This is a genomic window from Crocosphaera chwakensis CCY0110, from assembly GCF_000169335.1.
GTDB classification, from domain to species: Bacteria; Cyanobacteriota; Cyanobacteriia; order Cyanobacteriales; family Microcystaceae; genus Crocosphaera; species Crocosphaera chwakensis.
The window spans coordinates 1-57,671 of record NZ_AAXW01000022.1 but is presented as its reverse complement, the minus strand read 5'-3'; the positions used below and the strand labels follow the sequence as shown (position 1 = coordinate 57,671).

The following is a 57,671-nucleotide window of genomic DNA, read 5'->3' as shown; positions in this document are numbered from 1 at the left end:
GCTTCTCGTCGAAAACATGGAGTAAATGCACAGTGCTTAATAGGTAAGGTTTCTGCTTCTAAAATTTCACCACTGTACAGATTAGTAACAGGAACTTCAGCAGTCGGTGCTAACCATAAATCATCATCAGGAACTTTAAAACTTTCTTCTGCAAATTTCGGTAATTGTCCCGTTCCTTGTAAAGCTGAACTATTAATTAATACGGGTGGCATCACTTCTAAATATCCCGCAGCAATCTGTTGATCTAACATGAAATTAATCAAGGCTCTTTCTAAAGCTGCACCAGCACCGATTAAAGCAATAAAACGACTTTGAGCAATTTTTACTGCTCTTTCAACTTCAAGAATACCTAATCTTTCTGCAATTTCCCAATGAGGTAATACTTCTATTTTGGGTAAAAATTCATCTCCCCATTTCCGAATTTCTACGTTTTCTGTTTCATCTTTTCCTATAGGTGTAGACTCACTAGGAAGATTAGGTAATTGCAATAATAAGGCTTCAATTTCTGCTTTTAATTGTTTTTCTTGGGGTTCGAGTTCATTGAGTTTTGTTTTAACGGTATTTCCTTCTTCTTTTAAAGCTTGAATTTCTTCTCCTTTGGGATCAACTCCCCCTTTAATTTTCTGTCCAATTAACTTACCAATTTCATTACTCCGCGCCTGTAATTCAGTACGAACCGATTCTAATTCCCTAGTGGTGCGATCGCGGTCTAAAATAGGAGTAAGATCATATTCAGAAGAAGCACTACGACGGTTGAGTAATGCTTGTATGGTGTCTGGCGTTTCTCGTATCTGTTTAAGGTCTAACACGGACAATATCACCCTGTTCTATACATTCCCTTTGTTAGAATAGCTGATTATGTCTGCATTAATCTAGAAGTTTTCGGCTAACTTCTTATTTTATCCTATTTAAACTAGAATAAATTTTACTTATATTTACAAAAAATAATATTGGATTATCCTTCAACTAATCTACAGTGAAAAATTTAGTGAAACCCTTATGAATTAATCCCTGTTTAAGTTTTTTATCCCCTGTCCATAATAATCCATTTAATTCTAAAGTTAAAGCAACATGAGGTGTATCATTTTCATCAACATCTTTACAAAGGCAATATGCAGTTTGCCGATTTTCAGACGAAATAAGTTCTTCTTTATATAAGTTAATTCTCTTGATTAATATTTCATAAGCTTTTATTAAATCATGTTCTGATAGCTTACTACGGTTCAAGATTTTTTCTTTATATTTGAAAATTTCCACTAACAGTTGTTCATTAGCAAAAAAATTATAATCTCGAAAGACAATGATTCGTGAAAATTTATTATTTTTGCTGAGAAGAGCAGAAAAAAATATATTACTGTCAATAATAATGGATTGATACTTAGACACAGTTTATTCCTTAATATATTTAGATTTTAAGGTTTCCCAAACTGCTGAGTCAATTTCATCAGCAAGTTCATTAATTGTTGCTTCGGTTATTTCACTTTTATTTTGAATTGTTTCTAATGTCAGGTAATCATTAAGATCATTTATATTTTCTTCGTTAAGGCGTATTTCAAGAGAGTCATCAAATGTAACTTTGATATCTTTATCTTTTCCTAAAATCCAAAAAATGATAAATGTCGTCCGAAATACTAATAGGAAAAATCTAACTGTATTGAAAATATTTAATGTACGATTCATAGAAAATCCTCCTTATCTTGCGACAATAATCATGATAAATTTTGTATTACTAATCAAACTCAACTGGCTATAATTCTGATACCAATAATGTCCAACCTGGCAATAATTGAGGAAGGGTTAAACTATCACCATCTTGTAGAATTTGTACAGGATAATTATTGCGATAAACTTCAACAATGCGTTCATCAGGATTAACTAAAATACCAACTTGAGTTCCTACCTTTAAAAAGTTTTGAATCTTCTTTCTGGTTTTGATTAAACTATCAGTAGGAGACTTAACTTCTACCATTAAATCAGGAGCTAAATCAGCAAATGATCGTGGACTTTGTTTCAATCTTTCTGCTTTGACAAAAGAAACATCGGGCGATCGTGTATTAGAATCAGGTGAGTTAAATTCGGCACTTGAAGCAGTAACACGGCCTAATTTTTTCGGTTTAACCCAGTTAGCTAATTGTCTAGCAAACTCAGTTGCTACCTCATCAGACGCATATCCAGAAGGACTCATAACAATAATTTCCCCATCCTCTAATTCTAGACGATAATCAGGATAGGCTGACTGTATTTCTTGTAAATCTTGTGTTGTTAGAAGCATAATAATAACCAGTAAGCTCCCGTTATTATCTCAATTGTAACCCCATGAGTTTAACCATTCCCAATGAATTCTTAAAAAACGCTAACATTTCCGAAGGAGAATTAAGACTCGAAATTGCGATTATTCTCTTTCAACAAGAAAAAATAACATTAGGAGCAGCTAGTCAATTTGCCGAAATGAATCAACTGGAATTTCAACGCATCTTAGGCGATCGTAAAATTCCCATTCACTACGGAATAGAAGATTTACAAACCTTACAAAGTTCTGATTAGTGCTAAGATTTTAAGTATTGCTCAAGTGCTTCTTGAATTAACTTATCAAGAGCAATGCCTCGCTGTTGTGCAACAATAGCAGCACGTTTATGTAATTCTGAACCCGGTTTTATTGTTAAGTTTCCAGCAAAGGATTGTTCCGGTTCTATCCCTTTATTTTCACAGATTTCAAGATAATCATCCACTGCTTCAATAAAACTTGTTCTGAGAGACTTTACATCATACCCTTCATAACTAATGAGACTACGAATATACTCTACTTTGCCATAAAAAATTTGTTCTTGATCATCATAATTAACTGACCCGAAATATCCTTGATATTCCATCATGTTTTTCATAACAGTCCCTCCTGATTTAAAATATTAATTAACTGCTCAATTTGATACATCTTTAAAATATTCTGAGGATGAGGTTTATGAAGGCTAATAATGACCCCTGATGAATTAACAAAACGCCGTCTTGAGCCACTTGTTTTCCCAGTTTTGACTTCTTCAAAACCTAATGCAGCTAATAACTTCCTCATCTCTTCCCAAGTAAAATCTTTTGGCCGAGTCCAAAGGCGTTTGATAAGTTTTTCTTTTCGAGTCATTATTAATTAATATTTTAATCATCCCACAAGTAAATTTTAACCCCAAACCATGACTAATCTTGCTGAGTATAAAAACATTTTGACTGATTTAATCGCAAAAAACCGTGATCGCGTGGACTATTTAGCCATTCGTCTCGAAACCTCCCAAGGAACCAGTATCATGCTACGAGGAGATAAAGTGGACACCCTCAGCGAAGGTATATCAACTGGTGGACAAGTGAGAGCGTGTTACAAAGGAGGATGGGGGTTTGCCACATTTAACCAGTTATCCACCTTACCTCAACGCATTGAAGAGGCGATCGCCTCAGCTAAACTGGTGGGGGATGATGAAACTATATTAGCCGACATTGCACCTATCCAAACCAGTTGTCATTTACCCTTAACCAGTCGTGATCCCAGACAAGTCCCTCTTGCGGAAAAAAAGGGCTTGTGTGACCACTATAACGACATTCTACGGGATTTAAACAAGCAAATTACCACCACCGTAGTCCGCTACGGAGACAGCAATCAAAGTATCATTTTAGCCACCTCAGAAGGCACATTAATCGAACAATCTTGGGCAGATATTGAAATGCGTTTTTCCGCTACTGCCAGAAATGGAGACATGGTACAAACGGGACGAGAAACCACTGGATCACGGCGCGGTTATGATGATTTGTTGGGATTGGAGGAACAGGTAGAAGGGGCAGCCAAACGTGCCGTCAATGCCCTGATTTTGCCTCCTGTAAAGGGCGATCGCTATACCGTAGTGATCGACCCCATATTAACGGGTTTGTTTGTTCATGAGGCGTTTGGCCACCTTTCAGAAGCCGATATGTTATATGAAAATCCTGATCTGTTGGAGGTAATGAGTTTCGGGCGAAAATTTGGCCCAGACACCCTACAAATTTTTGACGGGGCAGCCCCAGAAGGTCATCGAGGCAGTTATTATTATGATGATGAAGGTGTACCAGCAACTACCACCCAATTAATCAAAGATGGTGTCATGGTGGGGCGTTTGCATTCCCGTGAAACGGCTGGAAAATTAGAGGAAAAACCCACAGGAAATGCCCGTTGTTTAAATTACCATTTTCCTCCTTTGGTTCGCATGACAAATACTTGGATTGAACGGGGAAATACAGCAGTCAAAGAGTTATTTTCAGGGATAAAAGAAGGGGTTTATGCTAAGAATTGGTTAGGGGGAATGACCAATGGAGAGATGTTTACCTTTAGTGCCGGCGAAGCATGGATGATAAGAAATGGTGAGATTTGCGAACCGGTTCGAGATGTTACTTTGTCGGGGAATGTGTTTAAAACTTTAGCAAATATTGAAGGAATAGGAGATGATTTTTATTGGGATGAATCTGGGGGTTGTGGTAAAGGTGGGCAAAGTGGTTTAGCAGTAGGTTGTGGGGGACCGAGTTTAAGAATTAAAGATGTCGTTATTGGGGGAGAAGCTTGAATGAAGTCAGACGTCAGAAGTTTAATTAATGTGTTAAATTCTCGAATAGTTTTGGGCATATTATTAATATATTCTATATTGGTTTTCTGCTCATGCTCATTTACTTTATTCATGGGGTAGCTACAAAAGACGCGGATTATGCTAAAAACTTAATTAAACTTATCAACGAAAAATGTAAATATCAAACTCAGGAACCCCCTCATTGTTATGCAGGTTTTTGGGGTAATGTTCTCAAAGGAACTGATAAATTATGGCGAGATATCGATCAAGAATTAGACAATCAAAAACAGCAAGATAGTCAGTTTAATCCTGAACAAGCTTTTCGTTATCAGAATTTTAGAAAAGAATATTTTTCCTATTTTATTGGAGATACTTTTAGTTATTTGAGTTTTGATACGGGAATAAAAATTCGTAAAATTATTGCTAATCAATTAAGAGATTTTGTTAACCATCATCCCGAAGAAAAAGAATTACATATTGTTGCTCATTCATTGGGATCAGTAATTCTTTGGGATATTTTATTTTGTGATCGCTTTCCTCCCTCTGATCCTGTACATACAATTCGTTCTTTAATTGGGAAAAAATATGGGAAAATCTCTCTTTCTGGAGTAACGACAATGGGATCTCCTATTCCATTTCTTAATTTGACTTTGGATGTAGACGAAAAACAAATACAAGACTTTTTAGAAGAGTATCAAGATAGAGCTTTTACTTGGAATAACATTATTAATTCTTACGACATTATTGCCTATCCTATTGGTTCCTTGTTTAAAAAATTAGGTAATTCTTCAAAAATTACTGTTAACGATCATTATATTAAAATGAATAATGATATTTTAGCTTCGGTAGAATTAGCATCTGTTGTCCTCAATTCAGTTAAGGCTCATAGTTATTATCTTGAATCTAATGAAGTTGCTAAAATCATTGTTGATAGTGTCACTAAAAATAAACCGAAAACTTTAACTCAAGAAGCTATCAATCGGTTACAAGATATTCCAGGAATGACAGATGATAATAATTTGGATAAACCAATGGGATGCAAAATTTCATTATCAGCAGAATTTAAAGACTTCAGTGGAAAAATATCTCTTGTTTCCGATTTATTTGGAGTTGATCATATTTATATATTTAATAATAATCATCAGACGATATATTCTGGATATGTAGGATGGATTCACGGTGAGAACTTTAAAAAAGAAGTGAAAATAATAGCCGATGAATTATGTAGAAGTTTATCTCAAGAAGATTGTTTTCAACAATCTGTTAAAGTAACTACTTAACAGAATAAATATAGTTTGTAAGATCGGTAAATTAGTAAAATAAATCAATTAAAAGGATTATGATATATTATTTTCTACAGTACAAAAATAATCAGCTTCTGCGATAATTGCTGATGCTAAATGTAAAGCATCCATCGGTTTAATTCCGTTTTTCACGAATTCCCTTGATTTGTTTTCAATAATAGAAGCTTGATTTAAAACCTCAAATACATAATTTTTTCGTTTAGTAAATTGAATATAGAAAGTATTATTAACTAGGTTAACTTCTTAATAGGAATACACATGGGTTTTTGAGTAACTGGATCGGGTAAAATATGACTTTCTAAGTTAAAGACAGCTTTGATTACTTCTTCACTCATTACTATTTCTGGGGTTCCTTGTGCATAAATTTTGCCTTGTTTTACGGCTACTAAATAATCGGCATAACGACTCGCTAAATTAAGATCGTGTAAAACAATAACTAAGGTTTTATGACGAGTTTTATTGAGTTGGCGAAGCAAATCTAAAATTTCGATTTGATGGGCTAAATCTAAAAAAGTTGTCGGTTCATCTAATAGTAAAATATCTGTATTTTGAGCTAAACTCATGGCAATCCAAGCTCGTTGCCTTTGTCCCCCTGATAAGGTATCTAAAGGACGATCAGCGAATGAAATTAAATCGGTACTCATTAATGCTTGGTTAACTAAGATTTCATCTTCTTTTGACCATTGTTGCCACCAGTTTTGATAAGGATAGCGTCCTTGGGCGACTAATTCTTTAACAGTTAAGCCTTCAGGAGAGGTAGGATTTTGGGGCAATATTCCTAATGTTTGCGCTATTTTTTTACTAGATAGTTTAGAGATAGCTTTACCGTCTAAGTAAACAGTGCCATGTTCGGGTTTAAGTATTCTGGATAAGCCTTTCAATAGAGTGGATTTTCCACAACCATTGGCTCCAATTAAAATAGTTATTTTTTCTGAAGGAATAGCTAAACTAAGATCAGTGATGATTTTTTTATTATCATAAGCTAACGTTATTTTATGAGCTTCTAATCGGGTATTATTTAAGTTCGGGTAATCCATAATTTAATGATTTTAAAATATAGTTCTATCGCTGACTAATGAGTAAAAAAATAAAGTAAGGTGCGCCGATAATAGCGGTAATAACACCACATGGAATTTCAATGGGTGCAAATAATAATCGACCTAATAAATCTGCTAACATTACCATTAATCCTCCCATTAATGCTGCGGTTGGTAATAACCCTTGATGAGACACTCCTACTAAACGACGAGATAGATGGGGTGTCATAAAACCTACGAAACCAACTGCTCCGGCAGTTGCCACAGAAGCACCAGCTAAAGCAACACAAATCAATAATAATGTGCCTCGCTGCCATTCTATGGTGCTTCCTAATCCTTTAGCGACATCATCTCCTAACTGTAAAGTATTTAAGTCAGAAGCCATTAAAAAAGCTAATACACTACTAAAAATAATCCAAGGAAATAGGATCATAAAATGTTCCCAAGTCCGCCCATAAACACTACCTATTAACCATAATAAGGCTTGAGAAACACTATTGATTTCTCCAAAGGTAATCATCAGATTAATCAAAGCAGTAATAATTAAATTGAAGCTAATTCCTACTAAAATTAATCTCACAGGAGAACTACCATTTTGCCAAGCAACAAAATAGATGAGAACGGAAACAATTAATCCCCCCAAAAAAGCAGCAATGGGTAATATTTCCATAGCAAAAGAAGGGACAAAAATTAATAATGTTACTGCAGCAAAAACCGCTCCTGCATTAACTCCTATAATACTAGGAGCAGCTAAAGGATTACGAGTAATTCCTTGGGTAATTGTTCCTGCGATCGCTAAACCTACTCCTACCAACCAAGCAACTAATATTCTTGGTAATCGCAATGTTTTAATTATAAAAGTATCTTCTACATTATTATTTTTAATTCCTAAAATAATTTTGCTAACTTCTATGGGATGGATGAACGTTTCACCTTGAGAGAGACTAATAATAATTACAAATAAGGTAATAATTAATAAACTACCCAAAACAATAGGAACTCGTTTATCTAAACGAAATGATAAAGGTATTTTTGAAGAACGAAAGGTTAACCAAGTGTTCATTTTTTGATTAAACTGATTTGACTTTTTTACGAATTAAATAAATTAAAAAGGGACTACCGATCAAAGGCATAATTAAACCAACAGGAATTTCTTGAGGTTGTAAAATAAGACGAGCAATTGTATCAGTAATTAACAATAAAATAGCTCCTAAAATAGCACTATAAGGCAGTATCCAACGGTAATCAATTCCCACCAAAAAACGGACAATATGAGGAATAATTAAACCAATAAATCCAATGGGACCAGCAAGGGCGACACTTCCCCCTGCTAATAAGATAATACTGATAGCAGCCATCACTTTTATCCAAGCTGTTTCTTGACCTAACCCTAAAGCCATATCGTCCCCGAAACTGAGGATAGTAATATGTTTTCCTAAAGCAAAAGCCAGTAATAATCCTATTAGCAAATAAGGAAAAATTTGTGACAATAATTCTATATTTTTCCCTCCTACAGAACCAGCTAACCAAAAACGAATTTCACTTAAAGCACTTTGATTAATAATTAAAATTCCACTGGTTAAAGAACCCATAAAAGCGGTTAAAGCAGCCCCTGCTAAAGTTAAATTTAAGGGAGTAATACCTCCTTTTCCTAATGCAGCAATGCCATAAACAATTGTCGCAGTTATTCCTGCACCTAAAAAAGCAAAAATAGCATAGACATTTAACGAATTATTACCGATTATTGATGTGGCTAAAACCACCAAAAAAGAAGCCCCTGCATTAATCCCTAAAATACTAGGAGACGCTAACGGATTTTGAGTGATTCCCTGCATTAATGTTCCCGAAATTGCTAAAGCAGCCCCAACTGATAATGCAACAAGCGATCGCGGAATTCTTACGGTTCTAATAATTAAATGTTCCGTTGAACCATTAAAAGAAAAAACTGCTTGATAAATTTGAGGCAAAGAAATATCAGCTACTCCCAAGGCAATATTAATAAAAAAACATATTATTAATAACCCCAGAGCTATCATTAAACCTGGGAATAAAAATGAAGGTGATCGCTGTAAGGTTTTCATGATTAAATAACCTCAAAAAATAATTTATTTCATTTGTCCATTTTCCCAATTTCCTTCCACTTGTGTACCATCAGAGAAGATATAAACCCCTGATCCATGTTGTTCACCATTTTTAAATTGACCTTTATATTTATCGCCATCGGCATAGTCACACATTCCTTGCCCATTTAATTCACCTGCTTGAAATTCTCCTTCACAGCGATCGCCATTAGTAAAGGAATAAACGCCTTCGCCGTTAAACTTTCCTTGTTTAAACTCCCCTTTATAAGTATTGCCATTGGCAAAAGAATAAGTTCCTTGACCATCAAATTGACCGTCTTGTAATTGACCTTCATAAGTATTACCATTAGCAAACGTATAAGTTCCTTCTCCTTCAGGTTTCCCCTGAACAAATTCACCTTTATAAACATTACCATTGTCATAAGTTCTTACCCCTTGACCATGAAATTGACCATTCTGAAATTCCCCTTCATAGTTACCGCTATCAGCAAAAATATATTTACCTTCTCCGTGAGGTTGAGCTTCTTTTAATTGTCCTTCATAACGGTTCCCATTTTCATATTCACAGGTTCCTTGACCATTAATAGTTCCGTTACTAACTTCTCCAGAACATTCGTTACCATTAGCAAAAACAAAAGTTCCTTCTCCACTGGGATTCCCATCAACAAATTCTCCTTCATATTGTCCACCATCACTAATAATATAAACCCCTTGACCATTGGGTTTTCCTTGCTCAAATTCTCCTTCGTATTTATCCCCATTTGCAAAAATTCTTACCCCTTCTCCGCTAATATTGCCGTCTTTAAATTCTCCTTCATAACTTCCCCCATCAGCAAAAGTATATTTTCCTTGACCGTCTTTTTTGCCATCGGTAAAATTGCCTTCATACTTATCTCCGTTGGCATAATCACAAACCACTTCACCATTCAGTTTTCCGTCCGTCATGGTGCCTTCGCACTTCCCTCCATCGGGTAAAGTTATCATTGCAGCTTGAGCCATTAATGAAGGATTAATATAACCTGTTATTTCAAAAATAGCAGCCATTAAAACAGCGAAAGTAACTTGTTTAAATGTAATTTTATTCATGATGAAAGCTCCGAATTAATGTTTTTAGAGAGAATAGGAAACAGGAAAACAATAGCTATTCTGATGACGGGAGAGGTTCTAAGGGAGGTAAAGAAGGTTCGGGTGCAACTTCTTGTGCTTCTTGTTGTTGAGCCTCCATTTCAGCTTGACGCTTAGCCTCTTCTGCTTCCCGTTGCCGTTGAGCCTCCATTTCAGCTTGACGCTTGGCTTCTTCTTCTTCCCGTTGCCGTTGAGCCTCCATTTCAGCTTGACGCTTGGCTTCTTCTTCTTCCCGTTGCCGTTGAGCTTCCATTTCAGCTTGACGCTCTCTTTCGGCTCGCTGACGCTCGATTTCTTCTTGTCTGCGTCTTGCTTCTTCCTCAAAGCTACTGCCTTCTTGAGCAAAAGTAATGGCTAACTGTAACCGTCGTCTATTACCAGACGGACAACGAATATTCCTGGCGGTATCAATGGCGATTTTGTCCAAAGCCGGATAACCACTAGATGACTTGATATTGGCACTTGTCACACTGCCATTACTGTTGGTAACAACTTCTACCACTGGTCTTGCTTCAATGCCTTGGTTGGCTAAAGATGAGGGAAAATCAGGCTCTCCAGGGGGGGTACAACCGGCTCCGGAGGTACTCTCACCAGGGAGACTTTGTGCCGGTTTCGAGGGAACTCCTCGATTAGCGGCCACCGCGCCACTGCCAGGGTTGCCAGGGTTATTGCCTGTACTACTTCCTTGACCAGGTGTATTACCACTGCCACCTTGTAACCCTTCTCTGAGTTGTCCTACGCCTCTGGATGCAGATGAGTTGAGAGCTTGGGTAGAACTCCCCCCACCAGAGGGTTTAGAACGATTGGGAGAAACACCGCCAGGGTTGCCAGGATTGCCTTGTGGGTTGCTACTTTCGGGCGACGAATTAGTAGAGGATGGGTTTCCCCTCATGCGGTTTCCCAAGTCGCTGGTGGTTTCACTGGTTAAGGGGTTAGAGGTAGCTGTAGGACGCTCAGGGACAGAACGGCTGATGTTGGGTTCTGTCACTGTTTCTGTGGGTGAGGGAGTTTCTTGTTCGGGCTGTGTTTCTTCTTGCAGAGGTTCAGGGACAGGGGTTGGAGGTAGATTAGCAATGGGTTCCGAAACCGTAGGTTCTGGTTGGGGTTTCGGTTCTGGTTCCGATACCGGCTCAGGAGGGATGACACTCGGTGAAGGCGGTGGTGGGGTCATCTGAGCCACTTCTGGCTGTATGGGTGCAGGAGGTTGAGGTTGGCTTGAGGCACTAGAGGAAGCTTGAGAACTTGGGGCAGATTGTTGCGTTTCTTGAGCTTGTTCGAGTTCTGGTAAGGAGTCAGGGGTTAATTTTGTTTCTATTTCTGGTTCGGGTTCGGGTTCAATTTTTTCGGGTTCTGGTTCTTCAACAAAAATCAATTCAATGGGTTCTGCTGTCACTGTCTCCGGTTTTGGCAGTAAGCTTAGACTGACAATGATACCGACGTGTAAAATAACAGAGCCTCCAAGTCCATAGAGAATCAGCTTTCTGAGAGTTTGTTTTTCTTGATGACGTTGTTCGTTACAAAGGTTAGTCAGAGTCATGGCCGCAAAATATGCTTACTTATACATCTCTTATCCCAATGGCATCGCAGAACCCACGCAATAAGCAGGAGATAAGCTTTACCGATTAATGATAACTATATGCAGTAAAATTTAGTTTAATGTAATATAAATATATGCTTTTTGCAAGAGTTATTAAGAATATTTCTTAATTAACTACAAGCTAATGCTAGTCAGTAAAAAGCGATCGCTCCTTAAAACTAAGTATAGGATAGCAATAGGGGTTTGTCCTCATACTCATTTACCGATCATGACTCACCAAACCGATAAAAATCTAATTAGAAAGATAATCAATAAAAATATTTTTATTGATAAGACTTATCCAAAAGGGGTTCTTTAAGAATAAATAGTATATTAATAGTATTTCTCAATTTGCGTTTTCGTGCCATTTGTGTGTCTGTATTTTAGGTAAATATTACTATGAATGTTAAAGATTTAGTGGATTGTCAATTGTGTTCTGTTGTTTCTAAAAGTAATGGAGAAGACCCCATCGGAACAGCAAAATATTGTCACAGATGGTTAATAATTGAATGGCCACAACCTTGGATTATAGAAGATTTAATGAGTAATCCATTGATAGAAAAAATTTTTCCTTTAATTCAACAATGTAAACAAGAACAAAGAATTAATATACAATCTCTATTAATTGCTCCTGATACCCACTACTCTGTTAATAATAAGACTCGTGTCTTATATTATCAAATTCCTCGTAATACAATCCATCATAAAATATCATTTTCTGCTTACGAAAAACAGGAGTTTTTATTACCTCAACAACAGATTGTTTCTTTAATAACAGCCTTATTAATAGACTCAAATAACTTAACTCAATTTGATGCTTATAAACAGTCAACTAATCATATTCGAGATATATTAGTTTGTACTCACGGAAACGTTGATTTAGCTTGTTCTCGTTTTGGTTTTCCTATTTACGATCGCATCAAAAAACAATATACAATAAACAATGATAACCTGCGTGTCTGGCGTTGTTCTCATTTTGGAGGTCATCGATTTGCCCCTACTTTAATTGACTTTCCTATTGGTCAAGTCTGGGGACATTTAGAAGCAGAGATTCTAGATAATTTGATTTATAGAAGAGGAAATATAGAAGAACTTCGTCCTTTTTATCGAGGGTGGACAGGATTAAGTCAATATGGTCAAATAGTTGAACGAGAACTATGGATGAAATGGAGTTGGCCGTGGCTAGATTACAAAAAATCTGAACAAATTTTAAAACAATATCCTCAAGATAACTTAGACGATATTGAATGGATTGAACTTTCTTTAGAAGCGATTCGACCAGACAATAAAGTTAAATATATTTATCATGCAAAGGTAGAGGTTTCTGGAGAAGTAGAAACGGTTACAAGTTCAGGTAAAGAACCTATTTTAACTAAACAGTATCACGTCTCTAAATGGGACGAGATTGTTGAAACAGTAGGATAATTTTTTATCGATGACGGATTCCTAATAGTAATATAAAACTAGCTGAGATCGCTAACAAACTTCCTAATAAAAAAGGAGTTTGAGAATTAGCCGTTTGCCACAAAAATCCTGCCAATAAATTGCTAGGCAACAAGACGATACCGATAACTAAATTAATAACACCAAATCCTGTCCCCCGTAACCCTGGAGGAGTAATATCTGCCACCAAAGCCAACAAAATTCCTTGACTCATGCCTAAATAAACGCCATATAAAGCGAACAGTAACCAGATTTGTTGAGGTTGTTCCACCCAAGCAAAACCCAAAGAAACGAAAGAAAATAACCAAAATGCTACGACTAGAAGTTGCTTGCGACCTATACGATCTGATAATAAGCCCAAAGGATAGGCACTTAACATATAAGAGAAATTCATTACAATCATTGATAAAGGAATCCAAGTATCAGCAATGCCTATTGCTTGCGCTTTCAACAATAAAAAGGCATCGCTAAAATTACCTACATTAAATAATGTAGCCGCCAAAACTAAGACCCAATAATTGCGCCCTAATTGTCGAAAAGTGTTCCATTGTATCAGCTTGCTTTGCGTTTTCTCAGAGGAAGGGGTTTCTTGAATCCCTTTAACCAGTAAACACACAGATATAATTCCTGACACAAGAGCAACCCAAAACACCAGACGAAAATTTTGCCCAGAGATTAAGAGGATGAGAGTGACTGCCAACGGACCAGAAAATGCACCAATGGTATCGAGGGTTTGGCGTAACCCGTAAGCTGTCCCCCGTTGCTCTGTTGGGGTCACATCTGCAACTAAAGCGTTACGGGGAGCTACCCGAATCCCTTTCCCCAGGCGATCGCCAAATCGCGCCACTAATACCCAAAATGGACTATTAGCTAGGGCAAATAAAGGAATAATGGCTGCTGAGAGTCCGTATCCAAAGATTGCTAGTTCTTTGCGTCGTCCCCAATAATCACTTAATGCTCCTGAAAACAGTTTAAAAATCGAGGCAGTGGACTCAGCGATTCCTTCAATCAGTCCAATTACACTTAAATTAGCCCCTAAAACAGACACTAAAAACAAAGGTAAAACCGATTGAATGGCTTTGGTTCCAAAATCTGTAAATAGACTAACTAAGCCCAAAATCCAGACATTTCTATGAATATTTTTGAGTCGCTTCTTTGATTCAATTGAAGGTTTATGAGAAGACATAACAAAAATTTAGGATATTTTTAGAAATTCTTAATGATGTAGGGGCTTAAGAATATTAAGCTTCTACGGTCGTTTTTTCAAGGAATTATAATCACAATCAGGCAAATTTTCCTCTAAGTTTTGTAGAAGAGGAAGACGATAACCGAGTAAACAAAGTAACACTCCAATCGCTGATAATAAAGCGCATTGTAAAGCCATCCCTGCACCATTTCCCGTACCAAAAAGACCCCCTAGTAGGTTAGCAAAAACCGTTCCTTTTTCCATAGCAGGTTCAAAAATATAATCCGCCATTGGCCCACCGATTATTAAAGCCAACGTTAACACAATTTGACTAATTAAAGAGCGAGTTGCAAACACTTTTCCTTGCACAGAAGCTTCTACTTTAGATAACCAAATGCTTTGATAAAAACTACCTGGAAAAAGAGCAAAAAATCCACCACTAAAAGCAAAAATTATCCAAACAATGGGATAAAGAAATAATCCTAACATCATTAAACTACCTAATTGTAACCCTCGACCTAATAATAGGTTATTAACACGGTTTTTTGTGCTTCCCCAAATGGTCATAAAAACAGCACTCAACATATTACCAATACCAAAAGTCATCATAACCGTTCCTAAGATTTCTTCTTGTGTTCCACTCCTTGCTAAAACCATCGGAGCTAAGATAGATGTATTGGTGTTTAAAATAAAAATATGAATCAAAAAAATACAAAGTAAAGCAACTAAACTAGGTCGTTGACTTAAATAATTAAAACCAAACATTAGCTCTTTAGAAAAAGCTTCCCAGCTAGGAATTTTTTGAGTTTTATTTTCAGAAGTATAACTTTGAGGAATCGTAACGTAAATAATTGTTCCAATGGCAATAATAAACGTAATTAAATCAGCAGTAAGAACCCCTGAAAATCCAATATAAGCATAGAGAAATCCGGCTGATATGGGAGCAACTGTATAGGCAATTCCTTGCTGTACCCCATTCATAACACTCGCCCTTGTATAGTGTTTTTTAGGAACCATTAAAGAGATTAATGGGAGAAAAGCTAGGGTTTGAATTTGGCTAAATAATCCATTAATTGCGCCAGTTAAGTAAAGATGCCAAATTTGTAAATTATTAGTCAGAAAAAGTAATAAAATAATGATAGTAGATAGTCCTGCTACGCCATCACCAATGATTAATAATTGTTTGCGATTAAAGCGATCAACAATGACACCAGCAAATAAAGCAGCCACAATTTTAGGGGTTTGAGAGAAGAAAAGAAGTAAGGATAAAGGGGTTGCTTGTTCTGTGGTTTCCCAAGCCCAAATGGTAACAGCAAAATTGGTCATTTCTGAGCCAATTAAAGAAGCTAGTTGACCCAACCAAATAATAAAAAAAGTGACCATAATTAGAGTAAAAAGTCTCGCAGTTGTTCTAGAATTAATTGAGTCCCATTCGGGCCATTTAGCCCATTCCAAAGATAATAGGTTGTAAAATAAACTCTGTCATTTTGACTGGCTTTAAGAGAGTTAGCAATTTTGTTACTTTGCCAAGCTTGTTGAGCGGGTTTTGATTGACTGATTTGAACAAAAGAATTAAGCGACTTTTCTGATGAAGTTTCGAGGGTTTCTTCTATGTCTGCACTGTAACCCAAAACGATAATAATATCCGCTTCATTTAATTGGGGTAATGCCTCAATAGAAATAGGAACACTCGGTCCTTTACCCTCGACAGAGGGTAAAGAAACCATCTCAAAACCAACCCCTTGTATCACTTCTCCTAGATAAGTATTCGGTTGAATAACAGCCACTTGGTTTTGTAAATTACTCATGCCCAAAAGTAATAAGTTAGGGTGTTTTTCTACTACTGAAGCTAAATCTTTTCGGGCGTTATCAATGGCTTTTTGATGAGTAGCGATCGCCTGTTCGGCCTTTTCTTCTTCTCCTAAAATTTTGGCCATATCTTTAATGGTTTCTTGCCATTGTCCCCCCATAGTACGAACATCCCAAATAAAAGTAGGGGCGATTTGTTTGAGGAGATCGTAACTGCCTTTATTTCTAATTTCTCCAAAAATTACATCGGGTTTCAAGGCGGCCAATTTTTCTAAAGAGGGTTCACTTCCTAACCCTAAGTTAATCGGTTGTGTGGTCACTTGTTCCCCTAAATAGGGAATTTGTTGAGACGGGTTATCAAATTTATTTTCTGGTTGAGGAGTCCCCGGCATGGCGTAGGAAAAACCATAAGCAGTCGGTTGATAACCCAAGGATAAAAGTAAGTCAAGATGATGGGGACTTAGAACAACTATTTTCTCTGGTTGGCCACAAATTTTTGTGGTATCTAAAGCGTGTTCAATGGTTCGACAATCGTTATTTGATTGATTGGTATTAGGGGTTTGTTGAACCGTTGTATCCGAGGAACTACAAGCAATAATTACTAAGGAGGTAATAAGATTCAAAAAGATTAATTTGATGATTCTAGAAATGGTTAACATAAGCTATTTAAGTAAAATAAGAAAACAAGTAGGGATTAACGGTTGTTAACCCCCAATTTAGTTAAAATCGAATAGTTAAAGAGCCAATAGCTGTAAAAGGTTCCCCTGGATAAATTTCATCAGTACGGCTATTTTCTGACCCTTGAATATAGTTTCTATCAAAAACATTTCTGATATTCAAAGCTAAACGCCAATTATCTCTTTCATAGAAAATAGCTGCATTCCCTAGGGTATAACTTTCGAGACGAAAACTATTGTCAAGATCCCCAAAGCGATCATCTACATAGTTAAAACCACCGCCAAATCCTAACCCCTCAAAAAATCCATCTTGTATTTGATAAGTTAGCCATAAATTTGCACTGTGTTCAGGTACATTAACTAAACGATTTCCGATGAGAGTTATGTCATTATCTTCGGTGATTTCTGCGGTAATGTTAGCATAGTTGAAGACGACATTTAAACCTGGAATAATTTCACCAATAATATCTAATTCAACCCCTCGACTATTTTGTTCTCCAACTGCCACTGAAAAAGTAGGAAAGAGAGGATCAGCCACAGCGACATTATTTTTAGTAATATCAAAATAAGCTAGGTTAATTGATAATTTTTTATTCAAAAGTTCGGCCCGAATGCCGATTTCATATTGTTCAGATTGTTCTGGATCAAGAAATTCAAGGTTAACAGTTTGATCAGGATTAGGATAGAAAGATTCACTATAACTTCCATACAAAGAAACTTCTTCTATGGGTTGATAAACAATACCAACCCTCGGAGAAACTGCGTCCTCATACTGTACATTTTCCTCCGCATTAGGATTATTTCTATTCAAATTTTCTTGTTCTGTACTGTCATAACGAAAGCCTGCTACTACTTTTAAATTTTCAAACAATTCGATTTGATCTTGTACCGAAACCCCTAAGCGATCCTGTTGTGTATCACTAAAAGTAAAAATGGGTTGTTGATTAAAATCAGGATACGGAACCGTTCCATAAACTGGATCAAAAACATTTAAAGGAATAGAGGCAGATGGCGTAAAACTTCCTCTTCCAATATTACCTAATTGTTCCCGCCGGTTGAGATCAAGACCCACTAAAAATTTATGTTTGATTGACCAAGTATTGAAGTTACTAATTAATTTTGTTTTCATTTCATAGTTGGTACTCGGTTGATCCAGTTCGATAAAGCTACGAAAAAGGGTATCTGTGTTTTCATCAAAAAATAGACTAAAGGCATTAACAAATCTCGTGTCATACCGTAAATAGGTAAAAGCATTCTCAAACTTAAAGTTGTCGCTAAATTCGTGTTCAAATTTATAGCCAACTCGCAAAGTTTCCCCTCTTAGAAAGTCTTGAGGTTCTCCAAAAACACGAGCATTCGGCGTATCAATTACCTGATCGCCAATGGCAATCACCCCAAAATCCGCAGGGCGATCGTCATCGGAATATTCCAAATTTAGGGTTAAATTGGTTTGATCGCTAGGTTTCCAAGTTAAACTAGGAGCAATGAATTTCCGCTCCATATAAGTATCAAAGTCTCGAAAACTTTCTTCGTTGCGATAGGAGAAATTGATCCGATAAAGTAGGGTTTTATCTGCATTGAGGGGACTATTCAAATCAATGGTAGGACTCAAAAAGCCTCGATTTCCAGCTTGAAACTGCACTTCATAAAAGGCTTCTTCTTGAGGTTGTTTAGTCACAATATTGATTACCCCCCCAGGTTCGGATGCACCGTACAAAATAGAAGCTGGCCCTTTTAACACGGTGACTCGTTCGACGTTGGTTAAGTCTTGAAACCCACTGTTTCCAAAACGTCCAAAGGTTTGGCGAAATCCATCTCGCAACACACTTGAACTGTCAAACCCCCGAATTTGGAACCGTTGACCCCTGGGATCTCTTGAGTTTTGCTGTACCCCACTAACATTCCTCAACGCATCATCAAGACGGATCACCTGCTGATCCCGTATCACTTCTTCGGGAACTGTCTGAACAGAAAAGGGAATATCTCTTAACGGGGTATCGGTTCCTACGGCGGTACTACCCCCTTCGTCGGGTTGATAGTAGTCGTCTTCGCGATCATCATCCGTTACTACCAGTTCGATCGCTTCGTCATCTTCCCCTTCTTGGGTTTCTTCTGTTTCGGTGTCTGGGGTTGGTTCGCTTGTATCTAAACTCAATACCAGTCCTCCGTCTTCTCTATTGAGATTTACTATCGGTAAGGTTTCCCTACCAATGACAGTTATCTCCACTACATTATTCGGTAGTTGTGTCACCCTAATACTTTCAATTCCTTCTGCGGGGTTCTCTTGCAGAAAGTTTCCCCCTGTTAATAGGTTCAATTGAGCATCAGATATTTCGGCAAAAAAAGTCGTCCCGAAACTTCCTGAAAAAATGGGAGGATCTGCTCCTGGTGGGGTTTCTAAGATGATCTCTATCCCTCTGTCTGTTGGGTTGATTTGGATATTGGTAATACTGATCTGCGCTTGTACTGAAGGCGCGATACATACAGCGATCGAACTGCATAACACTCCAGAAACGACATTATTTAATTTCATTTCACACCACAAAATTAACGATTAAATACTCAAGGCTTTATTAAGAATCTTTCTTAATAAATTACAGTAATTGATAATGATAATTTTTGTCAAATATTTTTTAGGCAAAAAAATTTCTAATTTTAATTAATAAACTCATAGGAAATATTGCCCTTAAACAGAGTTAAGGACAAGCTTTGTCTTAGATTAATTCTTAGGAATGTGTTGGTTAAATCTCCAATAATTTTATTTTTTTATTAAAAAAATATCTTAATAAGAGGACAAAAAATTTTAAGAAAAAAAAAGAACAAGAAGCAGGGGGAGGAAACTGTTTATATTCTTTCTACTCTCCCTACACTTGGGATCATTTTTTAGTCGCTGCGATCGCCAACTTAGCCCCTTGAACTTGGCGAACCATATCCATCACCGTGACAACACGGCCATGATCAACTTGTTTATCCGCGTTAATAATAACTAAACCTTGCTTATTTTCTCCAATTAAACCTGTAATCGAGCTTTTGAGACTATTAACCTGAACAGGCTGGCGATCAACAAAGATGTCTCCATCAGGCTCAATGGTAACGTTAATTTGTTTGGTTTCTTGGGGTTCAGCCGTTTTGGCCGAGGGCAAATTAATAGGTAATCCCTCAGAACGAGTCAAAAACATGGTAGAAATGATGACAAAGGCCAAAATTGAGAAAATAACGTCAATCATTGGCACAATATTAATTTCTGCCGTGGGTTCGGTTTCATCGGGAAGTCGCATAGGTTTTTCCTCCTTTCTCATAAAAAAGACGATACAAAAGTTCTAACTGACCACCGTATTCTTGAATTAAAGCCAGTTGTCGTAGATAAAATGAGCGAAACGAGTTAGCAAATAAAAGAGTAAAAATAGCCACCACTAACCCCATTACCGTAGAAGTTAGGGCTTCGGAGATACCTCCTGTTACTCCAGCAGCATTGGTTCCGGCTACATTACCAATGTCCAAAGATGCAAAAGACTGCATTAATCCTAAAATTGTCCCTAACAATCCCAATAAAGGGGACACAGCGATAATGGTTTGAAATAAAGTATTAAACCGTTTAAAAAGCGGTAATTCTGCTTGAGTGGCTGTTTCCAAAGCTAAGCGAAACTCTGTAGGGGTCGCATTTTCTAAGGCTAACGCTTCGAGGAAAATACGACAGATAGGAAGATCGAGGTTTTGCTTAAGTTTAGCGATCGCTGCAACCCGTTGATCCACTCGATACAGTTTTAAGACAGTGGTGACAATCTTATGTTGACGGGATTTGATGCGATACCAAAAGATTGCTCGTTCAATTATTAGGGCGACTCCCAATAGAGAAAAAATGAGTAGTGGCCAGGCAACAATACCACCAGAGACAAAAAAGTTTGTAAGAGACATCATTATAGATAGCTATAATTAGGTTATTGAGAATTGATTTCAATATACTTTATACTAAGTTTTGTGATTTTAGCAAGTAAGATCAATAATTTCTTGAAACTTATAAGTAAACTTAAGGTGATATCAGAAAATTGATGAGGGTCGACAATGGTTGAAAAACCCTTATGATGGAGCTTAAGACAAAAAAGACTATTTGTGTTAAATATATACTTGAGTCATTCTTATTTAGAAGATTTTTCAACTCAATCATAGATATTGACTATAAAATCCTATTAACTACTATCCTTTACTTGCTAAGTCTTACTAATAATAGACAAAGCATAAAATTCTCTTGCGTCTTCTCACTGGTTAATTTTATTGAAGGTGCAAGATACAAATTTACTCAAAAAACCCCCCGAATATAAGTCGGAGGGTGAAATTCTTTCATTAATGATAAATTACATTAAGTTGAGTGGTTTGGTGGAATTATTTCCACTTATTAGCAACAACTTCAGCTAAGTCAACAACTCGTTGAGAATAACCCCACTCGTTATCGTACCAAGCAACGACTTTAACCATATCGCCACCCATAACCATTGTTAAGCTAGCATCAACGATAGAAGATACATCTGTACCTCGATAGTCGCAAGATACTAGAGGTAAATCATTATAGCCAATAATACCCTTCATCGAGCCTTCTGAAGCACTCTTCATGACTTCATTAACTTGTTCTGCAATGGTGCTTTTTTCTACTTGTGCCACTAAGTCAACCACAGAAACATTAGGAGTAGGGACTCGCATAGCAATACCGTTTAGCTTACCTTTCATTTCAGGAATCACTAAAGCTACTGCTTTAGCTGCTCCAGTGGAGGTAGGAACGATGTTGACGGCTGCAGCCCGCGCCCGACGAAGATCACGGTGAGAAGCATCTAAAATCCGCTGATCTCCAGTGTAACTGTGGGTAGTGGTCATGGTGCCTTTGATGATATTAAAGTTATCATTAAGGACTTTTACCACTGGGGCTAAACAGTTGGTGGTACAACTAGCGTTACTAATTACATTATGTTTGTCATGGTCATAGTCTTGGTGGTTAACTCCAACAACGTAAGTTCCCACATTACCGCCTTTTCCTGGAGCAGTAATTAAAACCTTTTTGGCACCAGCAACGAGGTGTTTAGATGCACCCTCTTCCGTAACAAAAACCCCAGTAGACTCAACCACTAAATCGACATTCCATTCTGTCCAAGGTAGGTTTAAGGGGTTACGATCGGAAACACACTTAATGGTTTTGCCATTAACCGTTAGAGAGTTCTCATCTGCCTCAATGTCAGCATCTAATATACCGAGCATAGAATCGTATCTTAGCAGGTGAGCATTAGTTCTGGGATCAGAAGTATCATTAATACCGACTACTTCTAAATTGGTATTTTCCCGACCTAACCAACACCGTAAAAAGTTGCGTCCAATACGTCCGAACCCGTTGATTGCTACTCTAATCACTTGCGTCTTACCCTCTGTGTTTTACTTCAATAGATTAAAACATTATTAATGACCCCAATCATACCCCAAACCCTGATCTTTTTCGATACCCTGGCTCAACTTTTTTTCTTATGTGGGTAATTTTTCCCATTATCATCTTGAGATCATCAGACTCTAGCTTGAAATAAATCGTCACTCCTAACTCAGATGATCTTGGCTTTTAGTTAACTAATTATCAGTGTTTGTCTGGGAAGATTTGAAATCTATTCTTCCCTTCTTTTTTAGCTCTATAGAGAGCCTTATCACTTAAACAAATTAATTTATCTGACGTGGAGTGAATCGAAGGGACTAAACTAGCAAACCCTACACTAACCGAAACGTAATTACAAACAGAAGAAGCAGAATGAAGAATTTTTAAGTCTCTGATTTGTTTAACAATTCTTTGACAGATAGGTTCGGCTCCTGAAAAATCCGTATTAGGGAGAATAATGGCAAATTCTTCTCCCCCGTAACGACAAACGAGATCCGTCCCTCTCAAAACAGCCTTGTTTAACCCTTGGGCAACGTCATGAAGACAGCGATCGCCTTGCAAATGACCATAAGTATCATTGTATCGTTTAAAGTCATCAATATCACATAAAATCAGTCCTAATGGCTCTTTTTCTCTCATTGCCCTTTTCCATTCTCTCTCTAGACAATCATTAAAATGAAGTCGGTTGCTAATCTGGGTTAAAGCATCAAGACGAGAAATATCTTCTAGTTTTTTGTTGGCTTCTTCTAAGGCTTTCACTACACTTTCTAAATGTTTATTTCTTTCTTTTAATGCTTTTTGTAGTTGTTTGACTTTTAGATGATTTTCGACTCTCGCCAACACTTCAGCTACATTAAATGGTTTACTAATATAATCACATCCTCCCACAGAAAAAGCTTGCACTTTATCTAAAGCTCTATCATTAGCACTAATAAAGATCACGGGAATATCCCGACTTTTATGATTTTCTTTCAACTTTCGACAAACAGTATAACCATCGATTTCTGGCATTCTAATATCAAGTAAAATTAAGTCAGGAAGCGATAATTCTATAGATTTCAAAGCCGTTAAGCCATTAAGGAATTGGCTCACTTCATACCCTTGCTGATCTAGCATCAACGATAGTAGTTCTAAATTACTAACCTGATCATCAATGATCATAATGCTAAAATTTGTTTGCAGATCAGATGAGTGAAACATAAGAAAAATTCATTATTTATCATATTTTCAGCTTGTAGGATTAGGGTTCCTGTTTCAGAAAAATTAATCCCATTGCTTAATATGTTAATTAAAACTTGTCTCAGTTTGTTCTCATCACCATCAATATAGTTTAAATTTTCCGTATTAAGATTCTTAATTGACCGCAAAAACAATAAAATATTTAGTCTAAGAACATTTTTAAGTAAATCTTTACTTATTGCAGTTTGTCATCCTTTTGATAGTTTTTTAACAATTTTGTGTGTACTAATATAAAATATGATCCATTTACGGTGTCTGAATTTCCGAGTTAGGGAACTCTTTATAATAAAGTGGGTTCAGAATAATGTGATGTGGTACATACTGAACAGATAAGTCTTAATGACCAATGAGTCAGTTTTTGATATCATAGCCCGTAAAATCATAATTTATTGATTTAACTATTTGTTGTGTGGTATGTGAGGAGAGGTAATGGTGAAAACCGTAGATTTTAGTGGACGGCCTTTTCATTTTATTGGCATTGGTGGCATCGGAATGTCCGCCTTAGCCTATGTCTTGGCTAAACGGCAATTACCCGTATCGGGGTCGGATTTGCGCTCAACCCATATTACTGAGCGATTACAAGGAGTTGGGGCTCATATTTTTAGTCGTCAGGAGGCCACTAATTTAGAATTATTTAGTGGTTGTCGAGAACAAGTATTAGAAACGGTATCAGTGGCGGTTAATGGGAGTCAGCCATCCTACTCCAATGGTAATAGTAAAACTTTGGCTGACCCCAATGATTTATTATTTAACGAAACGTTACCTCAAGTCATCTGTTCAACTGCTATTGCTCATAGTAACTCTGAGTATGCTGCAGCCAAAGAAAAAGGATGTCCTATCTTTCATCGTTCCGATGTCTTGGCTGCTTTAATTCGTGATTATCAAAGTATTGCGGTTGCTGGAACCCACGGCAAAACAACCACCAGCAGTTTAATTGGCTATATGCTACTCAAAGCAGGGGTTGATCCGACGATTATTGTGGGGGGAGAAGTCGATGCTTGGGAAGGAAATGCTCGCATCGGGGCTAAAGGCGGTTATCTCGTAGCAGAAGCAGATGAGTCCGATGGTTCTTTGACTAAGCATTATCCTAATATTGGCATTGTTACCAATATTGAACTGGATCACCCTGACCATTATCAAACCCTCGATGATGTGGTCAAAACCTTCCAAATTTTTGAAACCCAGTGTGATCTATTGATTGGGTGTTTAGACTGTGAAACGGTAGCGACTCAATTAACTCCTTCGATCACTTATAGCTTAGACTCGACAAAAGGGGCAGATTACACCGTTAAAAATATCGTTAGCAACCACAAAGGAACTACGGCCGAGGTTTGGGAAAAGGGTCGCTATTTAGGAGAGATGCGTCTCACCATTCCAGGAAGCCACAATGTTAGTAATGCCTTAGCAGCGATCGCAGTAGGACGAAAATTAGGATTAGATTTTGGGGTTATTGCAGATGCCCTTTTCACTTTTGCAGGAGCAAAACGACGGTTTGAACACCGTGGCCATTGTAACGGTATTACCTTCATTGATGATTATGCCCATCATCCTAGTGAAATTGAAGCCACCCTATCGGCTGCTCGTTGTAAAGTTGATGGCGAAAATATTTCTCGTGTGGTCGCTATTTTTCAACCCCATCGCTACAGTCGAACAGCCACCTTTTTAAAAGAATTTGCTGCTTGTTTTAAGGATGCAGACTTAGTTATTTTGACTGACATCTACAGTGCAGGAGAAGTTAATCTCCACAATATTAGTGGTCAAGATTTAGCCGAAGCAATAAAACATAATCATTCTCATGTAATTTACGAACCCTCCCTCAAGCATTTACATCAAGTATTGCCTGATTTTTTACAATCTGGTGATTTAGTGATGTTTTTGGGTGCAGGAAATCTCAATCAGATTATTCCTCAAGTAATTACTCAGTATGAAACGACTGAATTAAGTCAACAACTAACAGCGAAATCTGAAACAAAAATCAGGAATTCAATTACTCAGTGATCACCGATATATTGATTGCTGAAACCAAGCATAATAGGTCAAAAAAGAGCTAATTATCCTCAATTTTTAACAAGATTTAGGAACAATTAGTTTAACCTATAGTCGTCTTTCTCAGATTACCCTCATTAAGTAGTAAGGAACCATGACCACCGCTTTTTCCCCTTCATCTAAGCCTATTGAACTATCGGGAACCACAGGAAAAATTTATCCTAACTTCTCCCTTGCCCCCCATACCTCCTATCGAGTTGGGGGACAAGCCCGATGGTATGCTGCCCCTCGTAACTGGGATGAGTTACAAGGAATCTTTGAATGGTTCCAAAAACAAGATATTCCCTTGATGTTATTGGGAGCCGGCTCAAATCTATTAATTAGCGATCGCGGAATTGATGGGTTAGTCTTAAGTACCCGTTATCTTCGTCACCGTCAGTTCGACGAAGAAACAGGACGTATTACCGTAGCAGCCGGACAACCCATTGTCAGTGTGGCTTGGCAAGCAGCAAAACGAGGCTGGAGAGGCTTAGAATGGGCTGTGGGTATTCCTGGAACCGTTGGCGGGGCGGTGGTCATGAATGCAGGGGCGCATAATCAATGTGCTGCAGACTGTTTAGTTAGTGCTGTGGTGGTGTCTCCAGATGGTAAGGTTGAAACGTTAACTCCCGAAGACTTAAACTACAGTTATCGTACCTCTGCTTTACAAGGGGGACAACGGTTAGTTATAGAAGCTACCTTTCAACTACAACCAGGGTTTAGCCGTGAAGTTGTTACCGCCACCACACAAGACAATCTTTGGCAGCGTAAAAGCTCTCAACCCTACGATAAACCTAGTTGTGGCAGTGTATTCCGTAATCCTACTCCCTATGCTGCTGGTTGGTTGATCGAACAGTTAGGCTTAAAAGGATATCGAGTAGGAGATGCAGAGGTTTCCCAGCGTCACGCTAATTTTATCTTAAATTGCGGTCAGGCTAAAGCAGAAGATATTTTTCGACTCATTCATCATGTTCAAGAAAAAGTCCAGGCTCATTGGTCTTTACTGCTTGAACCAGAGGTTAAAATTTTAGGAGAGTTTTCTACTCTTTAAAGCATAAACAGGGGAAGCAGAGGAAGAAAATATTAAGCGTCTTCCTATACTTCCGACCTTTTCATCAATTAATTAATTTCGGGTTAACCATTTTTGTCCATTTAGGCGTTGTAGAGTATATAACACCATCAAATCTAAGTTAATCTTACGTTCATCAATCATAAAGGATTCAATGGTACTCGGAGGCTTCCCATTAACGGCATAGGAAAAAGCTTTTTGACCTTTGATATCTTCTTCAAGAAAATAAAGTTTAAATTGGCGTTGTCCTTGGTTCCAGGTACCAATGACTTGCCAGCAGGGTTCATCAGACGTTGCTCCGGCGATGGATATATCCGCTTTAGTAAAAGATAACTCGATATCATCAAGTCCTTGGTTGATGAGACTTTCTTTAAGAGTCGGCGTAAAATGTTCCTCCATAAACTCCGTGAAAGGTTTCTCCTCAATAGCGGGAGGCTTTTCTTTTTTTGCTTTGGGTTTTGTCTCTTCTGCCATAATTTTGCTTTACTTAATAGGGCGATCGCATTTCACAACACAATTTTATCAAAGTCCTCAGCAAAATACTGTAATTAACGGATAACGCTTCGGTACGACATTACATTAAGAGAATAAAAAAATGCTATGCTTGAAGTAGAGACAAGAATCCTCACTTATGCCATTACTGATTTTAGTCGCCGATGACGACCTAGGAATTCGTGTCGCCGTTAAAGACTACTTAGAAATGCACGGTTATGCAGCGATAACCGCCCAAAATGGAGAAGATGCTTTTTCCCTAGTTCAAACTTATCGTCCCCATTTGTTGGTATCGGATATTAAAATGCCATACAAAGACGGTTATACCTTAGTCAAAGAACTGCGACAACTCCCTGAGTTTCGTTTGCTTCCTGTAGTCTTCTTGACCGAGTGCGATACAACAGAAGAGCGTATTCAAGGGTATCAAGTTGGTTGTGATGTCTATTTACCCAAACCCTTTGAAATGGAGGAATTAAAGGCAGTGATCCGTAATTTGTTGGAGCGATCGCAAATCATTCAGTCAGAATGGCGGTTTTCTCAAGAACAGTCCCAGACTCAAAAAAATCTCCAACAACAACAAGAAGCTGCTAAAATTTCCATCCAAGCAGAAATGGAATTTTTAGACTTAACTCGAAGAGAAAGCGAAGTGCTTGATTTATTAACCACTGGACTATCTAACGGGGAAATTGGTCAGAGACTCCATTTAAGTCCTCGTACCATTGAAAAGTATGTTAGTAGTCTGCTGCGGAAAACTGACACGAGCAACCGTGCAGAATTAGTCCGTTTCGCCTTAGATCATCATTTAGTTAGTTAAACTCTGGGAACAAAACCCAATATTACGGGTCACTTAAGTTACAATAAACAACAAGTTTAATATACTGTTATCTATTCAAACTTTAAAAGTGTCTCCGTAACAAGAGTTAGCCGTTTTTTTGATGTTTTACGCTTCATCGGCAGCTCTTAATGGCAGTCCAGGACTTTTCTGGACTGTTTTTCCTATTTACCTGTTAATAAAAATGAAAGGTGGATAATTAAACATTGAACCTAAATAACATCACATCCCCTTCCTTTACCACATAGTCTTTTCCTTCACTACGAACCAATCCCTTTTCTTTAGCCACTGTCATGGTTTTACACGCCACTAAATCTTCATAGGAAATCGTCTCAGCGCGGATAAATCCCCGTTCAAAGTCGGTATGAATAACCCCTGCTGCTTGGGGTGCTTTCATTCCAGCAAAAATAGTCCAAGCGCGAGTTTCCTGGGGGCCAGTGGTTAAATAAGTTCTCAGTCCTAATAATTCATAAGTGGCTTTAATTAATGATTGTAAACCTCCCTCTTTAACCCCTAAAGCGTCTAAATAGTCTGCTTTTTCCTCTTCAGAAATCTCAATTAATTCCGATTCGACTTGAGCAGAAACAATTACGACCTTTGCATTGTCAGCTTCAGCAATCTTTCTCACCTCTTCAACCCAATCATTTCCCGTGGCTAAGTCATCTTCTGACACATTAGCTGCATAAATAATGGGTTTACGGGTCAATAGTCCCAAGGGTTTGATTAACACTTCTTCTTCTTTGCTTAACTCGACATGACGCGCTCCTGTTCCTTCATTGAGCGCAGCAATAATCTTCTCTAAGGCGACAATTTCCTCTTGACCTTCTTTTTTACCCTTGACTTGCTTTTGTACCCGTTCTAGACGTTTTTCCATCTGACTGAGGTCGGCTAAAGCCAATTCTAGATTAATCACTTCAATATCCCTAGCCGGGTCAACGGAACCCGAAACATGAATAATATCATCGTCATCAAAACAGCGTACCACGTGAACAATGGCATCGACTTCGCGTATATTTGCTAAGAATTGGTTACCAAGTCCTTCTCCTTGGGAAGCTCCTTTGACTAAGCCTGCAATGTCCACAAATTCCATACGAGTGGGGACAACTTTATCAGACTGGGAAAGTTCAGCTAAAACCGTTAATCGTTCATCAGGAACCGACACAACGCCTACATTCGGTTCAATGGTACAAAAGGGGAAATTAGCTGCGTCTGCTTTGGCATTAGCAACAAGAGCATTAAATAAAGTCGATTTACCGACGTTAGGTAGTCCAACGATTCCAGCTTTGAGCATTCTATCCCTTATATCATGATCAATCGGTCTTTATTTATTATCAATGATCCATGAAAAATAATCAATTCAACCTAATTAAATAATTATTAATTAGTTTCTAATAATTTTTCTACTTCTGCGGGTGGTAAAGGTCGATTAAAAAAGTATCCTTGACCAAAATCACAGTTTAATTGTTGTAAATAAATGAGTTGTTCTTCAGTTTCAATACCTTCTGCCACTACTTTCATTCCTAAGTTATGAGCTAAAGTAATAATAGATTGAATAATTTCTAAATTTTCTTCGGGTTGCCCAATACTATTGATAAAAGAACGATCAATTTTTAAGATATCAACCGGAAAACGATGCAAATAACTTAAAGAAGAATAACCTGTACCAAAATCATCAAGACAAATTTCTAAATTACGTTTTTTTAATTCTTTAACTAATTTGATGGTTTTCAAAGAATGTTCAATCAAAGAGGTTTCTGTGATTTCTATTTTTAAATTATTAGAATTTAAGTTCATTTTTTCTAAAACTTCGTCAATGTTTTTGACAAGATTGACATCATTAAATTGTTTACTAGAAAAATTAACAGCAACTTTTAAACTCGTTGCGTGAGGATATTTTTTGTTCCAGATTTTTATCTGATGACATACCTTTTCTAAAACGATTGTGCCAAGGGGAATAATTAATCCTGTATTTTCAGCAACCGGAATAAATTCTCCAGGGGAAATAAAACCTTTGTAGGGATGTTGCCAACGAATTAAAGCTTCAAACCCCACTAATTCAATGGGGTTTAATTGCATAATAGGTTGATAATAAACTTTAAATTCCTCTTTATCGATTCCGTGACGTAAATCCGTTTCTAAAGTTAATAATTTTAATGCTTGGGCGTGCATTTTTTGATTAAAAATTTCATATCTTCCCCGTCCCTTTTCTTTAGCTTGTCCCATAGCAATATCGGCATCCTGTAAAATTTCGATAGCGGATTGATATTTACGGTGACTGATGCTTAAACCAATACTGGGACTGGTAAACACTTCTTTATCTTGGATAAAAAACGAAGTAGTTAAGGTTGTTTTGACCTGTTGGGCGACTTTGAGAGCTTCATTAACATCATCAATGGGATCGAGTAAAATGGCAAATTCATCTCCCCCTAAGCGGGCTACAGTATCAGCCGGACTGACTAACGTTTCTAGGCTACGACTGACCTCGACTAACAAGCGATCGCCTACGATATGACCCTCACTATCGTTAATTCTTTTAAAACGATCAAGATCAATGACTAAGACAGCAAAAGTATAATTATTCTCTTCGTGAACCCGTTTCAGAGCTAAATCAACCCGTTCTAAAAATAAGAGACGGTTAGCTAATTCCGTTAAACTATCGTGACGGGCATGAAATAGCAGTTCTTCTTGAGCCTTAAGTAAATCTGTGCTACGTTCTTCAACTCGTTTTTCCAGTTCTTGGTTTAATTGTTGCAGTTGATAACGGGTTTGTCTAAAGGTCAAATGAAGAGAGACTCTAGCGCGAACTTCTTCAAACTGAAAGGGTTTAATAATGTAATCGACTCCCCCTGCTTCAAAGGCTTTGACTTTATCTTCCACGTCTTGCAAAGCACTGAGAAAAATGACAGGAATCTCTGCGGTTTCTGGGAACTGTTTGAGTTCTTGACAAACCTGATAACCATCTATATCAGGCATTTTGATATCTAAGAGTATGATATCTGGAGGCATGGTTTTAGCTGCTGTTAATGCCATATTGCCACTGGTCACCGCCCGAACTTTATACCCTGCTTTAACTAACATGGTCGATAAAATACGAAGGTTTGGGGGTTTATCATCAACAATTAGAATATTCGCCGAGGGTTGCGAGGTATAAGGATTAATCATGAATACAATAATTTATGCTATTACATTTTTGCCGTAATGAGTAATTTAAGTGTGATTTGAGAACAATTATTCCTTGGTAATTTCCATTATCTGATCAAAACTGTAATTTTCCACTAAGTCTGCTATCCTTTGAAATAAATCTGTATACTCCGATGGTAATTCATCGAGGAATTGTAATGTACATTCTCCATGCGCTACTGCTGCTTTTTGCTGGAGTTAGTTTATACAAAAATTTAGATAGGGCTTTTAGCCTTGTTTTAAGTTGTTTTAATTGCTTTTTAAGTTGTTTTAATTGCTTTTTATGTTGTCTTCTCTTGAGTGATGGTAGCAGTTAGGGAACTATTATAAATATATCGAACTGCTAGATATTCGGCAAGTTTTGCAAAGATCCCTGGTCTTAGAAAACGGTTTGCTGACAAAATTATCACAATCAATGTTTAAAACTGCTTCTCAATTTTCACTAAAACTACTGATAGTTAAAGCAATAATGTTAGTCGTTTTGGTCAATGCTAATTCTTTCATTTTAGTACGAATAATTTGAGTAGATTGATCCCCATCTATAACTGGCATTACTAAATCGCTCCCGATCCAGTAAGGTTGCCGTGTTTCCCAAAGTTTGACCCTTCTTCTCAATTGTTAGCTTCTTTAACCACGAATCCCAAGGATTTTAAGATATTCATTAAGACTTTTGAGATCGCATTATACGTACTATTCTTTCATAACTAAAATAGTATATCTGTGATTTAATTCTTAAAAAATAGATATTCTTCCTAAGATAGCGAGAGAAAAGACTAAAATAAAGTAAGCTTATCTGGCACTGTTATGAATGCAAAAAAAGAAACCCTAATAACGGTTCTTTCTCTGATCATTACCCTTAGTATTTTAGGCGGAGGCTATTGGTTATTTACTCGGCAAACTAAAGATAACCCTAACAATCTAATTTCTTCCCCTAATAATCAACCCCTCAGTTCCAATACCACGTTACCTTCCCCTCCCTCCCCTACTTCAGTCACTGCGTTTAGTCCCCCGAAAACAGTCCCCCAAGGAACAACTGTTAAAATTGATGGGTCAACCAGCCTCGTATTAGTGAATCAAGCTCTAAAAAATCGTTTTGAACAGCAATTTCCTGGGGTTCAAGTCTCCACTAATGCTCAAGGCTCAACAAAGGGGATTCAGGCTTTATTAGAAGATAAAATTGATATTGCAGCTATCTCCCGTCCCTTAACCGTCGAAGAACAAGAACAAGGGTTAGTAGCCATCCCTGTTACCAATGATGCGATCGCTGTTGTGGTAAGCGTTGACAATAGTTTTCGTAAAAGTCTCACCTCACCGCAAGTTAAAGATATTTTCCAAGGCAAGATCCAAAACTGGTCTGAGGTAGGGGGAGCATCCGAACCCATAAACGTGATTAATCGTCCTTCTGTGAGTGGAACAAGGGAAATTTTTGCAGAATTAGCCCTAAATTCAAAAAATTTCGGTAATACCTCTAATATCACTACTATGGACAGGGACGCAACCACACCGATTTTACAACAGTTAGGAACTAACGGCATTAGTTATGCAACTTATACGCAAGTGGCTGATCAGCAAACGGTAAGAATAGTTCCTATTGATGGGTTAACCCCCGAAGCGACTAATTATCCCTACACCAGAACGTTATATTATGCCTATAAAAATCCCCCTTCTGAAGCAGTAAAAGCCTTTTTAGGTTATGCAACGTCTCCCACTGGGCAGCAAATTATACAAGATGCTCAGTAATTAATAATTAGTAATGAATAATGAATAATTATTCTTTCAATAAAGCTCTAAATCCTTCTCGTTGAAAATGCTTATCAAAGGTTAATATTTCAACTATTTCTAATTGTCTCATTCTTTCCATTGAAGCAGAATCCGTTAAACTATATCCTTTATCCAATCGCCTTTGATAAAAGTAAAATGCCTGTTCAAATTGTTCGCTAGTTTGAGGAATAATGAGGGTCTTACTATAATTGCGTAAATCACGGGTTAAGCGAATAGCTGATTGACTCAAAAATTGTCCTCGACTACATAAAGCATTGAGTAATTCTGTCAAAACCATTTCGCTAGTAACACCCCTAAAATTACCTAGTTTTGCTGTTATAGTGATAGCAAACTAATGAGCATTATCTTGGGTATCTGCTAAAGCTTGTAAGTAAAATGTATCTAAAAAAATCTGTCTCATTCTTCCTCATCTTCCCTCAGTGCGCCATACATATAATGCTCAGCATTACGGGCAAAATCTCTCGGAAGCTGTTTATCCCATTCTGATGCAGGGACAAATTTACCAATTTCTACTATCCGCTGCCAAAAAGGCTTTTTCTCAAATTCGGGGTCATTTTCGAGAGCATCCCATTTAGCGTTGAGTTCTTCTAAGGATAACTCATTAGTATCAACATGAGAATGATCATTTAAGCTAGTCATAATTAGGTTGGGATTTTGTAATTAATATTATGAATTAATTCTAACAAAAATTAGAGAAGCAAATTAGCTATAATTAAAGAACATTCAAGCTAAATATGTAAAAATCATAACCTTATTGTCTATGCCAAGTGAAATAGAAAGAGAAATACAAGAAGCGGTTCAAAAAAGACGCAACTTTGCTATCATCTCTCACCCCGATGCAGGAAAAACCACCCTCACCGAAAAATTGTTACTTTATGGAGGAGCGATCCATCAAGCCGGTGCCGTCAAAGCCAGACGAGATCAGCGTAAAGCCACCTCTGACTGGATGGAAATGGAAAAACAAAGAGGAATTTCTATCACCTCTACCGTGCTTCAATTTGAATATCGCGACTTCCAAATTAACCTATTAGATACCCCCGGACACCAAGATTTTAGTGAAGATACCTATCGCACCCTTGCAGCAGCAGATAACGCAGTTATGCTCATCGATGCAGCGAAAGGTTTAGAACCCCAAACTCGTAAACTATTTGAGGTGTGTCGTCTCAGGGGACTTCCTATCTTTACCTTTGTCAATAAAATGGATCGTCCCGGACGGGAACCTTTAGAATTATTAGATGAGATTGAACAGGAATTAGGACTGAAAACCTACGCAGTTAACTGGCCCATTGGGATGGGCGATCGCTTTAAAGGGGTGTACAGTCGTCGTCAAAAGGCTATACACTTGTTTGAACGTCGTTCCCACGGCTCCCAACAGGCTCAAGAAGATATTATTAAGCTCGGCGACCCCAAAATTGAAGAATATCTCGAAGAAGAGCTTTATTATCAATTTAAAGAGGACTTAGAAATTCTCGAAGAGTTAGGAGATGATCTTGACTTAGAGGAAGTCCATGCCGGAAAAATGACCCCCATCTTTTTCGGTTCAGCCATGACCAACTTCGGGGTGCAACTGTTCTTAGAAGCGTTCTTAGAATACGCATTAAGACCAGAAGGCCGTAACTCATCTGTTGGGGTGCTTGATCCCACTCATCCTGAGTTTAGTGGGTTTGTCTTCAAATTACAAGCTAATATGGACCCTAAACACCGCGATCGCGTGGCGTTTGTTCGGGTATGTACGGGGAAGTTTGAGAAGGATATGACGGTCAGTCATGCAAGAACTGGTAAAACTGTCCGTTTATCCCGCCCTCAGAAGCTTTTTGCTCAAGATCGCGCTTCCATTGAAGAGGCGTATGGAGGGGACGTTATTGGGTTAAATAACCCCGGTGTGTTTGCTATTGGGGACACCATTTATAATGGTCAAAAGTTGGAATATGAAGGAATTCCTTGTTTTTCTCCTGAGATGTTTTCCTACATTAAAAACCCAAACCCCTCAAAATTTAAGCAGTTTCAAAAAGGAATAAAAGAGTTAAGAGAAGAGGGTGCAATACAAATTATGTATTCTACCGATGACTTCAAACGGGACCCTATTTTAGCTGCGGTAGGTCAATTACAATTTGAAGTGGTACAGTTTCGGATGTTAAGTGAGTATGGGGTAGAAACCAGTTTAGAACCCTTACCTTACAGTTTAGCCCGTTGGGTAAAAGGTGGCTGGAGTGCTTTAGAAAAAGCTGGCCGTATTTTTAACACCATTACCGTGAAAGATAACTGGGGTCGTCCCGTTTTACTGTTTAAGAATGAATGGGGTTTGCAACAGGTGAAAGTGGATCATCCTGAGTTGAATTTAGATGCGATCGCCCCTGTTGGGGTGGGAATGGAACCCGAATAATTGTAGGGTGGGCAATGCCCACCTTATCATATAAGTTAATGATAAAATCAGTTTTTCCATAAGATTTTTATTAAAATATTAAGTGTAATGCAAATTAAAGATAAAGCAATCAACCAGACAGCTATATTTAGTTTTCTCCCTTTATCAAAGCCTAGTTTCTCATATTCTTCTTCAGCTTGAACCCAACCACTAATTATATAGTCTGAAATATCATTTTTATCAGCAAAATACCATCAATCTTTCATCAATGCTTTCGGAGAAATAACACTACCTCTTAATTTTGTTGTTAATCCAAGACATAATACTAAAGCTGAACTCCCTAAAGCTATATATGTTATTATTTGTAATAGTAGACAAGAGTAACAAGTAAAATCTTCAATAATTACTTTTTCTGATAATTCGCTGGTAAATCTGACTAAAACTCCAGTAAATGCCAGAAAAACACTCATTTTTGTATCTAATCTGTTTAAACTTTCTCGTTGTAATTTAAGAAATTCCTCTGTATAACTATAGATTAAATCGGCATTTGTTGATCTTTCTGCCGAAGTTAAATTATCATCATTATAGTCATTAATTTTATCAGTCATGTCTAATAATAACCCTGAAAGTAACTCTAAGTCTGAGGATAAAGCTTCACTATCTTGGAAAAATTCTCAAATTGGTCAAATTAAGGAAAGTGGAAGCAGAATTAGAGTAGTCGATCCTAAAGATACCACATTTGAAAGGTATGATGGTGATCCACCAGCACAACGTTAGTTGTTATTTATTTTAAAAGTTGGGTTGTCTTTTACTCCAACTTTTAGTTAACTTTCCAATAATTAAGTTTATTATGATTACAATTGCTAAATGGTCAGTAGAAGATTATCATAAAATTATTAAAACAGGTATTTTAAATGATCGCCCTGTTGAACTATTAGAAGGAAATATTATAGAAATGTCTCCAGAAGAGCCATTATATCGCAAGAAATGTGATGCTGTTGCTGACTATTTACGGGAAAAATTAAAGGGTTATGCAAAGGTTTATGAAGCGCATCCTATTACCCTTTCAGCTTCGGAACCTGAATCGGATATTGCTATTATTAGATTACCTGTTTCTTTGTATGATAATCATCATCCCTATCCCGAAGATATTTATTGGTTAATCGAAATTTCGGATAAAACGTTAAGCAAAGATTTACATCAAAAACGGTTAATTTATGCTGAAGCAGAAATTAGAGAATATTGGGTTATTGATGTAGAAAAAAGAGAGTTAAAAGTGTTCAAAAATGTATTAAATGGAGATTATCAACAGGAGGAAACTTATACAACAGGGATGATATCAAGTCTTGCTTTTCCTGAGATTGAATTATCTGTAGAAAAAATGATTTAATATATCGTAAGGTGGGCATTGCCCACCCTACAAGGTTAGCTGACTAGGCGTAAATTGCTGTTAGATAATTCTTTTAACAGCCTCTGATTTAACTCTTCAAGTTGGGGAACTGTCTTGGACTTCAATGGTGGAAGTTCATTAGGACATCCAAGTTTATCAGCGTTTTGGAATATCTCTTGCATTAGATATCCTCTTCTGTCTTCATCTTGTTTCCGTTTCTCTTCTTGACTCATGATGGTCATAAACTCGGTTGATACCTGCACAAACTGGGTAAATTCAGTCACAGAATCAGAACGGTCAAGCAGGTTTTGAAGTAGCTCAAATGAGCTATTATAGGTGTAAGGCATAATATTCACCTTTTTTATTTAACGTTTTGTCGGCACTCTAGATTCATCTGGGGTGCTTTCTTCTTTATAGTATAGCCTTACGGATACACGTTAGGACATTTTTTGAAAGCTGTATCAACACATTCTCTAACAGTCTCAAATTCTTTAACTCTCTGTTTCATCCAAGTTTTGAGAACAGACCACCAACGTTCTATCTTGTTTAAATCGGGAGAATAAGGAGGTAGATACCAAATTTCACATCCTACCTTTTCGACTGTTTCTTTAATACTTTGTCCTTGGTGGAAAGTAGCGTTATCAATAATAATTATATCCCCTGGTTGAAGTTGAGGAATCAAACTTTTTTCCAGCCATGTTTCAAATAAATCTCGATTACACGACCCCTCAAAAGTTAATGGAGCAAATATTTCTTGGCGATCGCTTTGAAGTCTCCTGTTTCTTGTTCTCTTTTTAGCCATAAATCGAGAGTATTACGACTTATCCAAGCAGAACGTTATAGTTTGGAGTTTTTAGCCAATCAATTAAATCTCTCTAACTCACCTACTCATCGTGCGCTTGATGATACTAATACAACAGTAGAATTATTAGATTTATTGATCCCTAAAATTAAACAACATAGTCAAAAACGCCAAGAAGTAGTATCTAAATATGGTCAAAACTTTGAAGCTTTAGCGCAACAGATTGAAATGTGGAAAAATGATATATATCGTTTACGTCCTGCTGATTTATTAGGTAAAATATTAGTAGAATCAGAACTTTATCGTTACTATGAAAAAGATGGAGAAAATAGAACAGAAAATCTTCAAAAATTAGTAAAAATGTTTAAAAACAAAGACGATAAAACCCTTAATTCCTATGTTTCACTACGTAATATTTTAGAATATACAGCGTTATCTAAAAATATTGATCACATTTCTAAAGACAATAATCAAGTTTTATTGATCACAATTCATCAGTCGAAAGGATTAGAATTTGATACTGTTTTTGTTGCTGGATTATCTCAAGGAGAATTTCCTAATTACTATAGCATAAAAGACGGAAAAATAGAAGAAGAAAAACGCTTATTTTACGTTGCTATGACAAGAGCAAAAAAATCCTTATATCTCTCAAGTTATTTGAAAGATAAAAAGGGTTACACTAAAGAAATAAGTCAGTTTATTGATGATATTCCCGAAGAATACATAGAACTTGAGTAATAGCTGTTATTAATAATCAAGAAACTCCCTAACTTTTGTTAAATATGTTTCTTTATCTTCTAACATGGGAAAATGAGCCGTTTTCGCTATTTCTACATATTCAATATTATCATTTAATTTTGCTGCCTCTCGTCCCATTGCAGCAGGAATAATAATATCTTTTTCCCCAGAAACTAACAAAGTCGGGACAGAAATTTCTGCAAATTTTTTCGGCATAATTTCTACTGCTTTTTTACTTACCGATGTATAAATGGTTCCTAATGCTGCGTCATAATCTGCTAAAATAAAATCCTCTAAAAAAGCAACTTTTTCTAACTTATCAATAGGACGATGTAAAAACCGAGACATAAATAAACGAGGCGCAAACGGTACTTTTAAGAACCAGTTATAACGAAACTTAACCACATAACCACCAAACAGATGAAATGTATCAAACGCTAACTTATTATACTCAAAAATACCATTACACGTGAGAATAGAACGCTCTAACTTTTCTGGGTACATGGTACTAAATAAAGCCGCTACAGAAGCACCCATCGAATGACTATTCATATAAACTTTATCAAGTTCTAATCCATCTAATAATGCTTTTAAATCTTCTGCATATTCTTCTAATTCGTAAGTCAAAGTTAACTGATTTTCAGGTAATTTAGAACGACCAAAACCCCGTAAATCGTATAATAAACAATCATAATTATCACTTAAAGCTTCTGCGATACTGCGCCAATATCTTGCCGAGCCACCCCAACCATGAACAAACACCATAACCGGCTTTTTTATCATTCCTGGCTGTCGTATCCACTCATAATAATGATCCACCCCACGAACTTTAATAATGCCTGTCTCTTGCTGAATTTCTGGGGTTTTTGTTTCAGTAGTGGATAGATTATTCTCCATAATCTTTAATAATTAGATCAATAAAATGTGTGTTGTTGTATATTAGCTGATTATCTTAGGGGATGGAGTAAATAAAATATTAAATCTTCTTTGAATTAATTAAAATGGTAGGTTACGATGGATTTTGAGATACTCATTATTTCTTAAATTATCGCTGTCTAACGCACCTTACTGTTTGATTGCTGATATAATAACTTATAATTACTTAATATTAATATTTTTATGAACTCTACTTCTTATACGCCTCCTTGGGGACTGAAAAACGGTTTATCAATGAGCGTTTATTCTGGTATATTTGCAGGGAAAAACTGGGAAAAAAATATCCAATTTTCCGAACCTACTTATGAAGAAAAAATTTTTACTGGGGCGCAAGAAACCCCAATTTTTGGTTTAGTAGCCATCCCTAAAAATCCAAGGGGTACCATTGTAGGAACTTATGGTATTGTAGGGGATCTCGATAATCAATGGTATTTACGGGTATTAGCTAGAAAAGCTTATGCTGCTGGTTATGCGGTGGTAATTTTTGATTGGCGCGCTCACGGAAAAACAGCCGAACTATCTCCTACTTTAACGTCAGATGGTATCTATGAGGGTGAAGATTATGTGCGTATTGCAGCCGAAGCGAAGACTATGGGGTGTCCCGCGCCGTTTTGGTTAACAGGGTTTTCTTTGGGGGGACAGTTGGCATTATGGGGAATAAAATCAGCTCAAACCCTGGCAAGTTGGGGTCAAAATCTTCCGATAGAAGCGTCAGATATTGCTGGTGGTGCCGTTATTTGTCCTAACTTAGATTCTAATCGATCGCTTTCTTCTTTGGTTAGTAGTCCGTGGGGTCAATATATTGAAAAAAGAATCGCTAAACAGTTGAAAAAATTAGCTTGGAAAATTTATAAAGCCCATCCAGAAAATCTTGATCCAGAGGCGATTCGTCGGGCTAATAGTATTTGGGGATTTGATGATGAATTAGTGATTAAAAGACTGGGTTTTTCTTCGGTAGAAGAGTATTATCAGGCGAGTAGTCCGTTACCTTTATTACCCAATTTATCGAAACCAACTTTAATTTTTTATGCTGCTGATGATCCCTTATTTGATCCTTCTATTATCCCTGATTTAAAAGCTGCTTGTAAGGATAATTCTTACATCGATTTGAGGGTTACTCAATACGGTGGTCATGTGGGTTATATTAGTAATAAAAATTGTCAGCGTGAATATGGAGATAGCGATCGCTGGTGGGCTTGGAATCGTATTTTAGATTGGTTTGAATCAAAATAAGAAGATTTTATAAGTCATGATTCGGATACCAATTATCATCAAGAATTTGGGAGAGAGAAAAAGGGCAAGAAGATGGATATTCTGATTCATCTCTTAATTTTACTTTGCGTCCATCGGCAAATTTGCTTTCTTTAATCGCTAATTTTCGCGCATCAGGATAGGCACTTTCAACAGCTAAGGGTAGAAATTTACTAATCGATTTATACTTACTTTTTGCTTTTAAAATACGGTTTCTATGCTCATCAATTGAGCGATACCAGCTTAATGTCATCCAGTCGGGGGCATCGGTTTGGACATAAAGTTTGAGTAAATGAGCAATTAAGATAACCAAATTACTTTCAATGGTGTCTTTGGGATTCCCCATTTCTAATAGTTCAAGTAAATTATCCCAATCTAATAGATCAGGATTCTTTTCTTTTAAAGCAATAGTTTGGTTTTCTAACCATTGTTCATAATCAGTTTCGTAAAGATTATTTGTCATTTTCTCATTTCTTTGACTTGATTTCTTTACTTTATTCTCTAGTTTAGTAGAGACGCTTTGTAAAATATCTCTACTAAAAACTAGGGGGAAGATTATTCGGTTTCCTTGTTTAATTCGCTGTCATCTTTTTTGGGAGTTTCTTCAATTTCTTCTCCGTTTTCTTTGGCTTCGTGTTGTTCTAATAGTTGAACAACCTTTTTGCGAATTCCTTGATGTCTTTCTACTCCTTCATAGGCGAAACGGTTAAAATTATTTCTGACAATTTCTGTCTCAATATATTTAACGCGATCACTGGTATCGGGGTGAGTGGATAACCAAGCTGGGGGACTGTTTTTGTGTTCGTCGTCCATCACTACCATTAGGTTGCGAACCCCATCAGCAGCGTAACCAGTCGCAGCTAGTAATCTTGTACCAAATAAGTCCGCTTGTTCTTCCATACCGCGACTGTAGCTTAAGATAGCTAAATTACTAGCGATCCCCCCGACATAGGGAATATAATCGATCACACTGCTAGTTAAAGCCCCTTGGGTCATTTGTTGGAAGCCGTGAGAAAGGACGGAATGGGCTAATTCGTGGGCGAGTAATCCGGCGATTTCTGCTTCTGAGGAAGTTTTTGCGATCGCCCCGGCATTGATAAAGATTTTACCCCCAGGTAAGGCAAAGGCGTTAAGATTTTCGTCCATTACCACGAAAAATTCATATTCAAATTCATCTCTTCCAGCAACTTTGGCTAATTTATGGCCAATTTCATTGATATATCCTGTTACTTCGGGATCTTCAATTAAGGTGAGACGATTTTTAAATCCATCGGCATAACTTTCGCCAATAGCTGATTCTCCTTGTAGTAAAAGATAGCTTGTTTGTAAGGTGGAAAGGGGAGCAAAAACATTCCCCATTAAAGCAGCACCAACGCCCCCCATCACCGCATTTCCTACCACATTCCACGTCATTTGTTCTTGCAGATCCCCTTGATAGCGGTCTAAATTTTTATCCGCTAATTCTTTAAATTCATCCTGTAAGAAATGATCTTGATTAAATACAGAAAATTGACGGGCTGTTAAAGAAGCAGCTAACCAATTTCCGGCTCGTTCATCTGCTTCAATTTTAGCTTTAACTAGAGGGGCTTCATTTGGATACAAACTCACCGCATTTTCTAACACTTGTAATGCTTCTTCATCTTGCTCATCTTTTCTCAAGATTTCGGCATATTTGATATGTCCAGGAATAAATTCTGGATAGTCTTGAGATAATAGTTGTAATGGGGCAATTCGCTTACTTTTGAAGACTTCACTTTCGTTCAAACTTTCTTGATACAATCGCCAGTAAACTGCACCACCTGGTAATAAGTATTCTGGTTCGTAAACCGCTTGAGCTAGAATTTCTCGGTTTAACTCTCCTTCATTTCCAAAGGGTTCTTTTACCTCTCGATAGAATCTTTCCGCTAATAAAGTTTCACCACAATTATAAAAGTGATCTGCTTTAGCAAGGGTAGGATATTCTGTTATTTCAGCTTGAGAAATATTTAATATTGTGTCTTCCTCTTCTTCTTTTCTCTCTTGATTTTCTGTCGTTTTTTCTTCAACTTCTGGTGGCTTTTCTAAGGATAGAGCTTCTGCATTATCAGTCGAGTTTTCTGTTTCGTTTTCAGCAACTTGTACAGGAGTAATTAAGGGATGTTCCACTTGCGGAGGAGCAGCTTCACAACTATCAATAATTGCGGTTGTTGCGTCCTCAGTTGCTTCTAAAGTTGGGGTTTCTGTTGTATTAGAAGTGGTTGTTTCCACTGGTTGCGATTGAGGTTTTTCTTCTGTTGTATCAGTAAAACTTGACTCAGAAACAGTGTTGTTACTTTCTTCAGGGTTATTATTAGATAAATCAGCAATTTCAAAAGATTTATCAGCTTTAGGAGTAGTTTCTAGGGTAATATTTCCTTTTAGAAAGGATGTTTGTTTTTGTTCTATTTCTTGGGATAAAGCAAGATTGGGACAAAGAATCCCAACTACAATAATCGATAAATACCAATTAAGTTTCATGGCCACCTGATTTTTATATATTGATTGACGACAGATATTGCTTCTATGTTATAAACGATTTCCTCTATGGTAACGACTTTTATGATAATTTTAGGTTCTCAGAAGTCAATTTTATGGGAAATTCAAGAGATTTATGACTGAATATTACATAAATCTTAATATTGTGAAAAAATTTCTTTTTGTAAAGGTTAAGCAGTGCTTTTGTTTGGTATTAACCATAACAATTTAAGGTTTTACTTATTGACATCCTCCGAATATTTCTCTAGCAACTATAATAGATGCAGACAATGGTGATTAGTCATCAGTTAAAGCTGTGGTGGTGTGAATAAGTATTATGATCAGAAACCGTTCTCCCAAGCAACGGGAAAATAACTTACAATGTCTTCACAAAAGGGACTCCAAAAGAAGACATCATTCTTTTATTGGTTGGAGTATCAGCGTTGTTTTGTTAGGATTAGCGGGAGGAACCCTAGGTGGGGGTTTTTTAGTGCAACGCAACTTAACTCCTGTAGTAGAGGAGCAGTTACGCACCTTTCTTAATCGTCCTGTAGAATTAGGTGAATTAGAAGGATTTTCTTTCAATTATATTCGCTTTGGACAGACGGAGCTTTTAACGACACCGACTGATCCAGCTAATGTGTCTATGTCGGGGTTAAAGATTGCTTATAATCCTCTTAAATATATTATAGACAGAAAATTAGAAATTGAAGTCATAGCTATTGAACCTTCTGCTTATATAGAACAGGGAAAAGATGGGAATTGGTTACTGACTCAATTTAATACATTAAATCCTAATAGTCCCATTCGCTTAAAAAATTTAGGCATACAAAAAGGTGAGGCTATTATTGTATCTCGTTCTAAGGATGGTGAAAAAGAAACTCCTATAAATATAGAAAATTTATCAGGAATTATTCAACCGATTAATAACAATAGTGAAATCAAGTTTCAAGTTAAGTCTAATTTTGTTAATAGTGATAATAAGGGAAATTTCAATATTGCTGGAATATTTAACCAAGAAAATAGATCAACAAACTTGTTAATTAGAGGACATCAACTTAATGCTGAGATAATTAGTCAAGTTTTACCCCTTCCAATAGAATTAGAAGCGGGAAAAATTGATGCTAACTTAGAGGTTTCACTCGCTAATAAAAAATTAACTAATTTCCAGGGAATAGCTAAGTTAACCCATGTAGACACAAACGTTGAAGGTTTACCTCAACGCTTAAAAACTCATGGACAATTGCAGTTTAAAGGAAAAAAAATAAATTTTGATGAGGTGATAACTCAATTTGGAGAAATTAGAGGAGTCGTTAAGGGTTATCTTGATTTAGATAAAGGATTTAATTTATCTGCGAAAACTCAAGTAATTCCAATTAGAAATATTTTCAAAACGATTAAACAAGAACCGAAAACTATACCCATAATAGGAAAAGTTCAAGGGAATTTAAAAATTATAGGTTCTCTCAATAATCCTGATGTGTTGATTGCTTTAAATAATAAAGATACGATCAAAATTGACCGAGTAGATTTTCAGAATATTAAAACTCATCTAACTTTAAATAAAAAGCAAATAAAAATTAATCAATTTGAAGCTATTCCTACAGTGGGAGGAGAAGTTATAGGCAAAGGAAATATAAATATAAGTCCATCTTCTCCTTTATATTCTATTAATCTCGAAGGAAAAAGTTTACCTACGGCTAGTTTAGGAAATCTCTATAAAACTCATATTCCTAATTACATAAAACAAGTTTCAACTCAAGTTAATTTATCAGGAAATTTAAAAGAACCTGAAAGTTTTAAAGCGATAGGAAAGGCTAATTTTCAAGTAGCAGAAGGTACAGTAAAAGCTGAGCATATTACTTATGCTAATGGAAATTGGCAGAGTAATATTCTAGCTTTGGGAATTAATTTAGATAGCTTTGATTTACCCCTTAACAAAGGTATATTACAAGGAAGTTTTCAAGCTTCTGGTAATATTAGAAAACCTATTAAAGAGAGTTTAAAGGGAATAGGAGAACTTAAAATAAAAGTTGATAATGGATGGATTAATGCTCAGAATATTCAATTGTCTCAAGGAAACTGGCAAGCTAACTTGCAAGTAAATAATGCAAATATAAATCAACTATTACCAAAAACAGATTTAGAAGGAAAAATACAAGGAAGCCTTTATATTGCAGGAGATTTGAATCCTAATCTTAATAATATTCAAGCTAAGGGACAAGGAAGTTTAACTGTAGGTGGCGGTCAAATTGTTGCGAATAATCTATTTTTAAGTGAAGGTAAATGGTCAAGTGAGATAATAGGTAAAAATGTCAATGTTAATAGTTTAACCAATAAAGTTCCTGAACAATTAGCAGGGAAATTAAATAGTAACTTAACCCTGGTGGGAAATGTTAGTCCAGAAACTTTCTTAGAGAGTATAGAAGGAAAAGGTAACGCTAAATTAATGTTATCCCAAGGAACAATCGCAGCGAAGGATCTCACCATTACTCAAGGTAACTTTAACACCACCCTAATACCAGAGGCTATTCCCTTGAAAGTGATCGCTTCTCAATTGACGGGGAATTTATCAGGAAACTTAGAAATTGCAGGAAAATTAAACAAAATATCCCCAGAATATTTACAAGCTAAAGGAAACTTACAATTTAGTCAAGGATTACCCTATATCAATCGTTTTCTCACACAGCTATACAATGGGATGGACAACGCTTAACGTTAGATCAAGTCACTGCATCCGATTTAACCGCAAAAGGATGGTTAGATGTAGATTTAACAAACAAGAAAAATAAATTAGAAGTAATTAAAGCATTTTCTTTAGATATTGATGGAAAAAACTTCGATTTAGCTACTTTTCCTTTATCTTTACCTATCGAAGACTTAGAATATTCAGGAAAATTAGACTTTAAAGGGGGGATCTCCGGTACACCAAAGACTCCTAATATTGAAGGAGAAATGGCATTAATTAATTTAAACATAGGTGATGTTGAATTTGAGCCTGTTATTAGTGGAAATATACTTAAAAATGAAGAAAAAGGACTAAAATTAACTTTAGAAGGGACAAACGATCAATTACATCTGCAACTTGACCCCCAACTGAATCCCCTCACCCTAGCAGTTAAACAGGAAACCATAGATTTAACGGCTAATAAGAAAGAAAATCAATGGAAGATTGCTGTAAACTCCTTTTCCTTGCCTATTATTCAAAAGATTGCTCAAAAACAGTACAAAGATAATCCTTTACTTTTCCAACCCATGACAGGAAAATTATCCGGTCAATTTATCCTAGACTCAAAAAATAAGACGATCGCAGGTCAAAATGTTGCTATTCTTAACCCCATTGTAGGCACAATTCAAGCAAAACAAGTTAAAGGAAACTTTCACTACGCTAACCAAAGCCTATCCCTGCAAAACACTAAAATATTCACCCATAATAGTCAATATGACCTCAATGGACAATTTACTCAAACCTCCAACGGTCCAGAAATAACAGCCAATGTGAACGTTAATCAGGGTAAATTACAGGATATTTTAGAAACTTTACAAATTTTTGAATTAGAAGACTTAAAACGAGGATTAAAACCGCCGAAATACGCAAAAGCAGCCGATCTGTACGAAAATAATTCTAATTTCCAGACACCTCTGTTTAAAGTGGAAACCACTAAACAGTCTCTCGGCGATCGCATGGAAACCCTAAATCAAATTACCGCTTGGTTAGGAAAAAAGGAAGAGAAAAAAGAAGATGCTCAGAGTTTACCTGATTTAGACACATTAAAAGGAGATTTTAACGGTAAAATTGCCCTAAATATGACCCCAAAAACAGGATTAAAACTCAACTTTGATCTGATCGGACAAAAATGGGAATGGGGACAATACCAACTCACCCAGTTTCAGGCCCGAGGTAACTGGAATAAAGGAAATTTAACCCTAGAACCCTTTAACCTACAATTAAAAGATAGCGTCATCCAATTTGCTGGTCACATTGGACAAACTACCCAACAGGGAAACCTGAAAGTCGTCAATATTCCCTTAGACACCCTCTCGCAATGGGTTAACCTTCCCTCCGTCGTCACCCTGGGGGGACAGCTTAACGGACAAATAAACCTCCAAGGAACCCGTAACAACCCTCAAGCATCAGGAAAAGTGGCCATTAATCAACCTAAAATTAATCAAACCCTTTTAGATTCATCTCAGGGACAGTTTACCTACGAAGGGGGTCAATTTAATTTTATCGCTAGTAGTATTCTTGATCGCCAAAGTGAACCTTTGACCATTGAAGGAAGTTTTCCCTACGTTTTCCCTTTAACCCAAGTTCAACCAAAAAGCGATCGCCTATCCTTAAAATTCCAGGCTAAAAATGAAGGGTTAACCTTACTTAATATTCTGAGTCAAGGACAAGTTGCTTGGTTAGGAGGAACAGGATCAGTACAATTAAACTTATCAGGAAAAGTTGATCCTAAACGGGGTATTCCCTACGAACTACAGGCCGATGGTTTAGCTCAGGTTAAAAATGGCATCATTGCCACAAAAATGCTTCCTCAAAGTCCTTTTAAACAAATTCAGGGCAAAATTTTCTTTGATTTAGATACCATTGCCTTTGATAATTTTACGGGACAATTTAGTGGTGGTCAAGTTGCAGTTACAGGGTCTTTACCTCTATTAAAACTAACAGAAAATGACCCATCTTTGACCATTCAGTTAAATAATTTAGCCCTTAACCTTCCGCAAATTTATCAAGGAGGTGTTCAAGGCAACTTAAACATTGCAGGAAGTATATTAAAGCCCGAAATTGGAGGAGAAGTTAATCTGTTTAATGGTCAAATTTTCTTAGGAGAAAAAGGGAAGAAACCCAAGAGTAAAAATCCACTGCTTGCCAGTACCCGATTAAACAATTTACAATTAAATTTAAGAGATAAAATTACTATCAATCGTCTTCCTATTTTAACCTTTTCAACCACAGGAAATTTAGCCTTAAATGGAACCTTAGAGAAACCAGAACCAGAAGGATTAATTACCTTAGAAAATGGTTTAGTTAATCTCTTCGCTAGTCAATTAAGATTAGCTGGTGGAAAAAATAATACAGCCCAATTTTTACCCGAAAAAGGATTTGATCCTTATTTGAATATTCAACTATTCGCTTCTGCTACCGAAACCACACAAAACACAATCAATATTAATCCTAATTCCGCAGAAGTTCCAGAAACCTTTAAAGCCAATAAAAACAGTTTAGAAACAGTTAGAATTAAAGCCAGCGTTGAAGGATTTGCCAGTAACATTACTAAAAGTATTGACTTAAGCAGTCAACCTAAACGAAGTCAACAGCAAATTATTACCCTATTAGGAGGAACCTTTTTAAATACATTAGGAACAGGAGAAACGACATTAGGATTAGCGAATTTAGCAGGAACCGCCGTTTTAGGTCCCGTTCAAGGAGCAATCGGAGAAGCCTTAGGATTGAGTGAATTTCGCATTTTTCCTACTCCTTTAATTAACCAAGATGATGCCCTTGATACTTCCAATATTGGAGTTGCAGCCGAAGCCGGTCTCGATTTAACCGAAGATTTTTCCTTATCCATTCAAACTATTGTTAATAGCGATCGCCCTCCCAGATTAGGACTACAATACCGTATTAATGATAGTACAACCATTCGAGGATCGAGTAACTTTTCTGATGATAATCGTGGTAGTATTCAGTTTGAAAAACGATTTTAATGGGTCATTTTTCTTATGTTATTTTGGTTTAATTAAATGTCAGGTCGTTTCTATCTATTAGTCGGAGTGATGATCTTTGCTGTTGCTAATTCTGTAACTCGCAAATTAACAGAAATAGGAGCGCAAAATCTCATTGATGGCCGAAACCCTATTTCTTTTTGTAACGTTTTATTTGTTGGTAATTTGTGTGCTTTGGTAGCTTTATTGGGGGTTTATTATCCTCAACTGAAAAAAACAGCTTTTAAAAATCTATCATTACGAAATTGGGGCTATTTGCTCCTAGTTGCTTTACTATCTGGAGCTTTAGCACCGGCTTTATTTTTTAGTGCATTAGAAAGAACAGCAGTTAATAACGTTATTTTAGTCAGTCGCATCGAACCCCCTCTGATTTTAGGTTTATCGGTTGTATTTTTGGGAGCGCGAGTTAATCGTTGGGTTGTTAGTGGTGCAATTGTATCAACATTAGGGGTTATCCTTACCGTTGTTTTACAACCGCCACAAGGGGATATGATCGAGATGTCAGGATTTCAATTAGGAATTGGAGAGTTAATGGCCGCAGGAGGTGCAGTTTCTTCAGCGATCGCTAACATTATTAGTAAAGTCAGTTTACAAAATATATCCCTAGGTTTTTTTAACGTGATAAAAACGGCTCTTGGTACGGTTATCTTCTTTGTGATAGCACTACTTTTATATGGTAAAGAGCATTTTATGGACATATCTTCCCCTTTACTGTGGAAATGGATGATAGTCTATGGAACTATTATCGTGGTGGTGGGACAATTATGTTGGTTTGCCGGTTTAAAACGCACCAGTGCATCTGAAGTATCCTTAGCTAACGCTTTTAATCCTATTGCTGGTGTATTAGCTGCTTTTTTGATTTTAGGAGAAATACCAACGACAGCGCAATATTTAGGCGGTTTAGTGATTGTCTTAGGAATTATTTTTAATCAAATTGGTATCGTTCAACAAAACAAAATTTTATCGAAAGCTGTACCAGAACAAAAAATGTCTAATAAAACTAATCTCCCTCCGTCGAACTCACGTTAAGTTAATCTGGAAAATTGGGAGAAAAACACATAGTTTATGGTTTAGAAATGTCATTAACAATCAGCTATATACTATGTTGAATCATACCAAATCCGCTTATTTTAGTAGAGTAACGTTTTTTCTCCCCACTCCCTGCTCCCTGCTCTCTGCTCCGAAAGTTAATACTATACTATCTAAAGCGGATCTAGTATCATTTCCTCCCTTCATGTTTATACTCAATTAATTGTTAATTGTTTATCTTCCTGCGACAATTTCAACTAATCTTGCTGCTAACATTGCTAGCAGTCCATAAATAATCATTGCAGTAATGGTATTAATTTCAATGACACTGTTACCGACATTTATATCATTAAAAAGATTCATGAATGGTGCCACAAAAGGACTTGACCAGCCATAAATTACTTGAGAAAATAAACTATCAGGATTAGCCCCAGCAAACTTTAAAAGAAATCGTAAAACTAGCAAAGTTTCTAAAGCGCTGACTAAGAAAAACATTCCTTTTAATAAGCGATTAACAATAAGATTGCGCCTAGCTTGTTCTATACGATGTTCTTCTTGTTCTAATCTTAGTTCTTCTTGTTCTAATTGCATCTGCTGTTGGCGTTGCTGATACTCATCCTCGGAATGAGTGGTGTTGTGTTCAGAATGTTCATTCATGGTTTTTTCTCTAGAGAAACGACAAAATTTTAATGAAAATTAATAGAGTCAATTAAGGGAATATAAGTTATTTTTAATTGACAATAATTAGAGGGATTATGAATTAGACTTTGCCATTAAAACGATACAAGATCGACCATTGGTTGTGTAATTTTGGGTCGTTATTTCAACGGCTACTTCTAATTCACAAAAGGTTTTATTTAAAGGTAAAGAAGTATCAAGAACACGATACCAACTTTCGCCTCCTTCTAACCAGGGTAACTCAAATTCTAAGGGTTCCCAAAAAGCATTGAGCATGACGTGAAGATACTCGTTTTTCTGAGGATGACGTAAACTAAAGGCTAAAGTACGAGAATAATCTGACCAATCGGGTTCTCCTAATTTTACGCCGTGCCAACTAATATGAGGATGGTTAGGACTATTATAGGCAACCTCTAAACGTTCCTCTTGATTAAATAATTCTAATCCTTGGGTAAAGTGAACTAAACGTCGAACAAAACACCATAAATCATATTCTTTTTCTACGTTATCCCAATTGAACCAACTTAATTCATTATCTTGACAATAAACATTATTATTACCTCTTTGAGTACGTCGTATTTCATCCCCCATTAACATCATTGGAGTTCCTTGGGATAAAAAGAGAATGGTGAAGAAATTTTTAATTTGTTGTAATCGTATTGCATCGATCGCGGGATCATCGGTTTCCCCTTCTACTCCACAGTTCCAACTATTATTATGATTTTCTCCATCTCGATTATCTTCTCCATTCCCTTCGTTATGTTTTTCATCGTAAGACACTAAATCATTGAGGGTAAAACCATCATGACAAGTGACAAAATTAATACTACGATTGATATCGATATCTTGGCGGTGATAAATATCAGGACTTCCCAAAATACGATTAGCCACATGGGGAACCATCCCGCTATCTCCTTTGACAAAGCGACGGACATCATCCCGAAACGGTCCATTCCACTCAGCAAACCAATCTGCTAACTCCACAAACCTTCCGACATCATATAATCCGGCTGCGTCCCAAGCTTCTGCAATCAGTTTTGTCCCTGCTAAAATAGGGTCAGATTCGATAATCCATAAAATATCGGGGGTTGTGCCTCGCAACTCTTCTAAAGGGGTTCCAGAAGAATCTCGCGATAAAATAGAAGCGAGGTCAAAGCGAAATCCATCCACGTGCATTTCTGTGACCCAATAATGCAGACATTCCAAAATTAAACGACCAACAATGGGATGATTACCCCGTAACGTATTACCGCAACCGCTATAGTTTTTGTACTGAGAATGATCGTCTTCTAAAATATAATAAGTAGAGTTATCAATCCCTCTAAAATTCAAAGTAGGACCGTGTTCGTCTGATTCTGCGGTATGGTTAAAGACTACATCTAAAATCACTTCGATGCCTGCTTTGTGTAATGCTTTAACCATGTCCCGAAACTCATTAACCGGTCCAATGGGACTTTGATCCGAACTATAGGGACGATGGGGGGCAAAAAATCCAATGGTACTGTATCCCCAATAATTGGTAAGTCCCGGTCTAACATCTTTGACATCAAAGTAATGGACGGGTAACAGTTCAACCGTGGTGATGCCTAAACTTTTTAAATAAGGAATTTTTTCGATCAGTCCGGCAAAGGTTCCCCGTTTTTCAGCAGATACTCCCGAACTGGGATGACGGGTAAACCCACCTACGTGCATTTCATAGATCACACTCTTAGAATAAGGAATTCTTAAGCGGGGGGTTTCGTCCCAGTCTCCTTCCCAATCATAGGTTTCTGTATCTACCACAACGCTACGTAACGCTTGAGGGCAATTATCCCCTGGATGAGTGGCCGCATCTCGATTATAAATCGAAGATCCAACAATGGCTTTAGCGTAAGGGTCAAGTAAGACTTTTTCAGGGTTGCAGCGATGGCCTTGACTAAGATCGTAAGGACCGTGTACCCGATAAGCATAAACTTGTCCTGCTTCAAGTCCCTCAATAAAAATATGCCAATAATAATGGGTACGATTTAGCTTAGGATCTAAAGGAACAACGTGGGAGGGTTGAGGATCATTTTGTCCGTCAAATAATAATAATTCTATAAATGTTGCTTGTTTTGAGAAAATACAAAAATTAACCCCATTTTTTCCATCGTTTTCGACTGTTGCACCGAGGGGATAACTTTCGCCTGGAAGGGTTTTGAGGCTCATGAGGTGTGGTTAGGAGTGATTAGCTAAATATTACTAGAACCTTAACTTAACTTTTTTTTTTAATCTTTGTTTTTTACTATATTTTTAGATTAAATAGAACTGTCCTTTAACCAACTTAAAATCTATAGTTGACTCGTTTGTGAAAGAATTTTGAAATAATCTGCGATCGCCATAAGTTTAGGCATTGTCGGTTATGTACAAAATTCTTAAAAATGATAAGTCAATCTTTGCCTTGAGGATATTTTGTAGATTGCTTATACTATATTTTTGTTGTTTAGGAATTATTTTTTACAAATGCTTGTAGTAATTCGATATCTTTGATTTCCAGCATACCATTGCTTTTAAATTCAATCATTATCTGCGCTACAGCAGGGTTAGTATTTTTTTTGAAATGGGCGCGCACTTCAAAGGTACAAAAATCTTCGTTAGGAGAAATACTGGTTGACCAGTATCGAATGGTCGTTCCGAGTGGACTTTTCTCACTTCGGCCTAATTTGACCGTAATGTTATCTTTCGTTTTTAACGCTCTTGCTTGAAATCGACAAGCCAAAATGCACTCTGGAACCATTGGCTCAGCAACTTCAAACAAAACAGCTTTCCGCAAGGGTTCATTGATGGTTAAGAAATCAGATTTATTACCATAGGCTTCGATTCGCCAACCAGTCTCGTCGATAAGTGTAATTCCATCTTTTTCTACAGTTGGATCGTTAACTGTGAATCGGTGAATAGGAATAAACGGTTCTTCCGCTTCAGGAACACTGAATAGTTTTTCTATATCCTTGACGGTTTCTTGTACTTTAGAAGCTACCGCGTCTTGCAGACTTTTAAATAAATCATCAAACATAGTAATGTTGTTTAAGTGTATGACATCCTTATCATTCCCTTTTGGTCATACGAAATAACTATTTAAACCGTATCTAAAAGGATCAATTATTCTTTTTTGTTCAGGAGATAGAGGAATAAAATGAAAGCAGTCTCCTCGGTGGCCGCCGGGGGACATCAAAAAAATAGTATTACTTAGGAGTTTAACTCATGAATGAGCCATCTACCGTTACTTATCCCACCGCAGACATTCTTCAACGCATTGAGGACAAGTTAGACAGCAATCACAAGGATGTTAATCAGAAATTAGACAAGATGTCAGAACGCCTTACCAATTTAGAAGTAGGACAAGCAAAGTTAACTGAGAAAGTCGAGGGTATGGATAACCGATTAAAGGTTGTTGAAGGAACCCAAAAAAATCAGGTTTGGGCATTGATCGTCCTTTTGGGGGGTGCTATTGTCACCGCCGGCGCGAGATTCTTTTTTACCACCAATCCCTAATCATTTTAAGGGGGCCACCATACGACCCTTTTCTTGGCTATTTTAAACCCGTCAAGAAGATTAACCTATAAATTGCCAAAGCCTTTCTTTTTCTTTTTCTTGGCTTTTTTCTTCTTGCCTCCACCATGACCGCGAAATCCTGGAGGCGCGCTTTGACCAAACATACCGCCCATTCCTGGCATTCCACCACCCATTCCTGGCATTCCACCGCCCATTCCTGGCATTGCAGGCATTCCTCCTTGTCCCATTTGCTGCATCATTCCGCGCATACGGGTAAAATTCTTAATTAGTTTACTAACTTCCGTTTCAGGATGCCCAGAACCCTTGGCAATACGACGGCGACGATTAGGAGATTTTGCCAATAAATCAGGGTTTTTCCGTTCTTCTAGGGTCATAGAACTGATCATAGCTTCAGTGCGTTTCAGTTCCCCTTCACCTTTTTCGATGTCCTTGGTACTCAGTTTATTCATCCCCGGAATCATTTTTAAAATGCTGCCAAATGACCCCATGTTTTTCATCAGACGCATTTGTTTGAGGAAGTCGTTAAAGTCGAATTTTGCTTCTAAAATTTTAGACTGCATCTGTTCGACATCGGATAGATCAATCTCTTCTTGTGCTTTTTCAACTAACGTTAAAACATCCCCCATACTCAAAATACGGGAAGCCATGCGATCGGGATAAAAAGGTTGTAATGCTTCAACTTTTTCCCCAACCCCCACAAATTTAATGGGTTGCCCCGATATTTGCCGTACAGAAAGGGCAGCACCCCCTCTGGTATCCCCGTCCATTTTGGTTAAAATGGCTCCTGTTACCCCAATTTGGTCGTGAAAAGTACGGGTTAAATTTGCTGCTTCTTGCCCCGTCATAGCATCAACTACAAGCAAGGTATCATCAGGGTTAACTGCTTTTTTGACGCGAGATAATTCTAACATCATCTCTTCATCTATTTGCAGTCGTCCGGCGGTGTCAATAATGACGGTATCGATGCCCATTTCTTTGGCTTTTTCGACCCCTTGGGTGGCAATATCGACGGGGTTTGCCTGGTTTCCGAGTTCAAAAACGGGAACATCTATTTGTTCTCCCAGGGTGATTAATTGGTCAATAGCTGCCGGACGATAGATATCCGTTGCTACCATCAAAGCACTACGCTGTTGTTTACGCAGATATAGGGCTAATTTCGCTGTGGCGGTGGTTTTACCTGTGCCTTGCAACCCGGCCATTAAAATGACGGTGGGGGCGTTTTCTGCTTGGGCGAGAGGAACGTTACTTTCCCCCATCACTTTGACTAATTCATCATAAACAATTTTGATCAGTTGTTGGCCAGGGTTCACCCCGGCAATAACTTCTGCACCGATCGCAGCTTTTTCTACATCTGCAATGAAGGTTTTAACGACTTGCAAATTAACGTCTGCTTCTAAGAGGGCCCGACGCACCTCTTTTAAAGCGTCTTGCATATTGGCTTCGGTGATCTTATCTTGACCCCGTAATTTTTTCCAAGCGTCTTCTAAGCGATCGGCGAGAGCATCAAACATAAGGCTTTTGTGGTGTTAGGTTATGATAATTGATTAGTTGGCAACTGTTTCAATTGTACTGGATTGAAGTTGTAAGTTCTTGAAAATTATTATAATGGTACTAATCAGGAGTTTCGAGAAGGAAACTTAACATGAGTACCAAAATTACAGTTCGAGAAGCAGCGTCTATCTTAAAACTTACTGAACAGCGTGTTCGGACTCTTTGCCGAAATAGGCTACTTCAATCTCAAAAGATTGGAAGAATGTGGCTTATTGAAGAAGAAAGTATGTTGCAGTATGGGCTAAGGACAGCACACTACGTTGCAGAAGATCATCCAATTTATAACAATAAAAAAAGTAGACCCATTGCAATTAGCTTTTTTTCTGGGGCAATGGGTTTGGATCTAGGAATAGAACAAACAGGTTTTGATATAAAATTAGCTTGTGAAATTGATAAATATTGTCGTCAAACTATTACCTTAAATAAGCCTAATATAGCTTTAGTTGGAGATATAAATAGTTATTCAGCAGATGATATTCTTTCATATGCAGGGTTAACTCGTTCAGATGATATTGATTTAATTGTTGGAGGTCCTCCTTGTCAAGCATTTAGCACCGCAGGAAAAAGAAATGGATTAAACGATAATAGAGGAAATATATTTCTCACTTACCTAACTATTATTTTCGATATTCGACCCAAATATTTTGTCATTGAAAATGTCCGTGGACTATTATCTTGTCCCCTAAAACATAGACCTCATAATATGAGAGGGACAGAGTTTCCTAATTTAACTTTTGACGAGCTTCCAGGTGGTGCTTTAAATTTTGTTCTTAGCCTTGTAAGAAACAATGGCTATTCATTTTCATTTAATCTGTACAACAGTGCAAATTTTGGAACACCTCAAATAAGAGAACGAGTTATCATAATCTGTTCAAGAAATGGAGAAAAACCTCCATTTTTAGTACCGACTCACTCAGAAAAGGGACAATATGGACTTAAAAAATGGAAAACATTTAGACAAGCAACAAAAGGAATTAGTACGCATCATCACTTAACATTTCCTGAAAAGCGATTAAAGTATTACAAAATGCTTTCAGAAGGACAAAACTGGAAGTCTTTACCTAAAAATTTACAAAAAGAAGCACTAGGAAAATCTTATTATGCAGGTGGAGGAAAAACAGGTTTTTTACGACGACTTTCATGGAATAAACCATCTCCTACTCTAGTAACTCATCCCGCTATGCCTGCCACCGATTTAGCTCATCCACAAGAGAATAGACCTCTATCTATCGAAGAGTATAAAAGAATACAAGAATTTCCTGATGACTGGCAATTGGCTGGCCCTCTTATTCAACAATATAAACAAATAGGGAATGCTGTACCCATAAGTTTGGGGAAAGCAGTAGGCTTGTTAATAATGAAACTTTTAAATCAGGAGAATATTCCAGATTATTCTAATTTTAGTTTTTCAAGATATAAAAATACTAGCGATACAGAATGGCAAACCAAGTTTGAAAGTACATCTTCTAATTTATAACTGTTTAAATTATATTTTTCCTAGAGAAATATCATTACTTTTGAGAATTTCTGTATCTTTTTTCTTCATCTAAATATTGCCTCACAAAATTTATAAAACCTTGTTCATTCAAAGAATAACCCTGCATTGATGGTGGAAGATTATCCCAATTAGTTTTTCCAGTTTTAGAAAATGACCGAAACCATTTTTGAATTGGAGTTCCATTGCGAATAGCACTACTCGAAGAGTTTTCTGAGTTATCTCTGTTTTTTATCTGCAAGGGTAACCATGTTCCATCATCATTTCGGCGAATAAAATCAATTGCTTTGACAAAGTTTCCACAACACCAATGCCAACCATTTGAGCGAAGTACCGAGTCAAGATATCTTTCCAAAAGCGCACCAACACAGTTTTCTGCACACATTGAATGTTGATGCTGAAGTTTAATTTGATTACACTGTTCTTCGCTATATCCATAAGCCACTTGCATAACAACGCTAACTATTTCATCAGGGATTGTTTGTGGTATTGCTGGAAAATCGGACTTTCTATAACCATCAAAATATTTTTGAGCCAATATATTTAATCCTTCATCATTAAGGACAGAAGGCTTTTTTTTACCTCTCCAAGATAAAAATGTTGGGTTATCTGAGAGAAAACAACATACTTCCGTAAATGATACAATTAGGCTTCTCTCATCTTCTGTTGTTGCAGTATTTTCTGCAATTGTCTGAGCCATTGCTTGATTGAATTCCACTTTTAATGTGTCCTCTTGAGAAATTCGTAAGAATCAGATTGCTTTAAATCATACTGATTGCACAGGGAAAAGTTTCTAGATAACTTCTGCACCGATCGCAGCTTTTTCTACATCTGCAATGAAGGTTTTAAC

52 protein-coding genes and 2 pseudogenes (1 of these 54 running past the window's edge) are annotated in these 57,671 nt (G+C 37.0%); 18 read left to right on the top strand and 36 right to left on the bottom strand.

Annotated features, from left to right (window positions below):
- The 4 genes from serS to CY0110_RS14865 form a co-directional block, all read right to left on the bottom strand.
- Positions 1 to 809: the 5' portion of a serine--tRNA ligase gene (serS, locus tag CY0110_RS14880; RefSeq protein WP_008276294.1), read on the bottom strand. Its footprint begins 475 nt before the window's first position; 809 of the gene's 1,284 nt are visible here — the first part of the coding sequence; it begins with the start codon at positions 807 to 809; its stop codon lies off the left edge, out of view.
- A 157-nt stretch (positions 810 to 966) separates the two neighbouring features.
- Entirely contained in the window at positions 967 to 1,386 is a 420-nt protein-coding gene (locus CY0110_RS14875) for a PIN domain-containing protein (RefSeq protein ID WP_008276293.1), read from the bottom strand.
- Positions 1,387 to 1,389: 3 nt separating this feature from the next.
- Complete coding sequence (locus CY0110_RS14870; RefSeq protein ID WP_008276292.1) at positions 1,390 to 1,680, bottom strand: hypothetical protein; 291 nt, start codon at positions 1,678 to 1,680, stop codon at positions 1,390 to 1,392.
- Between the two features lie 67 nt (positions 1,681 to 1,747).
- Positions 1,748 to 2,272, bottom strand: coding sequence for a Uma2 family endonuclease (locus CY0110_RS14865; protein ID WP_008276291.1), 525 nt, complete (start codon positions 2,270 to 2,272; stop codon positions 1,748 to 1,750).
- A gap of 44 nt (positions 2,273 to 2,316) precedes the next feature.
- On the opposite strand from CY0110_RS14865, the gene CY0110_RS14860 reads away from it, so the two are divergent.
- On the top strand, positions 2,317 to 2,544 hold the full coding sequence (locus CY0110_RS14860) for a UPF0175 family protein (RefSeq protein ID WP_008276290.1): 228 nt from the start codon (positions 2,317 to 2,319) through the stop codon (positions 2,542 to 2,544).
- A gap of 2 nt (positions 2,545 to 2,546) precedes the next feature.
- On the opposite strand, the gene CY0110_RS14855 is transcribed toward CY0110_RS14860, so the two are convergent.
- Together CY0110_RS14855 and CY0110_RS14850 are read right to left on the bottom strand one after the other, a co-directional pair.
- Positions 2,547 to 2,882 carry a type II toxin-antitoxin system HicB family antitoxin gene (locus CY0110_RS14855; RefSeq protein ID WP_008276289.1) on the bottom strand — a complete coding sequence of 112 codons (336 nt, stop codon included), beginning with the start codon at positions 2,880 to 2,882 and terminating at the stop codon, positions 2,547 to 2,549.
- Positions 2,879 to 3,133, bottom strand: coding sequence for a type II toxin-antitoxin system HicA family toxin (locus tag CY0110_RS14850; protein WP_008276288.1), 255 nt, complete (start codon positions 3,131 to 3,133; stop codon positions 2,879 to 2,881). Before CY0110_RS14850 ends, CY0110_RS14855 begins: the two co-directional genes overlap by 4 nt.
- Positions 3,134 to 3,182: 49 nt before the next feature.
- Here CY0110_RS14850 and CY0110_RS14845 point away from each other — a divergent pair, with 49 nt between their 5' ends.
- Both CY0110_RS14845 and CY0110_RS14840 read left to right on the top strand, forming a co-directional pair.
- Positions 3,183 to 4,574, top strand: a complete 1,392-nt coding sequence (locus tag CY0110_RS14845; RefSeq protein WP_008276287.1) for a TldD/PmbA family protein — start codon at positions 3,183 to 3,185, stop codon at positions 4,572 to 4,574.
- Between the two features lie 92 nt (positions 4,575 to 4,666).
- Positions 4,667 to 5,854 carry a lipase family protein gene (locus CY0110_RS14840; RefSeq protein ID WP_008276286.1) on the top strand — a complete coding sequence of 396 codons (1,188 nt, stop codon included), beginning with the start codon at positions 4,667 to 4,669 and terminating at the stop codon, positions 5,852 to 5,854.
- Positions 5,855 to 6,108: 254 nt separating this feature from the next.
- Here the strand turns inward: CY0110_RS14840 and CY0110_RS14835 are convergent, their stop codons facing one another.
- Genes CY0110_RS14835 through CY0110_RS14815 form a run of 5 tightly spaced genes read right to left on the bottom strand, consistent with a single transcriptional unit; the run spans position 6,109 to position 11,658 of the window.
- A complete protein-coding gene (locus CY0110_RS14835) occupies positions 6,109 to 6,915 on the bottom strand; it encodes an ABC transporter ATP-binding protein (RefSeq protein ID WP_008276284.1) in 807 nt (268 codons plus the stop codon).
- Between the two features lie 25 nt (positions 6,916 to 6,940).
- Positions 6,941 to 7,978, bottom strand: a complete 1,038-nt coding sequence (locus CY0110_RS14830; protein WP_008276283.1) for a FecCD family ABC transporter permease — start codon at positions 7,976 to 7,978, stop codon at positions 6,941 to 6,943.
- A gap of 7 nt (positions 7,979 to 7,985) precedes the next feature.
- The gene (locus CY0110_RS14825) at positions 7,986 to 8,996 is read right to left on the bottom strand and encodes a FecCD family ABC transporter permease (protein ID WP_008276282.1); all 1,011 of its coding nucleotides are present in this window, start codon (positions 8,994 to 8,996) and stop codon (positions 7,986 to 7,988) included.
- 24 nt (positions 8,997 to 9,020) lie between these two features.
- Positions 9,021 to 10,082, bottom strand: coding sequence for an MORN repeat-containing protein (locus CY0110_RS14820; protein WP_008276281.1), 1,062 nt, complete (start codon positions 10,080 to 10,082; stop codon positions 9,021 to 9,023).
- A gap of 55 nt (positions 10,083 to 10,137) precedes the next feature.
- The gene (locus CY0110_RS14815; RefSeq protein ID WP_008276280.1) at positions 10,138 to 11,658 is read right to left on the bottom strand and encodes an energy transducer TonB; all 1,521 of its coding nucleotides are present in this window, start codon (positions 11,656 to 11,658) and stop codon (positions 10,138 to 10,140) included.
- 438 nt (positions 11,659 to 12,096) lie between these two features.
- On the opposite strand from CY0110_RS14815, the gene CY0110_RS14810 reads away from it, so the two are divergent.
- Positions 12,097 to 13,122 carry a sucrase ferredoxin gene (locus CY0110_RS14810; protein WP_008276279.1) on the top strand — a complete coding sequence of 342 codons (1,026 nt, stop codon included), beginning with the start codon at positions 12,097 to 12,099 and terminating at the stop codon, positions 13,120 to 13,122.
- Positions 13,123 to 13,126: 4 nt separating this feature from the next.
- Here CY0110_RS14810 and CY0110_RS14805 read toward each other — a convergent pair whose 3' ends face one another.
- The 8 genes from CY0110_RS14805 to CY0110_RS14770 form a co-directional block, all read right to left on the bottom strand.
- A complete protein-coding gene (locus CY0110_RS14805) occupies positions 13,127 to 14,326 on the bottom strand; it encodes an MFS transporter (protein ID WP_008276278.1) in 1,200 nt (399 codons plus the stop codon).
- A gap of 63 nt (positions 14,327 to 14,389) precedes the next feature.
- Positions 14,390 to 15,709: an MFS transporter gene (locus tag CY0110_RS14800; RefSeq protein WP_008276277.1), complete on the bottom strand. Its 1,320-nt coding sequence runs from the start codon at positions 15,707 to 15,709 to the stop codon at positions 14,390 to 14,392.
- A 2-nt stretch (positions 15,710 to 15,711) separates the two neighbouring features.
- Positions 15,712 to 16,794: an ABC transporter substrate-binding protein gene (locus tag CY0110_RS14795; RefSeq protein WP_008276276.1), complete on the bottom strand. Its 1,083-nt coding sequence runs from the start codon at positions 16,792 to 16,794 to the stop codon at positions 15,712 to 15,714.
- A 61-nt stretch (positions 16,795 to 16,855) separates the two neighbouring features.
- Positions 16,856 to 19,345: a TonB-dependent receptor gene (locus tag CY0110_RS14790; protein ID WP_008276275.1), complete on the bottom strand. Its 2,490-nt coding sequence runs from the start codon at positions 19,343 to 19,345 to the stop codon at positions 16,856 to 16,858.
- A gap of 343 nt (positions 19,346 to 19,688) precedes the next feature.
- On the bottom strand, positions 19,689 to 20,090 hold the full coding sequence (locus CY0110_RS14785; RefSeq protein WP_008276274.1) for an ExbD/TolR family protein: 402 nt from the start codon (positions 20,088 to 20,090) through the stop codon (positions 19,689 to 19,691).
- Positions 20,074 to 20,727 carry a MotA/TolQ/ExbB proton channel family protein gene (locus tag CY0110_RS14780; RefSeq protein ID WP_008276273.1) on the bottom strand — a complete coding sequence of 218 codons (654 nt, stop codon included), beginning with the start codon at positions 20,725 to 20,727 and terminating at the stop codon, positions 20,074 to 20,076. Before CY0110_RS14780 ends, CY0110_RS14785 begins: the two co-directional genes overlap by 17 nt.
- A 465-nt stretch (positions 20,728 to 21,192) precedes the next feature.
- Entirely contained in the window at positions 21,193 to 22,206 is a 1,014-nt protein-coding gene (locus CY0110_RS14775; RefSeq protein ID WP_008276272.1) for a type I glyceraldehyde-3-phosphate dehydrogenase, read from the bottom strand.
- A 214-nt stretch (positions 22,207 to 22,420) separates the two neighbouring features.
- Positions 22,421 to 23,377 (bottom strand): GGDEF domain-containing response regulator, encoded by a 957-nt coding sequence (locus CY0110_RS14770; RefSeq protein WP_008276271.1) that lies wholly within the window; start codon positions 23,375 to 23,377, stop codon positions 22,421 to 22,423.
- 507 nt (positions 23,378 to 23,884) lie between these two features.
- On the opposite strand from CY0110_RS14770, the gene murC reads away from it, so the two are divergent.
- A complete protein-coding gene (murC, locus tag CY0110_RS14765) occupies positions 23,885 to 25,453 on the top strand; it encodes a UDP-N-acetylmuramate--L-alanine ligase (protein ID WP_008276269.1) in 1,569 nt (522 codons plus the stop codon).
- Between the two features lie 142 nt (positions 25,454 to 25,595).
- Positions 25,596 to 26,531, top strand: coding sequence for a UDP-N-acetylmuramate dehydrogenase (gene murB / locus CY0110_RS14760; RefSeq protein WP_008276268.1), 936 nt, complete (start codon positions 25,596 to 25,598; stop codon positions 26,529 to 26,531).
- Positions 26,532 to 26,603: 72 nt separating this feature from the next.
- On the opposite strand, the gene CY0110_RS14755 is transcribed toward murB, so the two are convergent.
- A complete protein-coding gene (locus CY0110_RS14755) occupies positions 26,604 to 27,023 on the bottom strand; it encodes a DUF2996 domain-containing protein (RefSeq protein ID WP_008276267.1) in 420 nt (139 codons plus the stop codon).
- A 157-nt stretch (positions 27,024 to 27,180) separates the two neighbouring features.
- Here CY0110_RS14755 and CY0110_RS14750 point away from each other — a divergent pair, with 157 nt between their 5' ends.
- Positions 27,181 to 27,855 (top strand): response regulator transcription factor, encoded by a 675-nt coding sequence (locus tag CY0110_RS14750; protein WP_008276266.1) that lies wholly within the window; start codon positions 27,181 to 27,183, stop codon positions 27,853 to 27,855.
- Positions 27,856 to 28,072: 217 nt separating this feature from the next.
- On the opposite strand, the gene ychF is transcribed toward CY0110_RS14750, so the two are convergent.
- Both ychF and CY0110_RS14740 read right to left on the bottom strand, forming a co-directional pair.
- On the bottom strand, positions 28,073 to 29,164 hold the full coding sequence (gene ychF / locus CY0110_RS14745) for a redox-regulated ATPase YchF (protein ID WP_008276265.1): 1,092 nt from the start codon (positions 29,162 to 29,164) through the stop codon (positions 28,073 to 28,075).
- Positions 29,165 to 29,250: 86 nt separating this feature from the next.
- Complete coding sequence (locus tag CY0110_RS14740) at positions 29,251 to 31,035, bottom strand: putative bifunctional diguanylate cyclase/phosphodiesterase (RefSeq protein WP_008276264.1); 1,785 nt, start codon at positions 31,033 to 31,035, stop codon at positions 29,251 to 29,253.
- Between the two features lie 822 nt (positions 31,036 to 31,857).
- Here CY0110_RS14740 and CY0110_RS14735 point away from each other — a divergent pair.
- Positions 31,858 to 32,793: a phosphate ABC transporter substrate-binding protein gene (locus CY0110_RS14735; protein ID WP_008276262.1), complete on the top strand. Its 936-nt coding sequence runs from the start codon at positions 31,858 to 31,860 to the stop codon at positions 32,791 to 32,793.
- 28 nt (positions 32,794 to 32,821) lie between these two features.
- On the opposite strand, the pseudogene CY0110_RS14730 reads toward CY0110_RS14735, so the two are convergent.
- Positions 32,822 to 33,235: pseudogene (locus CY0110_RS14730) on the bottom strand (type II toxin-antitoxin system VapC family toxin).
- Positions 33,232 to 33,474 (bottom strand): hypothetical protein, encoded by a 243-nt coding sequence (locus CY0110_RS14725; protein WP_008276259.1) that lies wholly within the window; start codon positions 33,472 to 33,474, stop codon positions 33,232 to 33,234. Before CY0110_RS14725 ends, CY0110_RS14730 begins: the two are co-directional and overlap by 4 nt.
- 121 nt (positions 33,475 to 33,595) lie before the next feature.
- On the opposite strand from CY0110_RS14725, the gene CY0110_RS14720 reads away from it, so the two are divergent.
- Positions 33,596 to 35,218 carry a peptide chain release factor 3 gene (locus CY0110_RS14720; protein ID WP_008276258.1) on the top strand — a complete coding sequence of 541 codons (1,623 nt, stop codon included), beginning with the start codon at positions 33,596 to 33,598 and terminating at the stop codon, positions 35,216 to 35,218.
- 233 nt (positions 35,219 to 35,451) lie between these two features.
- Here the strand turns inward: CY0110_RS14720 and CY0110_RS14715 are convergent, their stop codons facing one another.
- Complete coding sequence (locus tag CY0110_RS14715; protein ID WP_008276257.1) at positions 35,452 to 35,805, bottom strand: hypothetical protein; 354 nt, start codon at positions 35,803 to 35,805, stop codon at positions 35,452 to 35,454.
- On the opposite strand from CY0110_RS14715, the gene CY0110_RS29975 reads away from it, so the two are divergent.
- Positions 35,804 to 35,974: a hypothetical protein gene (locus CY0110_RS29975; protein WP_008276256.1), complete on the top strand. Its 171-nt coding sequence runs from the start codon at positions 35,804 to 35,806 to the stop codon at positions 35,972 to 35,974. The genes CY0110_RS14715 and CY0110_RS29975 overlap by 2 nt on opposite strands.
- Positions 35,975 to 36,047: 73 nt before the next feature.
- Positions 36,048 to 36,587 (top strand): Uma2 family endonuclease, encoded by a 540-nt coding sequence (locus CY0110_RS14710; protein ID WP_008276255.1) that lies wholly within the window; start codon positions 36,048 to 36,050, stop codon positions 36,585 to 36,587.
- Positions 36,588 to 36,622: 35 nt separating this feature from the next.
- Here the strand turns inward: CY0110_RS14710 and CY0110_RS14705 are convergent, their stop codons facing one another.
- Entirely contained in the window at positions 36,623 to 36,934 is a 312-nt protein-coding gene (locus tag CY0110_RS14705; RefSeq protein ID WP_008276254.1) for a hypothetical protein, read from the bottom strand.
- Positions 36,935 to 37,011: 77 nt separating this feature from the next.
- Positions 37,012 to 37,341: pseudogene (locus CY0110_RS14700) on the bottom strand (transposase); the annotation flags it as partial.
- 90 nt (positions 37,342 to 37,431) lie between these two features.
- Between CY0110_RS14700 and CY0110_RS14695 the strand changes: the two are divergent.
- Positions 37,432 to 38,127, top strand: coding sequence for a 3'-5' exonuclease (locus CY0110_RS14695; RefSeq protein WP_008276253.1), 696 nt, complete (start codon positions 37,432 to 37,434; stop codon positions 38,125 to 38,127).
- Between the two features lie 9 nt (positions 38,128 to 38,136).
- Here CY0110_RS14695 and CY0110_RS14690 read toward each other — a convergent pair whose 3' ends face one another.
- The gene (locus CY0110_RS14690; protein ID WP_008276252.1) at positions 38,137 to 39,024 is read right to left on the bottom strand and encodes an alpha/beta fold hydrolase; all 888 of its coding nucleotides are present in this window, start codon (positions 39,022 to 39,024) and stop codon (positions 38,137 to 38,139) included.
- A gap of 222 nt (positions 39,025 to 39,246) precedes the next feature.
- On the opposite strand from CY0110_RS14690, the gene CY0110_RS14685 reads away from it, so the two are divergent.
- Complete coding sequence (locus CY0110_RS14685) at positions 39,247 to 40,296, top strand: YheT family hydrolase (RefSeq protein ID WP_008276251.1); 1,050 nt, start codon at positions 39,247 to 39,249, stop codon at positions 40,294 to 40,296.
- A 7-nt stretch (positions 40,297 to 40,303) separates the two neighbouring features.
- Here the strand turns inward: CY0110_RS14685 and CY0110_RS14680 are convergent, their stop codons facing one another.
- Both CY0110_RS14680 and CY0110_RS14675 read right to left on the bottom strand, forming a co-directional pair.
- On the bottom strand, positions 40,304 to 40,777 hold the full coding sequence (locus CY0110_RS14680) for a DUF29 domain-containing protein (protein WP_008276250.1): 474 nt from the start codon (positions 40,775 to 40,777) through the stop codon (positions 40,304 to 40,306).
- A 92-nt stretch (positions 40,778 to 40,869) separates the two neighbouring features.
- Entirely contained in the window at positions 40,870 to 42,810 is a 1,941-nt protein-coding gene (locus tag CY0110_RS14675) for a M48 family metallopeptidase (RefSeq protein ID WP_008276249.1), read from the bottom strand.
- Positions 42,811 to 43,144: 334 nt separating this feature from the next.
- Here CY0110_RS14675 and CY0110_RS30940 point away from each other — a divergent pair, with 334 nt between their 5' ends.
- Positions 43,145 to 45,523 (top strand): hypothetical protein, encoded by a 2,379-nt coding sequence (locus CY0110_RS30940; protein ID WP_008276248.1) that lies wholly within the window; start codon positions 43,145 to 43,147, stop codon positions 45,521 to 45,523.
- 7 nt (positions 45,524 to 45,530) lie between these two features.
- Here CY0110_RS30940 and CY0110_RS30935 read toward each other — a convergent pair whose 3' ends face one another.
- Entirely contained in the window at positions 45,531 to 45,785 is a 255-nt protein-coding gene (locus CY0110_RS30935) for a hypothetical protein (protein WP_008276247.1), read from the bottom strand.
- Between CY0110_RS30935 and CY0110_RS30930 the strand changes: the two genes are divergently transcribed.
- Positions 45,763 to 48,519: a translocation/assembly module TamB domain-containing protein gene (locus CY0110_RS30930; RefSeq protein ID WP_008276246.1), complete on the top strand. Its 2,757-nt coding sequence runs from the start codon at positions 45,763 to 45,765 to the stop codon at positions 48,517 to 48,519. The two genes, CY0110_RS30935 and CY0110_RS30930, sit on opposite strands and share 23 nt — an antisense overlap.
- A gap of 36 nt (positions 48,520 to 48,555) precedes the next feature.
- Positions 48,556 to 49,566, top strand: coding sequence for a DMT family transporter (locus tag CY0110_RS14665; protein ID WP_008276245.1), 1,011 nt, complete (start codon positions 48,556 to 48,558; stop codon positions 49,564 to 49,566).
- A gap of 234 nt (positions 49,567 to 49,800) precedes the next feature.
- Here the strand turns inward: CY0110_RS14665 and CY0110_RS14660 are convergent, their stop codons facing one another.
- The 3 genes from CY0110_RS14660 to CY0110_RS14650 all read right to left on the bottom strand — a co-directional run bounded on the left by CY0110_RS14660 (position 49,801) and on the right by CY0110_RS14650 (position 53,275).
- A complete protein-coding gene (locus CY0110_RS14660) occupies positions 49,801 to 50,223 on the bottom strand; it encodes a YggT family protein (RefSeq protein WP_008276243.1) in 423 nt (140 codons plus the stop codon).
- 96 nt (positions 50,224 to 50,319) lie between these two features.
- A complete protein-coding gene (gene glgX / locus CY0110_RS14655) occupies positions 50,320 to 52,431 on the bottom strand; it encodes a glycogen debranching protein GlgX (protein ID WP_008276242.1) in 2,112 nt (703 codons plus the stop codon).
- A gap of 274 nt (positions 52,432 to 52,705) precedes the next feature.
- Positions 52,706 to 53,275: a hypothetical protein gene (locus tag CY0110_RS14650; protein ID WP_008276241.1), complete on the bottom strand. Its 570-nt coding sequence runs from the start codon at positions 53,273 to 53,275 to the stop codon at positions 52,706 to 52,708.
- A 188-nt stretch (positions 53,276 to 53,463) separates the two neighbouring features.
- On the opposite strand from CY0110_RS14650, the gene CY0110_RS14645 reads away from it, so the two are divergent.
- A complete protein-coding gene (locus CY0110_RS14645) occupies positions 53,464 to 53,754 on the top strand; it encodes a hypothetical protein (protein WP_008276240.1) in 291 nt (96 codons plus the stop codon).
- 65 nt (positions 53,755 to 53,819) lie between these two features.
- On the opposite strand, the gene ffh is transcribed toward CY0110_RS14645, so the two are convergent.
- Entirely contained in the window at positions 53,820 to 55,286 is a 1,467-nt protein-coding gene (gene ffh / locus CY0110_RS14640; protein ID WP_008276239.1) for a signal recognition particle protein, read from the bottom strand.
- Positions 55,287 to 55,417: 131 nt separating this feature from the next.
- On the opposite strand from ffh, the gene CY0110_RS14635 reads away from it, so the two are divergent.
- Entirely contained in the window at positions 55,418 to 56,803 is a 1,386-nt protein-coding gene (locus tag CY0110_RS14635) for a DNA cytosine methyltransferase (RefSeq protein ID WP_008276238.1), read from the top strand.
- Between the two features lie 34 nt (positions 56,804 to 56,837).
- On the opposite strand, the gene CY0110_RS14630 is transcribed toward CY0110_RS14635, so the two are convergent.
- Complete coding sequence (locus tag CY0110_RS14630; protein WP_008276237.1) at positions 56,838 to 57,539, bottom strand: SinI family restriction endonuclease; 702 nt, start codon at positions 57,537 to 57,539, stop codon at positions 56,838 to 56,840.
- Positions 57,540 to 57,671 lie beyond the last annotated feature (132 nt).

Bases quoted from the DNA above. Each gene is read 5' to 3' on its own strand.
- CY0110_RS14870 (WP_008276292.1), bottom strand. From the start codon at position 1,680: ATGAATCGTACATTAAATATTTTCAATACAGTTAGATTTTTCCTATTA.
- CY0110_RS14865 (WP_008276291.1), bottom strand. From the start codon at position 2,272: ATGCTTCTAACAACACAAGATTTACAAGAAATACAGTCAGCCTATCCT.
- CY0110_RS14860 (WP_008276290.1), top strand. From the start codon at position 2,317: ATGAGTTTAACCATTCCCAATGAATTCTTAAAAAACGCTAACATTTCC.
- CY0110_RS14855 (WP_008276289.1), bottom strand. From the start codon at position 2,882: ATGAAAAACATGATGGAATATCAAGGATATTTCGGGTCAGTTAATTAT.
- CY0110_RS14850 (WP_008276288.1), bottom strand. From the start codon at position 3,133: ATGACTCGAAAAGAAAAACTTATCAAACGCCTTTGGACTCGGCCAAAA.
- CY0110_RS14845 (WP_008276287.1), top strand. From the start codon at position 3,183: ATGACTAATCTTGCTGAGTATAAAAACATTTTGACTGATTTAATCGCA.
- CY0110_RS14840 (WP_008276286.1), top strand. From the start codon at position 4,667: ATGCTCATTTACTTTATTCATGGGGTAGCTACAAAAGACGCGGATTAT.
- CY0110_RS14835 (WP_008276284.1), bottom strand. From the start codon at position 6,915: ATGGATTACCCGAACTTAAATAATACCCGATTAGAAGCTCATAAAATA.
- CY0110_RS14830 (WP_008276283.1), bottom strand. From the start codon at position 7,978: ATGAACACTTGGTTAACCTTTCGTTCTTCAAAAATACCTTTATCATTT.
- CY0110_RS14825 (WP_008276282.1), bottom strand. From the start codon at position 8,996: ATGAAAACCTTACAGCGATCACCTTCATTTTTATTCCCAGGTTTAATG.
- CY0110_RS14820 (WP_008276281.1), bottom strand. From the start codon at position 10,082: ATGAATAAAATTACATTTAAACAAGTTACTTTCGCTGTTTTAATGGCT.
- CY0110_RS14815 (WP_008276280.1), bottom strand. From the start codon at position 11,658: ATGACTCTGACTAACCTTTGTAACGAACAACGTCATCAAGAAAAACAA.
- CY0110_RS14810 (WP_008276279.1), top strand. From the start codon at position 12,097: ATGAATGTTAAAGATTTAGTGGATTGTCAATTGTGTTCTGTTGTTTCT.
- CY0110_RS14805 (WP_008276278.1), bottom strand. From the start codon at position 14,326: ATGTCTTCTCATAAACCTTCAATTGAATCAAAGAAGCGACTCAAAAAT.
- CY0110_RS14800 (WP_008276277.1), bottom strand. From the start codon at position 15,709: ATGGTCACTTTTTTTATTATTTGGTTGGGTCAACTAGCTTCTTTAATT.
- CY0110_RS14795 (WP_008276276.1), bottom strand. From the start codon at position 16,794: ATGTTAACCATTTCTAGAATCATCAAATTAATCTTTTTGAATCTTATT.
- CY0110_RS14790 (WP_008276275.1), bottom strand. From the start codon at position 19,345: ATGAAATTAAATAATGTCGTTTCTGGAGTGTTATGCAGTTCGATCGCT.
- CY0110_RS14785 (WP_008276274.1), bottom strand. From the start codon at position 20,090: ATGCGACTTCCCGATGAAACCGAACCCACGGCAGAAATTAATATTGTG.
- CY0110_RS14780 (WP_008276273.1), bottom strand. From the start codon at position 20,727: ATGTCTCTTACAAACTTTTTTGTCTCTGGTGGTATTGTTGCCTGGCCA.
- CY0110_RS14770 (WP_008276271.1), bottom strand. From the start codon at position 23,377: ATGATCATTGATGATCAGGTTAGTAATTTAGAACTACTATCGTTGATG.
- murC (WP_008276269.1), top strand. From the start codon at position 23,885: ATGGTGAAAACCGTAGATTTTAGTGGACGGCCTTTTCATTTTATTGGC.
- murB (WP_008276268.1), top strand. From the start codon at position 25,596: ATGACCACCGCTTTTTCCCCTTCATCTAAGCCTATTGAACTATCGGGA.
- CY0110_RS14755 (WP_008276267.1), bottom strand. From the start codon at position 27,023: ATGGCAGAAGAGACAAAACCCAAAGCAAAAAAAGAAAAGCCTCCCGCT.
- CY0110_RS14750 (WP_008276266.1), top strand. From the start codon at position 27,181: ATGCCATTACTGATTTTAGTCGCCGATGACGACCTAGGAATTCGTGTC.
- ychF (WP_008276265.1), bottom strand. From the start codon at position 29,164: ATGCTCAAAGCTGGAATCGTTGGACTACCTAACGTCGGTAAATCGACT.
- CY0110_RS14740 (WP_008276264.1), bottom strand. From the start codon at position 31,035: ATGATTAATCCTTATACCTCGCAACCCTCGGCGAATATTCTAATTGTT.
- CY0110_RS14735 (WP_008276262.1), top strand. From the start codon at position 31,858: ATGAATGCAAAAAAAGAAACCCTAATAACGGTTCTTTCTCTGATCATT.
- CY0110_RS14725 (WP_008276259.1), bottom strand. From the start codon at position 33,474: ATGACTAGCTTAAATGATCATTCTCATGTTGATACTAATGAGTTATCC.
- CY0110_RS14720 (WP_008276258.1), top strand. From the start codon at position 33,596: ATGCCAAGTGAAATAGAAAGAGAAATACAAGAAGCGGTTCAAAAAAGA.
- CY0110_RS29975 (WP_008276256.1), top strand. From the start codon at position 35,804: ATGTCTAATAATAACCCTGAAAGTAACTCTAAGTCTGAGGATAAAGCT.
- CY0110_RS14715 (WP_008276257.1), bottom strand. From the start codon at position 35,805: ATGACTGATAAAATTAATGACTATAATGATGATAATTTAACTTCGGCA.
- CY0110_RS14710 (WP_008276255.1), top strand. From the start codon at position 36,048: ATGATTACAATTGCTAAATGGTCAGTAGAAGATTATCATAAAATTATT.
- CY0110_RS14705 (WP_008276254.1), bottom strand. From the start codon at position 36,934: ATGCCTTACACCTATAATAGCTCATTTGAGCTACTTCAAAACCTGCTT.
- CY0110_RS14690 (WP_008276252.1), bottom strand. From the start codon at position 39,024: ATGGAGAATAATCTATCCACTACTGAAACAAAAACCCCAGAAATTCAG.
- CY0110_RS14685 (WP_008276251.1), top strand. From the start codon at position 39,247: ATGAACTCTACTTCTTATACGCCTCCTTGGGGACTGAAAAACGGTTTA.
- CY0110_RS14680 (WP_008276250.1), bottom strand. From the start codon at position 40,777: ATGACAAATAATCTTTACGAAACTGATTATGAACAATGGTTAGAAAAC.
- CY0110_RS14675 (WP_008276249.1), bottom strand. From the start codon at position 42,810: ATGAAACTTAATTGGTATTTATCGATTATTGTAGTTGGGATTCTTTGT.
- CY0110_RS30940 (WP_008276248.1), top strand. From the start codon at position 43,145: ATGATCAGAAACCGTTCTCCCAAGCAACGGGAAAATAACTTACAATGT.
- CY0110_RS30930 (WP_008276246.1), top strand. From the start codon at position 45,763: ATGGCATTAATTAATTTAAACATAGGTGATGTTGAATTTGAGCCTGTT.
- CY0110_RS30935 (WP_008276247.1), bottom strand. From the start codon at position 45,785: ATGTTTAAATTAATTAATGCCATTTCTCCTTCAATATTAGGAGTCTTT.
- CY0110_RS14665 (WP_008276245.1), top strand. From the start codon at position 48,556: ATGTCAGGTCGTTTCTATCTATTAGTCGGAGTGATGATCTTTGCTGTT.
- CY0110_RS14660 (WP_008276243.1), bottom strand. From the start codon at position 50,223: ATGAATGAACATTCTGAACACAACACCACTCATTCCGAGGATGAGTAT.
- glgX (WP_008276242.1), bottom strand. From the start codon at position 52,431: ATGAGCCTCAAAACCCTTCCAGGCGAAAGTTATCCCCTCGGTGCAACA.
- CY0110_RS14650 (WP_008276241.1), bottom strand. From the start codon at position 53,275: ATGTTTGATGATTTATTTAAAAGTCTGCAAGACGCGGTAGCTTCTAAA.
- CY0110_RS14645 (WP_008276240.1), top strand. From the start codon at position 53,464: ATGAATGAGCCATCTACCGTTACTTATCCCACCGCAGACATTCTTCAA.
- ffh (WP_008276239.1), bottom strand. From the start codon at position 55,286: ATGTTTGATGCTCTCGCCGATCGCTTAGAAGACGCTTGGAAAAAATTA.
- CY0110_RS14635 (WP_008276238.1), top strand. From the start codon at position 55,418: ATGAGTACCAAAATTACAGTTCGAGAAGCAGCGTCTATCTTAAAACTT.